Genomic DNA, 52,108 nt, shown 5'->3' with positions numbered 1-52,108 from the left:
GATCTGCTCCCCTACAACTGGGTAGATAGCCGCGCCGCCGCCAGCGCCGTCATCGATCAGGCCGCCTAACGCCTCCCAGTGGGAGTGTTTTAGCGCTTACATTGACAGGATACCGGCCAGCTCGCTGGGAAGCCGGGAACGTCGATCTTCAACTCGCAATCCTCGGGCCAGATCTCCTTTGCGCTCTTGCCCGACTCGATTGCCTCGGGTTCGGCCGTCGGTATTTCGCTGCTTGCGCGCTGGCACCAGCGAGGCATCGACAATCTGACCGGACGTCGGGATGTAGCCCTTCTTCTGGAGTTGCGAACCGAAGGCCTTCATTACCCGCTTGAGTGTCCCGGTCTCAGTCAACGGTTGCGGAAATGCCGGATTGTATTCTCGTCTGGCGTCCGGTCCCCGAGGGACAGCCCAAGAAACCGCAGCCAACTCAGGCAATCCCGGATCATGAACTCCATCTGCGCATCCGGCAGGTTGTGCTGCGCCTGCAGGCTCAGCGCCTTGAACATCAACACCGGATTGAACGGAGGTCGTCCGCCCTTGGCGCCGTCGCTGTAGCCCAGCCCTTCAACCAGCCACCCGCGGAAATACTCGAAGTGTACAGTTTGCTGCAGAACCTCAAGCGGATCGCCGTCCTTGCTCAAGACTTCAAGATGGCCGCTCAAACTGAACAGGGACTTGGGATCCACCACGGCGCTCCATGATCGTTCCCGATCATTGAATCACCATAGCCGCCGAAACGCCATCGGTTTTTGCGGGTCTCCAGCTGACGGAGCTGGGGCAACTTCATGGTTACGGAGAGTCCTCTCACATCGTCTGGTTGTCGAATATTTTCGTGGCCGACCTGCGGGCGCGCGGCGAAAGGTTCGAATTACCGAGAGACCCGATCAAGGACGCCGCCTCCGCCGATCTGCTGACCGGGGGGGTCAGAATATTGGCCCAACTTCAAGTGACCGCTCCCGGCACAAAAATGGCCCGGCTATCTAGAGGGCAGCCGGGCCAGGAGAGGTCTCATCAGCCTGAGGGCCCTGAGCCTCTGGGTCGCGGGAAGCCACCTATCAACGCTGCTCTTCAATGTCATACCCCGATCAGGGTAGCTGAGGGCCGAAAATGTGAAATGTTGAAACAGTCATCATTCACAGGCGAAGCATCTCACCAAGCATCGAGACGAGTTCCACCTCTCGGCTCACCCCCACTTTCGCGAATGTCGATTTTAGCTGGGCCTTGACGGTCTGGACACTGCTATTGCGAGCGGCGGCAATATCGTCGCGAGTTGCGCCTCGGGCGAGCGCCAGGGCTATGTCCGCTTCGGCGACGGACAAACCAAACACTGCGCGTAATATCGTCGGAGCCGCCTCGTGCCATCGGCGGCCGGAGCGTACGACAACCAGCAGATCAGAGGCAAAATTGAAGCGCCAGGGCTGTGCCGGGAGCCGACAGATATCGACAACCATCGGCATCTGCTTGCCGTCGCCGCGAACTATCAGTGTCTCGATCCCCAGGGGCTGAAGATGGCGCCGCGCGAGAGCCTGCAGCAAAGCAATCTCGTCTCGCCGATGGGGAAGGCCGATCCTCCCGTCCACGGCTCGGAAGCGGCCCGACGAGAGCAGCGCTTCAGCCTCGTGAGTTTTAGCCTTTACGTCCCCCGTCTCATCACAAATGAAGATGGGCAGGCCGACAAGTTCCAGAGCTCCCTTCAGCACGGCGGTACCGCGGTCTTCCAGCGCAATCTGGATTTTCACGGCACTGCGTACATGCGGCGCTATCGCGGCGAATATCGCCCGTGTATCAGCATCCGTCTTGCCGTCTTTACGGCTGCGATGCACAGAGAGGCCGATGAACCGATCGCGCCCTGCCATCAACTTGGTCTGACACCCGTCGCTGATGTTATAGGCATCGCTCATTTCGCGATAGAGATCGAAACCCGGTCCACGGCCAACAGCGTGATAATCGGCTTCGCTTCGAATGACGAAGGTAGGATCGGCCAGTGACGCGCGCACTCGCACATTGATGTTGGGATCGCCACGCTCTTGTTCAACAAAACGCGCAATCTGATCTTGCTCCAGATCATTGATCCAATTGAAGGGAACCTCGCCAGGGACAAAGCCAACCAGCTGGCCATGGGAACTGCCAGTCATCTCTGCCATGGCCCGCAAAGCGCTGAGCCACTCATTCCCATCAATGGCCGCCATGGCGAACTGCTCGCCGAGTGCCAATATTTTTTCGTCCACCCTGTTATCCTGCCCAGCGACCCGGACCAGAACATCAACTTGTTGTTAGCCACTGCGCCACTTTGAAGTCGCGACTGGCTTGTCGGGACTAGGGGAGGCTGCGGGGAAACACAACATATTCGACTGGCATATACCCCCATCGGGGGATGCGGGGAAAGGCTTGGATTGATTAGGTCCCTCAACAACGATCAACAGGGGGATTTCATGATCGGCCGAATTTCCAAGCGTTCGCCTATGCGTGTTGGGCTGGGTATCGGCGTCAGCGTGCTGGCGCTCGGCGCAAGCAGCGTCTTCGCGCAGCAGTTTTCCAGCACTTGTCCTGATGGCAGCGCAGGACCGCTCTGCATTATCAGCAACACGGGCTCAACGGGGCCAATCAACGGAACGCTCGGTACCGCGATCGTTGTGACCAATAAGGGCACGATATCAGGCGACCCGCCCATCACAGCGGGCCAAGCAGTCGTGCTTTCGGTCAACAATGCAAGCGGTGGCTTGATCGGCGGAGGCGCGAATGCCATCATCTCGCCTGCGCGCACCGGCATCCCGCTGCTCAGCTTCAACGTGACCAATGCCGGGACGATCAACGGGAATGTTTCCTATGTTGAGCCCACCCCGTCCGCGCCGCAAAATCCTTTGGCTAGCGCACTCTATTACTACATCTCCGACGGGGGCATACTGAACGGCAACCTTCAGCTCGGCACCGGATTCAGCACCGCCAATTTCATCCAGCGCGGCGCGGATGACGGGGTGACAGGAACGCTCGCCGCTGGCGGCGGGATCGACATTTACACCCGCAGCTACAACCAGACGCAAACGCTCGAGCTTGGCGTACGACCACTGCCGGCTACCTTCGAGGTTGAGGGTTTTGAAGTCCGTGGCGGCGCGACGACGCTGACCCTCACCGGCCAGGGAACGACGATCAACCTGATGGGCGACGGCAATGTCGTGAACAATGGCACGATCGACCTTCTCAACACCGCAGGGTTATATCCCCAAGGTGTGACTGTGGTCCCCGCTGCGATCGGCTATTATCAGCAGCGCTTTGCGACCTTCCAGCGAGAGTTCGTTCCCGCGGGTACCGTCCCGCTCTATACACCCACCTATGGCGAGGCTCTGACCAGCTTCATCAATGAAGGAACGGTCAACGGCGACATCCGCATTGCAACTGCCTCCTTCGTTAACAATGACGAGATCAACCTCGCCACCGGCGGCATCGGCTCTCTCATCACCACGTCGGCCGGCGATGACTTTGTCTTCAGGAACGGCGGAACGATCGAAATGTCGTTCAACGGCCTGCGGTCACCAACAACTAACATTGAACGCCAGTTTGATGATGGCGTGAACGCTGCGGTTCGCATCCGGCAAGCGCTGGAGACGACTACAATATCCGGCGTAACGATCGAGAATAGCGGCAGCATCGTGGGCGGACTGGCTGCCAACGTCGCGGCAAATGCCTTCTCCTTCACCAACAGCGGCTTGATCGCGGGCTTTGATGCCAATGGATATTTCCAGCGCGGACTAACGCTGAATGTTGGCGAACTCGACCTCGTCCTGCCCAATGCCAATGACGAGTTCAATGCCGATACCGCCACATTCATCAACGCCGCCGATGGTGAAATTCGTGATGGCTTCTACGCTGGCGCTGCAACTCAGAACATGCAGTTTGAAAATCACGGGTTGATCGCTGCCTCCGCTCGCGAAGGGGGTACGGCGCTCGTCATCGAGACCGGCCTTCTGCAAGATGATGGTCCGGACGATGTCGATGTGATCGACATTCCTGCCCAAAGCTTCGCGTTCACGAACAGCGGGACGATCGCTGGTGCTGCCGAGGTGAATGTCGCAAATCGCCTCGCGACCTTCACCAATAGCGGGACTCTGACGCGGACCGAGCTGTCCATCAACCAGGGCAACCCGCCGATATATGGTGGCATTGCCGCGTTCGACGTGGAATCGGAAACGGACGAAAGCCAATCCATCACCTTCACCAACAGCGGCAGCATCATCGGGCAAGACCGTGGCGGTTCAGCTCTGGTGCTGGAAGTCGAAGCTGGCGACGGCGACGAGCCGGGCATCCCGACGGCGGACGCTACCATTAGCGTGGTCAACAGCGGCACGATCAAGGCGACTGGCGGCGCAACCGTGACGCCGGGTCAGTTTATCGGCTTGGGCCAGGGCACTGCTTATGTGTCGCAGATCGCAGCGCTGGGCGTGGACGTGGAGAGCTCTGGGACTGGCCTCGTCAATATTCAAAACCTTGAGGGCGGTATGATCCAGGCCGCCGGCGGGCTCACCGCTGTCGTAGCCGGTTCGCCTCCCGGGTCTACTCAGCCAGTGTGGGTATACAGCCCGATCGCCAACACGGAAGCTGCCCACACGGTTGCGCTGGCGGTGGCGGCCAAGACGGTGAATATCGTCAACAGCGGCACCATTCAGGGTGGCGCTGGAACCAATTACTTCCCCAACACGCCCATCATCGATAACGCGATCGGCCAGCCTAACGGCTATCTGGCGGGAGCAATTCACACCAGCGGCGATCAGCTCGACGACGATAGCGGCTTCCTGCCCTCCACCGATCATGTGACGAACACTGCGACCGGCGTGATCATCGGATCGATCGATCTCAATGCGGGCGACGATCGCATCGACAATGCCGGCCAGATCAGCGGCGACATCTACATGCGCGAGGGCAATGACGCTGTCGTCAATGCAGGCATCATCACCGGAACGGTCCGGATGGGAGACGGCGCCGATAGCTTCACCCACCTGCTCGCTTCGGCGGTGCTGAACGGCACGGTTAACGGCGGCGCGGGTGAGGACACACTCGCCTTCGACATCACCGGGACGACCTACACCGGCTCAATCGATCCGGCGGTGCAACAGCTGTTCGCAAACTTTGAGATCGAGAAGATCGTCGGCACCGGCCAGGTCGTCGTCCAGCAAACGGTCGATGTCTCGAGCGGCGGTGAGCTAAATCTCACCCAAGGCTCCAGCATCGTGGTTGCCCCAGGTGAAACAGCGATCAACGGCGGCGCGGAGAGCGTCAGCGTGTCCAATAGCGGCGAAGTGGTCGGCAACGTCGATCTGGGCGGCGGGGACAATGTGCTGACCAACACAGCGGGCGGCTCGATCACCGGAAACATCGTTACCGGCGATGGTGCGAATATGATCAGCAACCAGGGCGGAACCATCACCGGAAACGTCCTAGCTGGAAGTGGCACCGACAGCCTGGTCAATAGCGGCACCATCTCCGGCAATGTGGATCTTGGCGCGGGCGCCGACATGCTGACGATCGGTACTGGCGCCAGCTTTGGCGGCGCGGTGACCGCTGGTGGCGGCACTGACGTTCTGGCATTCAATACCGGCAGCACCTATGCTGAGCAGACGACGATCGACGGTTCCAGCTTCACCGGCTTTGAGCAGGTCAACAATAGCGCAGGCGTCAACAGCTTCACCGGTCATCTTAGCGTCGAGGAAGTCAATGTCGCGGGTGGTCGCCTGATCGGCCAAGCCGGATCAACCCTGACCGGATCGGTAGATGTCTCCAGCGGTGGCACCTTCGGTACGGCAGGTACGGTCAGCGGCAATGTCACCATCGGCACGGGCGGCACCCTCTCGCCTGGCGCATCGCCCGGCATCATGACGATCAATGGCAATCTGACGATCGCTAATGGAACGACCACGACATTCGAGTTCGTGCCACTCGGCCAGAGCGACCAGATCGTGGTCAACGGCGGTTCGGTGACGATCGGCGACAACACGACCGTCAACCTAACCGGTTCGCTCACCCCCGGTGCATCGCGGGATCTGATCGTCGTCAATGGTGGTGGCGCCATCACCGGCGAGTTCGACATCGTCAATCGTGATCCCGGCATCGTTGGTGTGCTGCGCAACAATGGTGCGACGTTGCAATTGCTCGGCACCTTCGTCACGCCCACCGGGACCACCACGCAGACGGATGCCGCGATCGGCTATGTCAACGACCTCCTGATCGCTGGCACTGCCAGCACAGCGGTGGTCAATGCCGTTCCCACGCTGCTGAGTGGCAGCACCGCGAACGCCTCGGCATTCGGGCAACTGACGCCGGAAGCCTATGCCAGTGCATCGCAGCTTGGCGTCGAACAGGGGCTGGCGATAGCGATGGCCGGGCGGACGGGTCTTGCGGTCACAACGCGGGAAACGGCCGGACTCTTCAGCTTCGCGCAGGGTCTGGGTGACTGGCGCACGCTGAAAGGGCGTGGAGCGGTGGGCACAGCCACAGCAAAGAGCCACAGCTACGGTGGCTTGGGCGGCCTAGGTTTTGGCACGTCAAGCGGATCTGTCGCAGCATTCGTCGGCTATATCGACAGTCGTCAAACCCTCATCGGCAGGGGAGCGCGAACAAACTCCGACGGGCTGATCGCGGGCCTTTCCGGGCACTTCATGAGCGGCGGTTTCGATGGAACGGTGACGGTCGCCTATGACTGGAGCGAGGCTGACACGCGGCGCAGCGTGCCCGGCGCAACCGCATTGTCTGGCGATTACCGGCTGAGCAACCTGGTGCTGGATGGCACCATCGGCTACAGCTTCCCTATGGGCGCATGGGCGATCCGACCTGAAGTTGGCGTGACGCATGTCTCCACCCGCCGCGGGAACACGAGCGAGACAGGCAGCGCTGCCTTTGCCCTGACCGTCGATGGAGCCAAGACCAACGCGACCTTCATCGACGGCGGCGTCAAGCTGAAAGGGGCCTTTGGCGAGGGCACCGTCTTCCATCCCTGGGCATCGCTTGGTGTACGTCACCAGCTCGAAGGCGAACGGTCCGCCGCGCGCGCAGGCTTTGTCAGCAACACAGAGCGGTTCACAGTGCTTGGGGCTGGCCGCAAGGAAACGATGGCCACGGTCGGAGCGGGCGCCAGCTATGATCTGGCGGCCCGCCTCAGCCTCTATGGCGCGTATCAGGCTGAATTTGGCGGCGGCCGTAGCCACAATGTCAATGTGGGGATCCGGTTCGCATTCTGATGGAGCGGCGCCGATAAGCCCTCTTAACCTATGAAACGGGCTGCCGGTCAGATGATCGGCAGCCCGTTTCATTTTGTTTGCTCGACCTCAGAGGACACGGCTGATGAACCGACGGGAAGGCTCGTGGCCCCGCGTTGATCTAGCTTTCGGCAACCTGCCTGTGTGCGCCATAATGGCTGGAGATACCATCATGACAGCCACCACCAAACCATTGCCGCCTTTTAGGGGAGAGTTTACAGCAGGTGTTGACTGGCGGCTTTGAGGAAAGGCGCTCTTCAAAAGGACCAAAGTGCACTATCTGCGTTTACTGGCGAGAATGAAGCGTGAAGGTGGAGGATGGATCAAACGATAATTCTGACCGTGGTCGGCAGTGACCGGCCGGGCCTTACTCAGGCGATCGCCGATGCGGTATTCGCCGCGGGCGGCAATTGGCTGGAAAGCCATCTTTCGCGGCTTGGCGGAAAATATGTCGGATCTGTGTTGGTCGAACTGCCCGAAGAACGGCTTGAAGAGCTTGAGCAAGCGGCTCGCAAAATCGATGCATTTGGTATCAAGGTTGATATCATCGCATCCGCCAAAATAGACGAGCGCAGTGGCGAGCCCTTGACGATAGAAATCGTCGGCCAGGATCGCCCCGGGATTGTCCGTGAAGTGACCACGGTCCTCGCCGGGCTCGACATCAACATCGAAGACTTTGTCACTGCTGTCGAAGGCGGCGCTTGGTCGGGTGTGCCGTTGTTCCGGGCAAGAGCGAAATTGCTGATCCCCGCTCCTCTCTCTACCGATAAGGTGCGCCAGGCACTGGAAGAGATATCGGGAGAGGTGATGGTCGATTTCGACATCGAACCCGCGTCGAACTGACGTCTGGGGCTGTTATCGCCCCCCTCGACCCAGTTGCCCACCTGCTGTTTCTGTGTGCAAACGCGCCTAGATATCCAGCGCGAGCAATTCGGCGCGTTCGGCGCCATGTCGGGCGCTCAGTTTCATAGGCCGCCCCCGGATCCACAACCGTTCGACCGTGATGTCGGTCCAGCCTTGTGGAAGCGATACCCGTCGGCAGGGCCAGCTACTGGGGTCTCCCTCAGTCATGCGAAGCCCCGTCATGCCGAAGAGCAGACCGGTCAGCATGGCGCCGATATTGGCCATGAATGGGCCTGCGGGCGTTTCTGAATCCGGATGATCGGCTCGATATTCGAGGCACTGGAAAAATCGCCCGAAATGGTAATCGCCATAGCCTTCATCGAACAGCGTCAGGGCGAGGTCCCGATCTCCCGACATCGCCGCCCAGGTCGGATAGAAAGCCGGAAGCATGGGCGAGCCGATATAATCGCGCCAACGTGCCAGGAAGAAAGTAAGCGTAGCCGCGCGTTGCCTTTCCGTCATGGGATAGTCCAGCGGGAACAGGCCGGCGAGTGGCGAGGGCGTAGCGCCCTTGGGCTCGTTGACATGGAAGCCCTCGTGGGTGGGTATCACGTCATCGCTTCGCTCCGGAAGATAGAGAGACTGCTTTAAATCGCGCCAGGACGCGGGGGTGTCCCAGCCGTAATGCTCGCCGAGCCTTATTGCGCGGTCGAGCAGGTCGTGTGCGGCCATCAGTGTGAAAGCATCATTGTCCGGCGGTTCTTCCACCTCAGCCGGGCCCGTCGCCGCTTTGAGTTCGGCGCCGCGGTCTGTGAGGATCAACCGACCCTCGAGCCATCGGATCACGCCGCATATGGCAGGCCATCCGAACTCCTGCAGGAACCTCTTGTCACCCGTTGCGGCGGCGTGCAGCGCAAAAGCGCGCGCGACGTGTAGCGAGATATGCGCTTCATAGGCCGCGCCCGGGCCATCGCCCGGCGTCGCTTCTTCCCCGGATAACGGCGCGGCCTGCCAGGGAAAGCGCATCCCCACATACCCGTCCTGCTGGGCATAGCGTCGGGCTACGTCGAGATGCCTGGCGCGAAAATCAACCAGGCTGTGAGCAGCCGAGGGCTGCAGAAGCAATAGTGGTGGAACACAGAAGGCATCGATGTCCCACATTACATGGCCATAATAATAATGATAATTGTGCCAGTGAGCGAGGCCGAACATGGAAGTTGCGGCCGGTGAGCCGATATGCGCCGAACAGTTCATGTAGAAAAATCCCGCGTCGATAACCCGCTGATGGCGATCGTCGGCGCCGTTCACCACGATCCGGGCCTGCCACAGGTCTTCCCATATGGCGCGGTTCCGCTGGCGCAGCGCGTCAAAGCCGAGCTTCGTGCCACGCGCCAGGCGGCGGACCGCCTCTTCATCCGGCCGCCCATGGACGATAGATGGAACAAGCGCGGCCATCTGGAGCAAACGTACCGGACGCTCCGCCTTGAGCGGGACGTGATGTTCAGTCGTCAGCGGGCCGTGACGGTCGGCGGGTCGCAGGTGGCGGACGGGGTCCGCGCCATTGCATTCACTGTGAATGGCTATGCCACAGCTGCCGAGACGGCCCTCCGTGACCCATAGCAGAGAGCCGTCGGCGGTGCTGTCCTCCTGCGCGCCCAGCACCCTTCGTCGTTCGATGGCGCCTCGAACATCTCGCGCATCGACCGATGCGCGCAGCTTGAGCGCGCAATCGGCGCTAGACCGCACGACTAGCTCCTGGAGAACAAGAGAGGGCTCGCTTCGACTGGCAAAGGTCGCGATCTCCACATGCAGCGTGATCTCCTGCGCCGTGAAATCGAAGCTGCTCGTCAGTTCTGCTGTTCCAAAATCATAACGCTGCTGCAGCTTCGTCACCGCCCAAGGCTGTTCAGACAGCCACGCCTCGTCGATCCCAATGTCTCCGGCAAGCGGATAAGGAATGGCGACCGCAGCTTCGATCCGCTTTTTAGGATGGAGGCCGACGGTTCCGTTGACGATGGCTGACCCGGAAAGAAGCGGCACTTCACGCACCCTCAGGCCGACCAGACCATTGCCGACATAGGCTGGCAGTGAACCATGCCGTGCGCCGTGTTCGATGTTCGGACTTAATGGCCCAGTACCCATTCCGTATCCGCTCCGCTGGTTTACGCGGACCAAGCGGTGGGCTGTTCATTAGTTCCCGCGAGCGTCCAGATTACCCTTTGCTCGGTTCCGTGCCGACCCGTCGTCGCTCAGCTGCCGATATTTCCATCCCAAGTGCGGAATGAGCATGGCGTCACTCCAATCGGCGGCGGCACCAGATCGCCGATGAGACAGAGTAGGCCGTTCGCACCTGATTACATAGATGATTGCATAAACGTTATCATATCTGTTGCCAGCGTCTTCCAACGCCCTCGCCGCACAACTTTGCGATTAGCTCCAGCTATCTGATCTGGCCCATTCTTGATCCGTATCAATGTTAACGGGCGATGCCGGAGTCCGTTTAGGTGACGGGCCAATGAAAATCTGAAACAAGGAACAATTAAACATCAAATCCACAAGAAATATCTTATTGAAGACAGGTGGGAACTTTCAATTATCATCGTCGTTTCCGACACAGCCTCCCTGCCAGGGAGGGAAAAAGGGATTAACAGATGAATTCGAAAAATTTTGGGCATTCCGCTCGTCGGAATGCTATGTCTTCGCGCGCACTTTTGGGTGCCACCGGCCTTGCAGGTTCGCTGGGAATTTTGATGCTGGCCCTGCCTAGCGCTGCGGTGGCGCAGAATGAATGCGGCGCGCTGCCTGCGGCAGGCGGTCTGGTTTCCTGTCCTGCGTCCGGCAACCCCTATCCCGCCGGCATCACCTATCTTCCCACGGCCGGCTTGACGGTTGTCCTGCCCGCGGGCGCTTCCATCCAGACAGCCACAGCCGCAACACCTGGCATTCAGATTGTGGGCGCGGGTGATCTGGCAATCGACGGGAGCGGCGCATCCGTCGCGACCAGTGGCGCGCTTTCCAATGGCGTGACGGTTTCCAGCCTGGGCGGTTCGGCAGAAGTTGGGTTGGCGTCCGTCTCCACAACCGGTGCGGGTTCGACAGCGGTCTCCGCACTTTCGGACACCGGTACTGCCAGCGTGATAACGACCGGCAACGTCACCTCCACCGGTCGCGGCGGAGCAGGCATTTCGGCAGTGTCGGGCACGGGCGACGCATTCGTCACCGCAAACAATGTCAGCACCGTCGCTGCGCTGCCCGCGGACACGGCGACGAGCCGCAGCGCCATTCTAGCGCAGGGCGCCAACGCGACGGTGATTTCCACCGGCACGGTGACGACGGCAGGTCGTGCATCCTTGGGCGGAGTCGCCGATGCCATCTCCGTCACGGGGACGGCGGGCGATGCCAGTGCAGTCGTAAATAATGTCGCGGCCAGCGGCGATACTTCGCGCGCGGTTGCGGTGACGGCCAGCAACAACGCCAGCGCCACGGTGAATGGCCTGGTTTCGGCTTCCGGCCTCGGCGCTGACGCCGTGGCGGTCACGGGCGGAAATCGGGCGACGGTCACTGTGGGCCCGAATGGTCGCCTGTCGGCGGCTGACGGCAACCTCATCACGCTAACGTCGGTCAATGGTAGCACCCTGTCCAATTCCGGCACGATCGGTTCCAATCCCAACGGTTTGGCGGTCCAGGCGCTCGGCGGGCCGGCAACGATCAACAACAGCGGCTCCTTGTCCAGCGACATTGTTTTGACTGCGGGCAACGACACGGTGAATAATAGCGGCGCGTTCGTCGTTGGCCCCAACCCCGATTTTGGGGCGGGCACTGACGCCTTCGTGAACACTGGCTTGGTCAGCCTTGGCACGGGCGCAACGGTGGCGGGTGCACCGACATTCGCGGGTCTGGAGAGCTTTTCCAACGCAGGCCTGGTCGATTTGCGCAACGGCGTAGTGGGCGACAGCCTCACGCTTCCGGGCACCTTCTCGGGGACGGGTGCAAGCCAGTTGGGTGTCGATGTAAGTGCTGGCGGCAGCGATCGTCTGATCCTGGGTGGCGCTGCTACGGGGACAACCACGGTTCTGCTTAACGCGCCCTCCCTGACCGCACCCATCTTTACGTCGGGCGCCGTCATCGTTCAGGCTGGTGCTCCATCCGCCGCATCGGCTTTTCAGTTCAACGGGGGCTTCCAGAATGCTGGCCTCGTTCGATATGAAGTCGCCTATGACCCGGCGACCCTGTCTTACAGTGTCACGGGTGGACCAAGCGACGCAGCCTTCCGCACGCTCAATTATGTGGATGGCGCCCGCAGCCTGTGGATGAAGTCCGCGGACGTGGTCACAGCGCAACTGCGGTCGCGCCGGGATTCACTATGGGCCCATGGCGATGCCGCGACCTCCGGCAAGTTCTGGCTCCAGATGCACGGTTCGGTCGAAGATCGTAGCGGCCGCCGGACAGTGTCCAGCTTTGGTCAGAGCCGGGTTGTCAACACCGGCTATAAGCAGGATTATTACGGCGGACAGGCCGGCTTCGACTTCGGCGGTGGCGTTGGTGAAAAGGGCGGCTTTGCCCTGGGTGTGACGGGCGGTTACATCAATTCCTCGCAGAACTTTGCCGGTTCGCCAGACAGGATCAACTTCAACGCGGTTAATGCCGGTGTTTATGGCAGCTTCACCTCGGGCAATATCTTTGCGAACGTCCTGGGCAAATATGATCACTATTGGGCCAATGTCAGCAGCCCGACCGGCGGCTTCAGGCAGAAGTTCAATGGCTCCGTCTATGGCGTCCGCGGGGAAGTCGGCCTGCGGTTCGGCAGCGACTCCTTCTTTATCGAGCCTGCCGCAAGCCTGTCCTACACGCGGTCGAATCTCGACAGCTTCTCGGTCCTTGGCACTACTGCGGACTTCAATGAGGATGATGGCCTTCGAGGCCGCGTGGGTGGGCGTGTCGGCGGACAGGTCCACATTGGGGACACGGCCGTTCTGGCACCCTATATAGGGGCTAACTATGTCCACGAATTCAAGGGACGGGACGAAGTGAGCTTCAGCAACGGCGTGCAGACGGTGGCGTTCACCAATGACCGCATGAGGGATTATGGTGAAGCTGTCCTGGGCGTCACCATTGGCCAGACGAGCGGCATTTCTGGCTTCCTAGAGGCCAATTATGCGCGCACTTTCAGCAACGGCAGCGGCTCCAACAGCCTTGAAGGTGCTGGCGGGCGGGCCGGATTGCGCATCCGCTTCTGAATGCACGGGTGCCGCGGTCGATCAGGCCGCGGCACTTGTCATTGGAAGCTGCTTTTGATTGGCCCTGTGCAGCGCGCTGATGAGGGCCGCCAGTTGCTCCTCCGACGCATATTGCCGTTCATCGATCGCCAGAATGACGGCGCTCTTTCGTTCCTCGCCGCTTCGTCGACCGCAACGATGAGGCCTGCCAGGTCCGCGTAAAGATCGCGCCATCGGCAAGCCCCGGCGCCGGCTCGAAATCAGCGCCACCTCCAGATCATCATATTTGCCCATAGAATGCTCGGGCGCGCGGATCTGCCATGCGGATGCGATCGAGCGTAACCGCGTTTCTAGTATCGCTCGATCTCGATAGTTAGAGGCCAGCTCCCTTCTGAACCCCATGTCTCTAGGGCTCAGTCCCGCGCAATCCGAACAATGATCTCTGTGGACCTTTCTGTCAGACGGGTCGTTAGGTTGGCTCCACTGGCAGGAGCAGACCATGAGCACTGAAAGCACGATCAGTACCCTGAACAGCCTCATCAAGACCACGCTGGATAGCATGAAGGGGTTTAAGGACGCTGCCGAAGACGCAGAGAACACGCAGTTTTCCGCGCTGTTTTCGCAGTTCGCTCGTGAACGCAGCGAAGTTGCGAGCGTCCTCCAATCGGAAGTCCGACGGTTAGGTGGCAATCCCGAGGACGACAGCAGCTTCTTGGCCGCCGCTCATCGCACATTCATGGATTTGAAGAAGGCCTTTACCGGAAGCAACGACAAGGCAGTCATTCAGGAAGTCGAGCGCGGTGAGGACTATATCAAGGCCAAGTATGAAACTGCACTTCGAGACGCTGATCTTGACCCTTCCGCTCGCGACGCTGTCGAAAAGGCGTATCAGTCGGTGAAAGCTGGGCATGATCGCGCGAGTGCTTTGAAGCACAGTATTGATTAATGGGTTCGGGCCGCGCGATTATAGCGGCCCGCTCATTCCGCGGGAGGGGTTGCCAGCATAAGCCTATCATCGTGTAACTCCAGTGAGATGGGCTGTTGAGCTTGCGTCCGGCAGTTATCGTAAGCGCTCAGCTGAGTGGGCGGTCAGTGTAGCCGTGATCATTAGCGGCTGCAGTACGTTCTAAAATGTATCCACGCTCCGCGTTAGAAGTGGAAATGTGCAATGCCTCACCACGCGCTTTATCGGTACCTAGAAGCCTGACATTACAATCGGTTAATGAAACTCTTTGAAGACATTAGTCGTTGGTTCTGTATGTCAGATCTTGAGGTGAGCCAATGCGCACAGCAGCCTTCAACGGAGCCGGCACGGAGTTCCGATTAGCATATATCCCGCTATATCGTGATGACGAGGAAAACCATTGTGCAGGCTGCGGACGGCAGCATTGGATCATTGGCCGCATGACTGCGGAATGCGGTTTCTGCGGGACGGCGCTTCCACTCGAAAAATTCAGCACCTGGAGCGCATCGCCGCGCATTGAACGCTGCAACCACTATGCGGATGAGCTGCCGGACGATCTACGGCCAGTAGTTTGACCACAGAAGAAGGGTGATCATTTAACATCTGTGCCGGGAAGGTAGCCGCACAGTCGCGCCCCGCTCATGGAATTTGCGGTCGCACTGCTGATCCCTTCCGGACACAATAGGGAGCACCTGTTTCGCGCATAAAGTCGGCGAAACCCGATCACGCCCCTTCTACTTCAGTCCTCGAAAGCCGCCGTGGTTCGATGCTCACCGCAGAGGAAGGCGTCGGCCACCAGCCGCAGCGGGGCGATATCGACATCGATGGCCTTGTTCTCGATCAGCCTGACGAAGCGCCGATACATGGCCGGATATTCCTCGTCCGGCGCTTTTACCTGCACTTCGCCGTCCAGCCGCAGCATGTTGCCGCCTTCGGATAGAAGCAGGCTGCCGCCATCCGTCTCGATCGCGATGTCCCAGGTCTGCGGCCCCGTTTGCCGCCAATCAAACACTGCCTCAATCGGGGCTCCCGAAGCGGCGACCATCTTCAATTCGGCACCGATCGGAGCCTGCTTATTTGCGGGCACTTCCAGGTTGGCCGAAAGAAGGGCGATGGGCTCGCTCACGATCTCGGTCAGGATGGACAGGGCGTTGATGCCGGGGTCGAACACGCCGAACCCGCCCGCTTCCCAAATCCAGGGCTGGCCAGGGTGCCAGTGCCGCACATCCTCACGCCACTGGATCGAAACATGTTTGGGGGAGCGGGACGCCAGCCAGCTCTTGGCCAACCCCACGGCGGCGGCATAGCGGCTGTGCCAGCTGGCGTAGAGCGTCACGCCTTGCCGCTCGGCAATGTCAATCAGCGCTTCCACCTCGGACACGGTCGCGCCCGGCGGCTTTTCCAAAAAGACATGCTTGCCCGCCAGCAACGCCTGCCTCGCCGCCTCGTAGCGAACTTGCGGCGGCTGGCATAGGATGACGGCGTCCAGATCAGGCTCCCCGGCCAGCATATCGGTCAGCGCGCCGTAATTGTTCAGCCCTTCGCCCTGCGCGTTGCGGCTGGCGACCGCGACAAGCTCTATGCCGTTGGTCTTGCGGATCGCGGGCAGGTGCTGATCGCGCGCGATTTTGCCCAGGCCCACGAGGCCCGCCTTGATCGTCCCTGTCATAGCGCGCGCACCTTCATCATCCAGCGATCTCCCATTTGCCTTCGACCCGTCGGCTAAGCTCCCAGGGACAGGCCCCCTGGCCTTTATACTCATACAAATAGCAATTCAACCCGAACCAAGGGCATGGCCAACCGCCTCGCGCCATCCGGCAAGAAGGCGACCCCGTTCTGCGCGGGGCAGGGCAGGGCTGAACCGCCGATCGGTTGCCAGGTGCGATACGGCGTCGGGCAAGGCCGTCCATACGCCTGTGCGCGCACCCGCAAGAAACGCCGCGCCCAGGGCCGTCGTCTCGATATTGGCGGGCCTGACGATGTCCAGGTCGAGTATGTCGGCAAGGAATTGGCAAAGCCAGTCATTGGCCACCATGCCGCCGTCCACTTTCAGTTCGCCAGGCCGAACGCCGCTGTCGAGCGCCATGGCGCTCAGCAGGTCGGCGCTCTGATAGGCGACGCATTCGAGCGCCGCCCGGACGATATGCTCAGGGCCGGTCGCGAAAGTCATGCCCGTCAACATGGCCCGCGCAGACGGATTCCAGTGGGGCGCGCCCAGGCCGACAAAGGCGGGCACCAGATAGACGCCGCCGTTGTCGGTGAGCGATCGGGCCATCGCTTCCGTCTCGGCTGCGGAGGCGACGAGGTGGAGCTTGTCCCTCGTCCATTTGATCCCTGCGCCCGCGACGAAGAAAGCGCCTTCAATGGCGTAGCTTGCAACGCCCCCGGAATAGCAAGCCACTGTGGAAAGCATGCGGTGCCTTGACCGGCAGATATCACCGCCCGAATTCAACATCGCGAAACCGCCGGTTCCCAAGGTGATCTTCGCGTCGCTGCGTTCGAGGCAGCCCTGGCCGATGAGCGCGCCTTGCTGATCCCCGACCATCCCCGCGATCGGCAGGGACAGGCCCAGTATATCCTTGTCGGATAGGCCGAACAGGGCGTCAGTTTCGCGGACTTCCGGCAATATCTGCATCGGAATGCCGAACATGCGGCACAGGTCCGGGCACCATGCCATCTTGGCGATGTCGAACAGCAAGGTTCGGCTGGCGTTGGTCGCATCGGTGGCATGCACCTTGCCGCCGGTCAGGCGCCACAAGAGGAAGCAGTCGATGGTGCCAAAGGCCAGCCGACCTTCCTCCGCCTGTTTGCGTGCGGAAGGGATCGTATCGAGCAACCAGGCGAGCTTGCTGGCGGTGAAATAGGAATCGAGCAACAGGCCGGTGCGGTCGGTGACCTCCTGCTCCAGCCCCTCATCAATGAAGCGGCGGCAAAGGTCCGCGCCGCGCCGATCCTGCCAGACGATCGCCGGATGGATCGGCTTGCAGCTCTCCCGGTCCCACAGGACACAGGTTTCACGCTGGTTGGCGATGCCGATTGCGGTGATGTCGAGGGCCAGGCCCTTCGCTTTTTCCAAGGCTTCGCATGCAGTCGCCACGACGTCGCGCCAGATCGCTTCGGGATCATGTTCGACCCATCCGTCCGCCGGATAATATTGTTTCAGCTCGATCTGCGCGGCGCAGCGCACCTTGGCCATTTCGTCGATCAGCAGCGAGCGGGTGGATGTCGTCCCCTGATCGATCGCGAGCACCGCCTTCATGCTTCTTCTCCCAGCTTATCTTTCATCCAGGCGGCGAGCCCTTCCGCCTCTTCGGCCGTAAAGCGCAAGCCGAGTTTCGTGCGGCGCCAGAGAATGTCCTCGGCCGTTGCCGCCCATTCGCGCGCCATCAGATGATCGACCTCGCGCTCCGTCAGGCCATGGCCGAAATGCCGCCCGCAATCCTCGACTGCCTGCGCATCGCTCAGGATATCGAAGCTCTTGGTGCCATAGCAACGGATCAGGCGTTCGCTCCATGCCTCACCCAGAAAGGGGTAGCGTTCCCGCAGCCGTGCGATCAGGCCAGCAGCGCCGTCCATGGGGAAGTCGCCGCCAGGAAGCGGTTCGCTGTCGGTCCAGCCGGTGAGCGGAACGTCCGGCAGCCGCTGCGACAGCAAGGCCAGCGCATTTTCCGCAAGGTGGCGATAGGTGGTCAGCTTGCCGCCGAAAATGCTGAGGAGCGTCGGGCCAGCGGCAGGATCGGAAAGCTCCAGCCGATACCCCCGTGTCGATGCTTCCGGCCGGCCTGATCCGTCGTCGATGAGCGGGCGGACCCCGGCAAAGCTCCATCGCACGTCTGAAGGAGCGATTTGGCGGCCGAAATAACGGTTTGCGCCGTCGCACAGATAGGCAATCTCCGCCGGGTCAGGCTCGACCTGCAGGGGCGGCCCGTCATGATCGGCATCGGTGGTGCCGATCAGGGTGAAGTCCCTCTCATAAGGGATCGCGAAGAAGATGCGGCCGTCGGGCAGCTGGAAAAAATAGGAAAAGTCATGATCGAACAGGCGCGGGACCACGATGTGAGAGCCGCGCACCAATCGCGTCCGCACATAGCTTTCCGAATGGGCGAGGCGCAATATGTCCAGCACTGAGGGGCCGGCTGCGTTGACGATGGCCCTGGCGCGAAAGATGCGGCCCCCATGGGTCGTCACGCGCCAGATCTCACCATCGCGCTCCAGCGCCGTGGCGGGCGTGTGCGGCAGGACCAGCGCGCCGCGATCCGCCGCGTCGCGCAGGTTCAGCAGCACCAGGCGCGCGTCATCGACCCAGCAATCGGAATAGGCAAAGCCGGTGCGGAAACCGGGTTTGAGCGGCCCACCCGCCTCATGACGGCGCAGATCGAGCGTTCGGGTGGCGGGCAGGCGTTTGCGGCCGCCGATATGGTCATAGAGGAACAGGCCCAGTCTCAGCAGCCATCGTGGCCGCAGCCCGTCCTGATGGGGAAGGACGAAGCGCATCGGACGGACGATATGAGGTGCAATGGCCCAAAGCCTTTCCCGCTCGGCAAGGGATTCACGCACCAGCCCGAATTCGAAATGTTCCAGATAGCGCAGCCCGCCATGGATCAATTTGGTCGAGGCTGATGACGTTCCGCGCGCGATGTCGCCTGCCTCCAGCACGATAACGCGCAACCCCCGGCCAGCCCCGTCGCGGGCTATGCCCGCGCCGTTGATCCCTCCTCCGATGACCAGCAGATCGCAGTCCGCTTCGTCCAGCATGCCAGGTCCTGCACATTCAAAGGCGCTTCGATCGGACTATCGAACGCGAAACCTATTTTCGCAATCGAACAGTTTCTTTCGGATTATTCGTTTTGTGTGTGAGACCACGGCTTTATGGTCCCGTCCGGCAGGCCGATCAGATGAACAAGGGAAGATCATGACGACGCTTAAGGATATTCTCGCGCCCACTTACATGCAGATGCTGGGCGCGCTGTCGGCTTGGCTCGGCAAGATCGACGAGGAGAAAATGCAGGATGGCGGCGCGGCGCTGCTCACCGCGCGGCTCGCGTCGGACATGTTCCCGCTCTCAACCCAGATCCGCTTCGCCTGCGTCCAAGCGCAAGAGGGCATGTTCCGGTTGCGGCAAGAAGCTTTCCCGCCGTCGATCGAGGAGTTGCTGGAGGAGGGACGCAACGCGGCGGAGCGCCCAGGCTCGATCGCCGACGCGCTGGCCAGGATCGACTCCACCATCGGCATCGTCAAGGCGGCCGCTGCAGACGCTCCAGACCTGGACCCGGCGACGCCGATCGCCCACAGGCTGCCGCAGGGCATGGTGTTCGACCTCACCGGGGAGCAATATGTCCGCGACTGGGCGCTGCCGCAATTCTACTTCCATGTGATGACTGCCTACGCGATCCTTCGCGCCCAGGGCGTCGATCTGGGAAAAGCGGACTATGTCGCGCACATGTTCGCTTATTTGCGGCCTGGCGGTTAGCCGAACAGATAGCTGCCCGTGCGATAGTCGGCACGGCATGACCGCCGCGCGCATCCGTCAATCAATTGTGTCGGATGTTCTTCGGCAATCGTCAATGCAGGGCGGTGGATGGTCGCATGACCGCCATCGCTCTTGCATAATAGCGGACTGCATTTTCCCGATGGAGGTAGATGGTATCGGCGCTATCCCCATTGCATAGGGCTTCGCGCGCCTTGTGAGCTTCCTGCTTGGATTGCTGCAACAGATAGTCAGCGTCTTTGGACGTTCTCACTACTGCCCTCTCCTATGAGTCGTTGGACAGCCAAACTAAGGGCGCTCGGCAGCGTGAGGAATAACCTTTGTTAGAATCCCTTCAGAGCCGGCCAATCAATTTAGAGCTATGTCGAACGATGTAGGGTCCGGGCGCGGGCGCGGCTTATTCCCCCGATGTTAACCCGTGTGTTAGAAGGGTGGCGACCATCATGCTAATCTGAACCTGGTTCAGGGAGGCAGGCGGGGCAGGGGCTCACCACCTACCCGTGGGCTCCTGCCCTAACCCCATGGTTGCAGGGGAGGGGCGGACGATGTTCAGATGGTTCTATATAAGTGCGAGCCGTCTGGTCGATGACGAGGCCGACGAGGTGGTGTGCGATATCGTCAACGTGTCGGTCGCCCGCAACCGCGCGCTTGGCGTTACCGGAGCGCTCCTGTTCACAGGCCGGAATTTCGCGCAATATCTGGAGGGTCCGCCCAGAGGGGTGGACCAGTTGCGGCAGAGCATCTGCCTGGACATGCGGCACGAGAATATCCGGACGATCGCCGAAGGAGAATATTCGCATCGACGATTTGTCACATGGTCCCTTGCTTATCTGCCTCCTCCACAACTTTTGTCATCAAGAGCCGAAGAGCTGTTGATCGCCGCCGAGCATGACGGCGAAGCAAATGTGGAAGCCCTGGCGCAATTCCTGTGCGAAATGACGGTGAAGGGGCGGGGATGACGAGTAACTGAGCCGCCAGTGGAGCCGGATCGGCGCAAGAGGGCGTGGCGCAGAAACGCGTCGGCGGCAGGTGCGTTAGCAATCCATGGAATTGCCGTTCAACGCGCCCCAGCCCTATATCCTCATACTGACCGGCGCAGGGTTGCTGATCGCCCTTGTCGCCTGGCTGCCGCTTGCTTTGAAGAAACTGCCGCTTTCGCTTCCGATCGTCTGCATCCTGATCGGGGCGGCCATCTTCTGCATACCCGAAATAGGTTGGCGGCCGTCCCCGCTCAGTCATCCGGACGTCACCGAACGCTTCAGCGAATTTGTGGTGATCATCGCTCTCATGGGCGCGGGCCTGAAGCTGGATCGTCCGTTTCATTGGAAGCGCTGGGCGGTGACATGGCGGCTTCTGGCTTTCACCATGCCGTTGGGCATCGCGATCATCATGCTGCTGGCCGCCACGCTGCTGGGTCTGCCCTGGGCCATGGCTCTGTTGCTTGCCGCGAGCCTTGCGCCCACTGATCCCGTCCTTGCCGCAGACGTCCAGGTCGGACCGCCGCGCACCGGGGAAGAGGATGAAGTGCGCTTCGGGCTGACGTCTGAAGCGGGCCTCAACGATGGCCTTGCTTTTCCGTTTGTCCAACTGGCCATTGCGCTGGCCCTGGCGTCCGGCGGTGACGAGCCTTGGCTGGAGCGGTGGCTGGGCGTGAGCGTCCTGTGGGAAATCACGATCGGGATCATTGGCGGCTGGCTGGTCGGCAAGCTTTTCGGCTGGCTAACCTTTCGGGTGCCGGCCGAAACCAAGCTCGCCAAGACAGGGGACGGCCTTATCGCGATCGCCGCGACCTTCGTCTCCTACGGCGTCATGGAGATCCTCAATTGCTACGGCTTTCTCGCTGTCTTCGTCACGGCGCTGACCTTGCGCGCGTCGCATCGCGATCATGAGTTCAATGTGCAGATGCACGACCTGACCGAGCAGGTCGAACGGCTGGCGATGATGGTCCTCTTGCTGCTGTTCGGCGGAGCCTTGGTAGGCGGTCTGCTTGCGCCGTTACGCGCGATGGACGTGCTGCTGGTCTTGCTTATCATTCTGGTCGTCCGTCCATTGACGGGAATGATCGCGCTGCTCGGTTTCAAGGCCGACTATTTTGAAAAGCTCACCATCGCCTTCTTCGGCATCCGCGGCGTGGGGTCCTTCTATTATCTGGCCTATGGCCTCAACCATATGGATGTCGGCGATCCAAAAAAGATGTGGGCGATCGTCGGCCTGGCCGCCCTCGTTTCAATCCTGCTCCACGGGCTGACTGTCACACCGGCGATGCGCTGGCTGGATCGGCGGCAAGGCCGGGACCCGGACGGGCAGTAGCAGGCCGCCGGAGGAAAATGACAAGCTAGGTATTCTTCAAAACACCATCCAAGTTACACAAGACGATCGCCGAGCGCTCACCACCATGTTTTATCCGATTATGCTGGTCTGCATCGGCTTCAGCTTCAGCTACGGAATGTCGATCTGGACCCGCCCAAAAGAAATGCCCATCCGCACAGCCCGCATACCAAGTCGAAGAGCTGACAAAGGCTCGATAGGTGGCAGCCTTTTCGGGAGTTGCATAGGACCTGTTCGAGGACATATCGACCATATCGGCATCCTTTCCTCCGCCGTGCACTTTATCCCCGTCACTGCAATAGTCTAAGGCAATGACATGATCCAAGATGCGAATCAAATTGTCGGCATCAAAACTATACTAATCCTCCCTTTTAATTGGCAAGTCATGGCAGGTATATTGCTCCCCATCGTTGACTAAATCCATAAAGAGGCAATCGAGCGGGCTTGGGCTAATACAAAAATGCCCCATCCTTTCGAGGACGGGGCAGTTTGGGTCGCAAACAGGTGTAACCTGCTTCTCCAGAGAAGCGGCAGGGGCATGATTCGACCATATATCTAAAGTTATAATTCTGCCTCATTCCAGACTATTATAAACATGCGTTAGCGCATGATCCAGTCACAATTACGAAAAAACATAGTTAATAACAAGTCGCTAGAGTCCGGGAGTTCAGCTTGTACTTATGGAACGGGACGGTTCAAAATGGGACTGTGAGATTTTGCGCCCGGTGAACTATGATCCGTTCGCCACACGCTCGGCTTAGCTAATTTCTGTCGGTCTTCCTTGCGAAGGAGGTCTGGTTTATACTAAGCGCAGCATGGATGCGTTGTAATCCGCCTCCCCTTCCACGCGCAATTCCACCCATGCGCGGCTCGGTGGTATGAGCGCCGCCGGAAACCAGCGCCAGATGCTCGGTTCAAGGAGAGATGTGGGTCAGCGCTGGGATACAGGCCCCGTGCCCGTCAGTCGCAGCTAATCATGGCGTTGCGCAGCTCATAACCGGTCACCAGGCGATTCCACGCCAGGGAAGGTGGTCGGTCGAGATTCAGCCCCGGAACCTGCATCAACCTCTCCAGAAAAAGGCAGGTTTCCAGGAGGGCGACCTGCGCGCCTGGGCAACGATGCTCGCCATCGCCGAAGGACAGGCCGGCATTGCCATATTTGGCGCTGACATGCCGCCCCGGCACCACTTCGCAAGGACGTTCCCCAAAGGCGTCCGCGTCCGAATTCGCCGCGCGCACATCGACAGCGACTGCAGCGCCTGCCTCCGCGCCTTCCAGACCCGCGTCGCCTGGCAGGCTGCTCCGCATCCGCCGGTAGATGTAGCCCACGACCGGTTCGAGCCGCAGCAATTCCTCCAGCAGCGCGATCTTGCCGCTTTCATCGGCCGCCAGGAATGAAGCCCGCAATTCCTCGCGCTCTAGCATGTGCCACGCCGCCATCACGATGAACTCGCGCGTCGTTGCCATTCCGGCGGCGCCATAGACCAGGCACTCCGTCAAAATCTCCCGGCCATTATAACCCTGGTCGATAAGGTGGGAGATCACATCATCCTGCCGCTGCTTCTTGCGGGCGCGGATCGCGGGGGCGACGTCGCGAAAGTAAAAGGACAGTACCCGATATTGCGACCGCAAAAACCAGGCGAGCGCGCTCAGCTTGTTGCGGGGCCGGTCGAAGTCGCCGGTGAAGAAGACGTCCAGGCGTTTCGTGAGGCCCGCTGGATCGCTATTGGTAAGGCCGACGATATGGCTTGCGACCTCTACCGCCAGTTCGAGGCTCAGCTGATCAAGCTGCGCGCGCTTGTCCCGCTGAAAGCGCTTCACCAAATTGTCGCTCAGCCGGATCATCAACTCGCGATAGTGGGTCGTCACGACGCGCGGGGTGAAGAAACGGGCGGTCGCGCCGCGCTGGACGCGGTGCGCCTCTCCTTCCAGGAAGAGGATCGGCTGGCGGGTGGCGCTGCCGATCCTGTTCACCTGCTCGGCCATGAACCCTGCCTGGTGCACCTTTTCGCTGCGCAATATGGTGCGCGCCTGCGCGAAGTTTTGCGTCCGGATGTTCGGAGCGACGGTGCCGCCCGCCTCCGATGCGGAAGCGGATTTGCGGTCATCGCCACCGTGGTGAAAAGGGCAGGCGTCAGAACGGACTTCGGCTTCCATGAGCATGAACCTCACAGGATATGCGTCGCACGCAACCTACGCTCCTGGAGGGGAGCGTCAACAGCCGCTGGCAACGAGCTCGACTCCGGAGTCCCGGCGGCACAGGTTCGTCTGATTGCAAGATTGGCGCGGTCGGCGGCAAATTCCCGTCCGCGACTCGAGCCATCCACCTATTGTTCCGATCCCTAAAAATGAAAGTCACGGCAGCGCAGCTACTTAGTGCGGGACCGAAACGAATCGCTGGTAATTCGTCTTATTGAGGTGGTAAATAGTCACGCTCGCTTTAGGAGCCACGACAATGGCCGAAAGCATTTCACAATATCATCGCAGACGCGCGGCTGAGGAAGAAAGCGAGGCTGATCTTCATGCCGATGACATTACTGCCGAGCAGCACAGACGTCTGGCGGCAGAGCATAAGGCGTTGGCAAAGGCGGCTGAAAACGCCGAGCGAGCAAGTGCGAGGAGATCTCGCGCATAGAAGGCAGGCCGGGAATCCTTTGGCCTATTCCCTGGGATGAATGGGCGATCCCGATCGCTCCAATTATAGTGGTCGCACTCACGGCGGGTGGGGTTTTTCCTGAAACGGTTGGGGGGACGGAGAGATGCGATGGCTACCTTCTCGATCGACAACGACCGGGTCACGTCCGGCGTTCAGAACGTCGCTTACGACCAATCGGGTGGCGTTCAAACCCTCGCGACCGCAGATACCGGCAATGAGATAGATGTCACCCTGTTGGCTGGCGAACTCGATGGTCTTGATTCAGGATTTGAAACATTCCTGATCGGCCTTGGTCTTTCCGCCGCGCAGAAAAATTATGCGGTACTTACCGATGCGGCGTCGAGCAGTTCCACATTCATCCAGGTGACGGCTGATCCTGGCGAGACTTTGAACGACCTCAAATTCCTTGCCGATTCAACAGTCGCTCTTACCGGGATTACGACACTCGCTGGCGGAAGCCTTTACGTCCATGTCGATGTCACTGGAAATTATGCGACATTGTGGACGACCTCGGACAATAGCGGCCGCATCGTCGGCGCATTGGCGCTGACGGGCGAGACGATTGACAACGTCACCACCCATATCGCGAGCGCCGGGGTGCAGATGCTGTTCTTTGAGGCCATCAAGCACATGAACACGGCGAGCGCCGATGAAACATTGTCGCTAAGCGATGTGCTCCAGGTCGGCGTCGATACGGCAGTGTCGTTTGATTTCGATCAGTTGGATGCAGGCAATTTCCTGTGGGCCGCGGTCGGCACTGCTGGCGCGGCCATGCTGATTACGGGTCAGGACCTGAACGTGAAGGACAGTGGAAAGCCTTCTGCGATCGGCACGATCGAAAAGGGTGGAACTGATCCCAGCGATGCGGTGAATACAAGCAAGGCGACGGACACCACCATCGGTATCAATGCCCAGCATTTCGCGCCTACGAACAGCGCAGACGGCGCTACGGGCGTGTTCACTTTCGTGACCGGATATAAGCCCATCTCCGCCGCAACGCCGACCTTTACCGGGCAAAATGTCAAGCAAATCGACTATGACGATTATATCAACGTCAGCAGCGCGTCCGTCTTCATATCGCAGCTGACCGGCGGATCATCGGCCAAGATCCACTTCTCCTTCTTCGAAGCAGGCGGCGGGGGCGTCGATAAGGCTCCGGCCGACCTGTTGCCGGAGGAAGGCTATGCCGACGTTCCGGGCGCATCCTACAGCTACATCGGCAATCAGGACAATGATACGCACCTGACCGACGATACCGACGTTGCGATTGCAAGCGTCGTGATCGGCGGGTTCACCTGGAATTTCAATGACGCCAGCAACGGAACGGCCCAAGGTGGGATAACGGTCACGATCACCGGCAACGATGTGATCGTCGATGGTGCGAAGGCCAATGACCTCATCACCTTTACGGCGTTCAATGGCGCAAGCGCTGTAGATGGCACCTTCAATCGCATCGACATCCAGGCCCTGCAGGGCAGCGCGTCATTCGATATCGGCCATATCGATCTGACTTCGGGTGGCCTGACGGGCTTTGGCCTGGGTTCTCATCTTTTCGTCGATGACGACGGCCCTTCGCTGACGCCGCAAGCAGTGATTGGCGCAAACGATCTGAAGGTGGATAACGACCTCAGCGGTGGCGATCCATCGGTCGCCTCGAGTTCCTACGGGCTGTTGCCGGGCACGGACGGGCTGGCCAGCTATACGATCCTGGGACCCGAAGATAATGTCGGCGCCTTCCAATGGAGCTATGACGACACATCGCACATGTCGATTACCGGCACCTATCTGGGCACAGACCTTTATACTTTGGTGCTCAACAGCTCGACAGGCGGTTATACTTTCACCATGATCGATGAACTGCCGGGTTCGACATTGGATCTCAGCCCGGCCGAAGTTATCAAGGCAGGTTCGCCGGACAATCCCATTCTCGAGATCGGAGCCGCACAGAATGATGATTTCGTGCGGATGACTGCTGACAGTAGTGTTTCAGGCGCGAACGGCAATATCAACGAAAGCCACGGGTTCGTCGGCGTGGACAACGGCAATCTGGATGCCGGAGAGTCCTTGACCTTCACGCTGCACGAGGCAGACGGCACGCTAATCACCTTTGAGGGGATACAGATCGGCACCAAGTCGGCGCAGGGCGGCACCTATAGCTGGGTGGCGACGATAGCGGGAGGCGGCACCATTTCCAGTAGCGACCCCGGCCACACCGCGGAAGTCGTTGGGAAGAACGGAACGATCGATATTTCCGCCACCGATCTGGAGGGCGCGACGATAGAGTCGATCACGATCACCAAAATAAGCGGACCCGCCACAAAGATAGGAGTAGGCGACATTCACATCATCGTGCCCCCTGATGACGTGCAGCTGGGCTTTACCGTCGAATTGAAGGACGGCGATGGTGACGCGGCGACGCAGAGCTTCGTCGTGGATATCGACGCCAATAATGACGGCGTCTATGACGCGACAGTCAATGCCGCTCTGGCGCCCTTGGAACTGCTTGGGGTGCAGTCATTCAACCTGCAGTCACCATGGCTGACTTTTGTTTGAACATATGAGGAAGCTAGGCGGCGTTCATCCCTCAGCTGGACGCCGCCTTGTTTCTCGCCCGCTTAATGCGCCGCCTTCACGCCCGGTACTATTCGCAGCACGGCGTAGCCGGCGATTGCCGATGTCAGTGAACCGAGCAATATGCCGAGCTTGGCCGCATCACTCTCATGGGCATGCCCAGCGAAGGCGAGGCCGCTGATGAAGAGGCTCATCGTAAAACCGATGCCGCACAGCAGCGCCACGCCATAGACCTGCGGCCAGGTAGAATGGCTCGGCCGCTCCGCCCATCCCAGGCGGGACAGCAGCCAGATCGTGCTGAATATGCCCAGCTGCTTCCCCGCAAATAGCCCAAGCGCGATCCCCAGCGGCACGGGTGCGGCAAGGTCAGGCAACGCAAATCCGCTCAGCGACACGCCTGCATTCGCAAAGCCGAAGAGGGGAACGATCGCATAAGCAATCCAGGGGTGAAGGCCATGTTCCAGCCGGTATAGCGGGGAATGCCTGTCGTCCGGCGTGCCCGGCGTTTTCCTCAGCGGCACGGTCATCGCAACCGCAACGCCAGCCAAAGTCGCGTGTATCCCGGACTGCAACACGCAGAACCAGATGAAAAGGCCAATCAGCAAATAGGGCCAGAGGCTGTTAACGCCCGCACGGTTGCAAAGCGCCAGTCCCACAAGCCCGCCCCCTGCAAGGGCGAGCGGCAGCATGTTGAGTTGCGCGCTGTAAAATAAAGCGATGATGAGCACCGCGATCAGGTCATCAATGATCGCCACTGCCGTCAGCAATATCTTGAGCGACCCCGGTATCCGCCGCCCCAGCAAAGCCAGAACGCCCAATGCGAAGGCGATGTCAGTGGCCGCCGGGATCGCCCAGCCGCGCAGCCCGGTCGCGTCTCCTCGATTGACCGCAATATAGATGAGCGCGGGCAGCACCACGCCCGCACCGGCCGCTACGCCCGGCAGCAGGCGGTCCGGCCATCGGGAGAGTTGCCCGTCCAACAGCTCGCGCTTCACCTCCAGCCCCACGATCAGAAAGAACAGGGCCATCAAACCATCATTGATCCAGTGCAGGATGCTGAGCCCCCCCGCCTCCACATGCAACATATGGAAATAACCGCCCGCCAGTGCCGAGTTGGCGACAAGCATTCCCGCCGCCGCCGCCGCCATCAGGATGATGCCGCCCGCAGCTTCGGCCGCAAGAAAGGCGCGCATCATCGAAAATGGGCGGCTGATCAGTGGCGTAACGCTCATGCAGCGGTCCTAACCGCCCAACAAGCTGCCCGCCACCCAGGGAAGCGCTAAAATATCATCTCGCCGCGCTCTCCGCCAATTCCGCCCGCCTATCGCGTGATTTATGCGGCCATCGCGCGCTATCTGGGCTTCGGTTCGGCCACCGGCGCCGCGTGGGAAGGCGATTGGGAGGAGCTGAAACAGGATCTGGGCGCCATGTGCGCCGCCTTTCTGCTGTCGGCCGACTGAAGGGCGGCCCGCTAAGCGAGCGTGATCAGGCGCTCTCTTCGCCCTTGCTAGGCCCGTTGGGCACAGGCTGTATCGGCATGGGTTCCTTGAATATGTTCGTGACATAGGGATAGGGAATTTCGATGCCCGCGTCGTCGAGCGCGCGCTTGATGGCCCGGATTACGGCGTCGCGGCTCGCATGCATGTCGGAAGGCTTGGAACCCGCCCACCAGCGCACGGTGAAATCGACCGAGCTGGCGCTGAATTCCCGCGCGAAGATGTCGACAGGCCGTTCCTTGCTGACCTGATCGACCCCCTCGACCGCCTCTCGCAAGACAGCGGCGGCCAGGTCCAGATCCGCATCATAGGCGATGCCGACCACGATCTCATGCCGCCGCTCTGCGCCGTCGGTCAGTATCTCCACCGGATTTTTGAACAGGGTGGAATTGGGCACGATGGTCAGTTCATTGGACAGCTTGCGCAAATGCGTTTCGCGCAGCGAGATATGCTCGACCCGGCCGATGATCCCTTCGCATTCGATCACATCGCCGATGCGCATCTTCTTGCGCACCATGATGATGATCCCGGACAGAAAATTCTGGAAGAAATCCTGAAAGGCAAAGCCGATTGCAATGGTCCCGATGCCAAGGCCTGCGACAAGGCTGGCGGGGGTCAGCCCTGGCAGCACGACCGTCGCCGCGATCAACAACCCCACGATCCAGATCGCGATGGAAACGATCGTGTCGATCAATTCCTTCAGGCTGGGGCGCAAATTGACCTGAGCGGTCAGACGGTCGGCAATCCGCTTGGCATAGCGCGCGGCCAGCCAGGTGAGCATGATGATCGCTAAAGCGATGATGATGCTCGGTATCGCCGCGACAAAGCCTTGCCACATTCGGACAAGCTGCCGCAGCAATATATTGACCGTGTCCATCCGGAAGAAACGCGCTGCGGACCGCTTGGTTCGCAGTAGGGGCGCGGGTCAGGGGGGCGTACTGATCTGTAGCGCCGAGCCTTAAATTCCTGCTGTCAGCGTCAGGGTGATCGTGTCCGAATAACTGCCCGCGATCTTACCCGTGGGCAGGCTTGGTAGGCTTAGTACCAGCGGCCAGTTCATCCCCGCAACCCCCGCACGGGTCTGATTGGTGAGATTGGTGCCGTTCGAAACCGACGCGCCGTTAAGCGTCATTGAGTAAGGGATTGTCGAATTGGTCGGATAGGGCGAAACAGCGCCAGCGAGGACCATCTGATTGATGTTCGCGGTTTGCACATTCACGTTGATGGAACTGGTGCTCTTCAACCCGATCTGTATTTGTTGAGAGAGCGTCGTAAAGTTGCCAAAATTAATGGTCTGTGGCGACGCCGTGCTGAAACTGGCTACTTTCTTGATCGTGATGGGAAGGGCCAACCCGGTTTGATTTTCGTCCTTCTTTAGGACGACGCCATTGCCTGATCCTGTCGCATTCTTGTAGCACTGAATTGAATATTTGAATGGCTCAGAAAACCCCATTCCTCCAACAAAATCGCTTCTACTGTTGTTAGTTACGGTTAAAGTAAGTGGCACACTACCGAAATTATTCGAAAGATTTACCTGTGCTCCTTCGTGATTGTCAGCAATGGTGCGGCCATTGGGAAAAATTATCGTCGATCCAGAACTCGTAATATTATACTCGGGTCCGCTTAATCCAATCTGCAAAGGACCCGTTTCATTATCGACCAATATGAAATTGGCAACACCTGCTTGATTGTCAACGCTCGTGACGTTGGCAGTGATTGTCTGAACATAGGTGCCGCTGATGGGGTCAAATTCTGGGAGGGAGAGCGTCGAAAAACTCACCGTCGCGCAGTTCGCCGCCATCGCCGGCTGCGCAATTCCAAAGGCGAGCGCCACCCCCGCTAGCTTCGTCCACTTGCTCATCGCTCACCCTTTCTTGCTGTCACCGGATGCAGGTCGCCGACGCGAACGGTTCCGGTTGGATCATCCTGAATCTGAATCTCGTAAATCGTCGGCGGCTCGGTCGGCATTTCGATCCGCCACCGGCCGGGCCGCAGGCCCTGTGCGCCGAACTTGCCCGCGCGCGATGTGAAGATGGTCGTGGCGGGCCGCTTGGGCGCGCCAAGGTCAATCGCCTTGCCCGCCAGCAGCGATATCGGATCGCCATCGCTTCCCAGCAGGCGGCCGATGACCAGCAGATGATAATCCGACCCCACCGTCAGCTTGTAGCCAGCGCGATAGGGCGGCAGCAGGCCGACATTGCCCGCGCCCAAATCATATCCCGCGGGCGCTTCGGGCACGTCATAGATCAGCAGCCGCGGCGAATGGGCGCTCAAGCCCCCTTCCAACGCCGCGCCGAGCAGCCCTGACCGCGCATTTTCGCTCCTGTCCTGCGGGTCTAGCCGCACCGGCTTGTCGCGAAGGCTGCTGTGCGTGCTGGCGATCAGGAAACTGTCCTGAATGGGGCGGCCAAGCGCAAGCGCGCCATCCGCGAAGGCGAGGGAGGTGCCAACCCGTAAGGATGTGCGCATGTCCCGGATCGACCCGCCGCCCGTATCATAAGTGGCGATCTGGCTGACGCCCAGTTCCGCCCGGTTCGCCGTGTAGGTGCCGTTGCCATTGAACGAGGCCCCCCTCGAATCGCGAGTGAGATCGAGGCTACCGCTCCACGCGCCGATCCCCCGCCCGCCGGAGCTTTGGAAAGTGGACTTGACGACGCCCCGGCTGTCCGCGTCCACCTGCCCATAGGAACGCCCGCCAAACCGCTTGCGCAATCCGAAGCGGATGAGCGCGCTATGTCCGCTTTGTCCGCGCTCGAACTGGATGTCGCTGACCAGCGACAGCCCCTCCGCGATGCCGATCCCGCCGCTCGCCCGCAGGCTGTAGCGATGTTCCTTCTGCACCCGGTCCTTGGAATATTGGCCGTCCAGCGTCAGAAACGCGTCTCGCCCGAAGGTCATCGAATATCCCGCCGACACCCGCATCGCCATGGGCTCGCGGACCAGCAGGACGCCGGGGATGGCGAAATCCGCGCTGCGCAATTCGACCAGCCCCCGCAGCGACTGCGATCCTTCCCCGCTTCCCTCATGGATCAGCTTTTCGAAACTGGCCGACGCCGCATAGCCGGTCCGCCCGTCCCGCTGGCTGACCGCGACTTCCGCGCCGATCAGGCCAAGGCCGCTGCCACCCAGCAGTTCCAGCCCCGCCTGCTGCGCATTGCGATCGGCCTGGAAGTTTAGCCCGGTGGTCAGCCGCTGGCTCAACCCTCGCCGCACGAAGCCCGACGCCGACCAGTCATTGGAATAGGCGATGCCCGCGCGCGTGGGCCGCGCATAGACGCCCGCAAAGGCGGAAAATTCCGTCAGCCCCGGATCGAGCAGCGATCGGTTCGAATAGAGATTGAACTCGACGAGGCGGCGCTTGCCCGTCTCATCCTCGATCTGCAGCCGGACATCGTTGGCGCCCTCGGCCAGCGGAAAGTCCTGCAGCGTGTAATTGCCCGGCTGCAGCAGCTTGCGCTCAACCGTGCGGCCGTTGACGATCGTTTCGACGGTGCTCGGCGCAAACAGCGAAAAGCTCTGCGATCCGGTCGACCGGACCTCTCGTTGCGGTTGCAGGATGCTGTAGATGCGCGACACGGACAGGCCGCCCACCGTCGGCGTACTCTGAAAACTCGTGCCGAAGGGCCGGACATCGCCCAACGCCCAGCGCATCGTCCTATCGATATCGTCATAGACCAGCCGCGTGCCGGTGCGGCGCAGCAGCGGTTCGCCCTCTCGCAACGACAGATAGCCTTCGCCTTCCGCGACGACGCCAAACAGCCTGGCCGCGCCGTCGATCAGCGAAACCGGCGGCGTCAGCCCCCGCTGCGGACCGCGTTCAATAACGTCGATGGCCGACCGCAAATTGATATAGCCGCTCGCGCTCGCGGGCTGCAGCGTCTCGCCGCCTGCGTCGTTCGCCGCCCTCAGGCTCATCGCGCTTGTCCGCCGCGCCGTGACGGGAATGGCGAGGGACAGGGCCAGCTTCTGGCTGTCATAGCTGAGCAAGATTTTCTCGGCCGCGAGCTGCTGCGCGGTCACGCTGTCCGATGCGCCAATGGCCGCCTTGAGCCGCGCCAGCACATCGGGCTTCAGGATCGGCTCCAGCATCTGCATCAGTCGTGGCGTCGCGACGGACAGGCTGTCATCGGGCGCTACCGCCAGGTCGATGTCGCCCAAATAGCTCGGGCCGTCCGTCACCGGCACGATGAAGCGCAATATGCGCTTGGTCGGGTTGATCTTGACCGGAACCGGCGCGGGCGCGACTTCAGCCGCCATCGCTTGAGGCACTGCGTCTGTTGCCAACGTCAATGCAACCCCCCGGCCCCTGATCAGGAGGGATATGGACGCGCCGGTCCGCAGCGCGGGATCGCGCGGCCCGGAAGCAAGGGCGAGTTCATTGCGCGCGCTCATCCAGCAGCGCGGCGCTGAACGTGCCGCCCTTCGGTGCGCCCTCGACAGGGACGGTGACGGTGCGGGTCTGGCCGGTGGCGACCAGGCCATAGCCGACCATCTGCTGGAATTCGGCCCCGCTGATCGTCTTGGAGAAGATTTCCGCCCCCGCGGCGTTCGTCTCGCTGATCTTCAGCCGGTGCTGGCTGATATAGCCATGCGCTTCGCCGCCATTGGCGACCTGCACGGCGATGGCGGGCTTGTCGCCTTCGCCCTTGGCCGCATCGACCGACTTGATGGTCAGTTCAGGCTTCTTGTTGGGCGACGATACGCTGACTAGCACCTGGAAATTATAGACGATCTGGACCGCCGACTGGCCTTCGGGCAATTTCACCGGCAGCTGGTTGACGCTGACATAATAATGTTTGCTCGTCGCCAGATCGGGATCGCCGATCCACTGAACGCGGAATGTCTGCGTCTGTCCGGCGGGGATCAGCGCCGTGGGCGGAGCGACCAGCAGGTCGTCCGCGCTGCCATTGCCTGGCTGGAACCCGCTCGGCGTGGGATCGAGCGCGGTGACCGTGATCTCGACCGGAAGCGGGCCTGCGCCGGTGTTGGTGACCGAAATATTCGCGACCACGCCGCGCCCGGCGGTCTGCAGATCGACCATGACCGGCGAAACCGTGGTGGCCAACGCCGACGATGCGCCAAGCGCACCCACCAGCCCGGCGGCCGCAGCGCCCAGGGTCAAGAAATTTCTGTAAAGGCGCATGTTCGAAAACCCCCGCAAGTCTCGATTAATTCGGTGACAGTGAAACGGTGATGGTGGCCGAATAGGGGCCATCCACAAGCTTGCTGCCGTTGCCGTTCGACCCGACGACGGACGTGAAGTTGTTCACCGTGACGTTGATGTTGCCTGCCTTGGCCGAATTTTGCGTCTGCGCGGGGCTGGTAAAGGTCGCCCCCGTTCCCACCGGCAGCGTTTCTGATGTCGTGACGCTCGCGGGTGTGTTCGACCAGCCGCTTGCGGTAGCGGTGAAGTTCGCCGTCTGGCTCTGCCCGTTGGGCACGCTGGCATTGGGCGGATTGCGCCGCAGCGCCTTGGCCGAGACCTTGATGCTCGACGGACCGCTGCACATCACGTTGGAGATGGTCCAGCTTTTGTTGTTGAGGCTGGTGTCGAGCTTGCCGTTGCTGCCCACTGCGGTGGAAATGGTCATGGGAGCATTATTGGAACCGAGCGAGCAGCTTGGACTGACTCGCCCGGTCACAAGGTAAATGCTGCGCTGAGGGGCGGCATGTGCGGGCACGACTACCACGCATCCTGACATGAGAACAATTGCAACAATATTGCGCATGCATGAGCCCCTCAGCACGTTCGACCGCTACTTACGCGATGGGCGAAAGTGTTACGGTGATCGAGCCTTCATAATCACCAGCCAAAGGCTTCCCGGAGGCAACGCTCGGGCTCTTAGCCTTCACCGTCAAACCCGAGAAAGCTCCTAGACCGGTCGCGGTAGCCTGGTCGCCATTCACCGTCTTTGCAGTACCACCGCTGCCGACCGTGATTTCAGGGACGAACGAGACAACTTTGACGAACCCAGCGGGAACCGTGCCCGAAAAAGTCTTGTGGGTCAGATCCACATGAGAAATCTTCACGGTAGTTCCAGCGCCATTGCAATAAGCGCTGGCGTCACTTGAGGTCTTATCGCTGGCATTGAGCGTGCCGTCTGTATCAACCAGATTGCCGAACTCGATTGTGCCAGTCCCACTAGCCGCACAAATAGCGCCCACATTCCCCGTCACGGTATAGACGGCAACCGAGTCAGCAGCCATCGCAGGCGTCGCGCCGAGGGCGGTGAGGGCCACCGCCGCCATCAGAATCTTCTTCATGCTCTCTTCCTTCTCACAGACTGATTGACATTTGGTGACCCGGAAAGGCCGGGACAGCAGCCCCCTGTTTGGAGAGCATGGCTGTGGGTGAGGATCGGGCGCGTCATGGCACGCTAGCGATCGAAACGGTGATGGTGTCGCTGTAGGTGCCTGCGATCAGGCGCGGCGCGGGCAGCGACCAGCTGGCGGTGAGCGTCGCGGTCTTGTTGTTGGCTGTTTTTCCGTTTGAGGAAAGACCAGCGCTGTTGCCGGGCGACAATGCGCAGCCTGACTGACCGGCCACCAACTCCGAAGAATTGCAGGTCGCGCTCACGTTGCCGCCAACGTCCAGCGGAACGGTCATCGCCAGTGAATAGGGCACTGCATTGGTGAAGTTTGCCGGTGCAACGGTGTTGGTCTTGATCGCGCCATTGGCGGACGTCGCGTTGATCTTGAACCCGGCATTGCAATTGACGGTGGCGGTCCCGGTGACATTGCCACCCGCGCTGAGATTGGCGGGTCCAAAATTGCTGCCCACCGTGATCCCGCAACCGCCCACGATCGTGCCGGTCGCGGTGATCGTCAGGCTTTGCGCCTTCGCCGGTGCAGACGCGCTGAAAGCAAGCGCGCACGCCACCATCGCCCCCTGAAACCGAGCCCCCACGCGCTTCCCCCCGAAATCGCCTCTGCGAATCTGATAAGTAAAATATAACTTACGATTTTCAGATGGCAATAAATCTATGACAAATGTCTTATCATCATCGTTCCAATTTGAGACTCTATTGGTTAACCTCGATCTAGTTTACTTGATACTTATGAACTATATCGTTAGGTATATTCAATGGAGTTGCTTTTTCACTCGTGCGTCGGCCGTGGGTAATATTCCCTTAGATACAAGGGCATATCGCCAAGGAGGTGCGCGGCCGCTGGAGGGGTTGAACCATCCTATGCGACCCAGGCCATGGCCGGGTCGCAACCCGTTCAAATGCAGCGAGGCGCATTTTCTCGCATAGATCGATCGATTTTTTGCCACAGGCGGTGTAGCGGCCGGGAAGAATCGCATGGCAAGTATCGCAAGTGTGTGGAAGCTGCGCGTGAATGCTGCGGCGCGGCAGGCCAGAGATTTCCAGTTGATTTTCCAGCGCTTTGGCTCCGGGCCAATCTCTGCCGTTCGACTCGAAGAAGCGTCAAATACTGATGTAAAAGAGGAGGCAAGCGACTGTTTTAGAATAGTAAAGATGGTCTCCTGCGATTGTTCAAAGCATAGGCATGCTCCATTCGGGACAAATCTGACCTCCGCTCCGGCTCTGTTGAAGTCTATGGGGCGCTCCGCCAGCACATGAAGCTGCTTGGCCCGGCCCATTTGGATCGGTTCGTCGCAAGACGCGCTCTAATTGTCTGCACAAATCCAGGGGCGGTCCAGCCCGTTCATGTGGGAGAAAGGTTAACATGAACAGGCAGGACATTCATGGCGCTCATCAGCAGCGCCGTGGGGCATATTTTTGCGGATTTAAATGGAGGGGGTTCTGACAGCCGAATACGCCATTACGCCGGCGGCGGTCGGACGAAAAGCTGCGGTATGCAGGCCCGACTGATCGAATTTCGAAGGAGTAGCGTGATGAGTGCAATTTCCAAAAGCCCAAAATATCTCTTGATGCTTGCCCTGCTTGGCGGGGCATCGTCGGGCAGCCTTTCTGCGCAGACACAGGAGCAGCCGGCAGCCGACGTTTCGGCGACCGCCTATTTGGCCCCTGAAAAGAGTGAAGGGCCTGAGATCAAGGGCATTATTTCCGCGCGCAGCGGCGACAAGATGCAGGTCACGGCTGCCGATGGCAGTAAATCCGTGATCACGATCAATGACGCCACCCGTATTAGCGCGAGCAAGGGCTTTTTCGGCCTGAACCGCAGCAAACTCCCTGCAACCTCGCTGCTCAATGGCGTGCCCGTGACCGTCAAGACATTGCAGTCGGGCGGCGAGCTGGTGGCGAGCCGGATCAATCTTCAGAACAAGGATCTCCGGACCGCGTCGATGATCCATAACGGCACCGCGCAGGGCTTTGAGGAGCAGACCGCTGCCACTGCGGCGCTCCGCGGACGCATGGGCGAGATCGATCAATATAATGTCAAAAGCACGACAAACGTGAATTTCGACACGGGCAAGGCAGTGCTGTCCGAGCAGGCGAAGAACGACCTGTGCGCCGCGGCGACCGCTGCCGAGGGGATGAGCAACGCGCTGCTGCTCGTTGTGGGCTACACGGATTCCACGGGCGGTGATGAATTCAACCAGGAGTTGAGCGAAAAGCGCGCCGGCCGTGTCGTCAACTACCTTCAGCAAGCCTGCGGCTGGAAGCCCTACCGCATGTTGACGCCCACCGGCATGTCGGAAGCCGATCCTGTGGCGAGCAATGACACCGTTGAAGGCAAGGCCCAGAATCGTCGCGTTGCGGTGAATATCCTGGTCAGCAAGGCCGTTGACGGTTTGTAAGAGGCGCGCGGCGCCTCAAGGTCCTGGCCCAAGCCAATTTGGGTGAGACGGCCAGTTCTTTGAACGGGCATTGAGGCGAAACCGCGATGGTCTGAGGTGAGGGGAGGCGTAAACCTCCTCTCACCCCAGAGCCAGCTTTACTCCGCCGCCATAGACGTCATCCCCTGATGACTCGGCCGTGGGTCCTCGCTCACCGCGGTGGTCCATGCCCACTCACCCGCCTTGGGCGGATTGGTGATCCCGAACTCCTCGCGAATATCCTGTACCTGCCAGTCGAGATAATCGCGATAGGGGATTAGGAACAGGGGATGCTTCCAGTTCCGGCCCTGCGCAGCGCCGATATCCTCCGCATCCAGTTCGACCTTCACGGCTTCGGGATAGAAAAGGCCGCTCTTCATGACGGTCTTAGCTTTCAAATAGGAGCTGACCCGATTGAAGAAGGACGCGAGTTCCGGCACGAAATATTTATAGAGAGCTCGCATGTTCGCGGCGAGCAGCGCGACTTCGCCGGCGTGATTGGTCTCAAAGCCCGTGATCATATGTTCGATGTCATGGGTATGGGTCCGTTCCTTCATGTAGAAGTCGAAGTCTGTCTTGATCTCCATGCCCTGGAAGAAGTGATCCATATTATAGCCGCTGTTGACGACGAAATCATAGATCACCGCGCGAAGAGTGCCCGGTTCCGCGCCAGCCAGTTCCTCATTCTTGAACAGCGACACCTTCTTACCGTCGAGCCAGCTCTTGAATTCGGGCAGACGCGCCTTTTCCTCCTCGAACAGCTGGAAGATGCGGGGCCAATCCTCCAGTTCCATCAGGATCTTCACCACGTCGGGAATATAGGCGGTATTGGGCAGCTCCGCGCCATTCCGGCGCAGCATTTCCTGCGCAATCAGCGCGCGCAGTTGCGGATGGTTGAGATAGGGCGAAGAACTGATCAGGACGGAGCTGTCGGTCGTGATCGGCGGTCCTGATCCATTATAATAGGCAAAATCCGCGCTGCTTACGCGCGCTGAAATCTCGTTTTCCATCATCTCTCTCCTTCATTTCCGTCTTTTAGAATTTGAAGCCCAGCTCCACCCCGTACGTCCGCCCGCGCTCATAGCTTGTCACCAGTTGCAGCACTGGCGCTCCGAACGGATTATAATGTTCGTTGAAAAGGTTCTGCCCGAACACGGATAGTGAGACCTTCCCGCCGCCAAGCGGCATGTCCATCCAACCGATCCGGCCATCGACCAGCCAATAGGCTTTGGTGAAAGCATAGTTTTCCAGGCTCGCTATATTGCCGGACAAGTCCCGGAAAGGCGTTGAAACAAGCGGGGCCTTGCTGCGATAGCGGGCGTCCATACGTGTGGAGATATGGCCGACCATGCCCAAGTCTTCGCTGTCATATTGGGCAGATGCACGTCCCTGCCATTTGGAGGCGTAGGTGGTGCGGGCGACATCCGCGACATCGACGCCGTTCAGGATGAAGCTCTTATAGTTGAAGTCGGTGTAGCTAAGATTGCCGCTTAGCGTCAGCCCACGCACCGGCACGAGATCGACTTCGGCCTCGAAGCCCTTGATGCTCGCCTTGCCCGCATTGTCGAAGAACTGGCGGCCGTTGATGAAGTTCTGCGTTTGCAGGTCCTTATAGTCGCTATAATAGACCGCGACATTGGCGCGCAGGCGGTTGCCCCAGCTTTGCGTTTTCAGCCCTAGCTCGTATGCGGTCAGCGTTTCCGGCTTGTAGGGAATGCCGCTCAATATGCCGCCCGCGACATAGCCGGTCGACACCTTGCCATAGGCGGTCACGCGGTCGCTCGGCCGCCAGGTGACGATCGCGGCCCAGGTCGCCTTCTTGTAATCGACCTTATAGTCGCCAATGCCCAACTGCCCGCCTTGCCCACCGGCGATTGCGGTGATGCGGTTTTCGCGCTTGTCGATCGTGTAGCGAATGCCGCCGGTCAGATCGATCGTGTCCGTCAGATGATAGGTCAGCTGGCCATAGGCGGCATAGCTGTCGTTGATCGCCCGCGTGCGTGTGATGCCGCTGCCGAAGATGCTATCGAGCGAGGGATTGCTGTCCGCCGCATCGACAACGCCGTCGCCGTTAATGTCGAAGGGTAGCTGGCCCACCGGCAGGCCGGGAATGACGCCGACCGCGGAAGTATCGACGACCACGCCATTTGCCACCGGCTGGAAAATGCCCAATATGTCGGTTGCGGGTGAATTTTCATGGAAGTAGAAAAGCCCGGTCGTCAGGTCGATGGCGTCGGACGTCAACTGCAGCTGAAACTCCTGACTGAATTGCTTCTGGCTCGTCGATCGCGAGGTGAGAAGCGAGAAGAAGGAGTCGTTCGGTCCCGGCGCATTGGCAGGGTCAAGTACGCCCGCCACATTCCCGGCGAGCAGTGCCTGGAGCTGCGCGGTCGTGAAGCGCAGGCCGCCGGACGCCGCGAGGTCATAGATGTTCGGGTTCTGCCGGAACTTGCGATAGGCGCTGATGCTCTTGAGCGTGATCGCATCGCTAAGGGGATAGGTCAGCGTCAGGCTATGGCCCTGTGTCACCACATGTTCGGTACTGCTGGCGTTGGCGACGGTGGTCAACCGATCGGTCGAGATATTGGTGACGCCACCGAACAGCGGCTGCAAGGCGATGATCGGGCCCAACAGCTGACCTGAAGCATCAGGAATAACGCCGAAGCTCTGCACAGCACGGCCAGTTGCGCGCGCATCGGTATAGTCGAAGCGATAGTCGGCGGTAAGGTCGCCCAAGTCGAGGCGCGCAGCCACGCCTACGCCATCGACATTGCGCTCACCCAGCCGGTCGGCGATGCGCTGCACGCCGAAGGCCGGATCACGCTGACGCAGGTCGATCGTGCGGCCGCCCAGTAGGTTGCGGTAATCGCCTTCGATCTCGTCATGCAAATAAGAGACTTTAAGCGACAGCGGTCCGAATGCGGGCAGATCAACGGAGACCTTCGCCCGTTTCGCATCATAATTGCCGTAGGAAACCGATCCGCGCACGCCAAACTCCCCGGATGGCGCTGCGGTGACGAGGCTGATCGCGCCACTGGTCGCATTGCGCCCGAACAGCGTGCCTTGAGGACCGCGCAGCACCTCCACCCGCTGAATGTCCGACAGGTCGAATATCGATCCCACCGTCCGGCCAATATAGACGCCATCAAGGTAGATGCCGACCTTGGGATCGACTGCATTGTTCGACGTGCCCGACGCCACGCCGCGAATGATGATCGTGGGATTGGATTGCAGGCCCTGCGTGTTGATCTGAAGGCTGGGCGCGAGGCCCGCCAGGTTGCGGACATTGGTGACGCGAAGCTGGTCGAGCTGTTCCGCACCGATGGCGGTCACGGCCACGGGCACCTTTTGCAGGCTCTCCTCGCGGCGTTGCGCCGTCACGATGATGTCGGCCAGCTGCCCCTGTACCGCGGCCTGCGGGGCCGGGTCGGCAGTCTGAGCCAGAGCCGCTGTCGTGGCGAACGATGATATGCCCGCTAACGCAACGGCAATAGATGAACGCATGGCAATCCCCTTCCTTTCGTCGGGCGATGGCCATCCCTCGATACGGGCCGGGTTCTTTGAGGAACTCGGTCCCCGCCCGTTTTCGCACGCGTCAAACGCGTCCGATTACGGACGTTCGGCGGTTTGCCGCCATTATCTTCTTCATGATGCAGCTTGACCCGCGGCGCATGTCCGCGATCCCTTTCTGCATCCTCTCCTAATAGCTCCGGTCACAGCTCATGGCGTCGGTCCGGGCTACCTTCTTTGGACGTAGCGTGTCTTGAAATGATCCTTTCGTCAAGCGCGATCGGCAATCAGCGCGATTTGAGCGGCGCGACCGGGCAGGCAACCGCAAGGATGGCGTGCCATTCGCCGGGGAGGGCGGATGTGCGCCGGTCCGCCTGGGCGATCTCGCGCAACTCTGCGCGGAACCGCTCGATCCTCTCGGCCACGCGGGCAACCCCGACCGGCGATAATTTCACCGTTTCCACGCCAAAGATCGTGTCCGGGTCGCCATAGTTGAGCGTGAAGAACAGATGCTTCATATGCTGTTCGAAATGCCGCCGCATCGGCTCGCGCTGCCACACATGCGCGGGGTCCAGACGCGCGCGCAGCCTTCCGCCGGGGAGCCGGTCGATCAGCGCCAGCCTTTCCAGTCTATCAACATGCTGGGCGATGTGGTCGGCTGGAATGCCAAAGCCCTCTTCGGCCTCCGATACCGGCCAGCCGGTGACGATGATGAAGAAGATGGTGGACAGTTCCGGGCTGCTCGTCAGAGCTTTTTCCTGCGCCAATGTCAGCTTGTCGGACGAGCGATCGCGCACCGCGGCTTCCTCAGCGATTTCGGTGAGCGTCGTATCGGCTAGCGCGCAAAGCTGCGACAGCGTACGCAATCCAAGCCCTCGTCCGTGCAGCCACCGCTTGACGGTCGCTGTCCCGACCTCCAGCTTTTTTGCGACGTCGGCCTGCGTCAGCCCCGCGGCGCGCAGACGCCGCCGCAGCGCCGCCAGCAGCAGTTCATGTTCCATGCCGAAAGGGTCGTTGGACGGAGGCGCGGGGCTCATCAGATGATCCCCTTTGCCGCTGTACGGATGGCGTGGTTCCAGGTGCACGCTAAACTGGGGCCTGCGATGTTTGATCGCGGACGTTTCCGGGATCGATATCCATCCCTCGACTCTTCGGCTGCACGGCTTTCGTGCAGCCGAAGCTTGTTGCCTCTCACCGCCATGACCTCTCCCTTATTGGTTGGCGGCCATGGTAGATGTTGTCGTGCAGCTTACAAGCTCATGCGGTCATCAGAACTTGATACTGAGGCAGTCGTGCCATCAGGTTACCGCCGCACGGGCGAGCTTGTGGATGAGCGCTCGGTAGCTTTCGAGTTCGGCGGTGTCGGCCGGGTCATAAGCCCGTTCTTCGCCGATCTGTCCGCCGTTGCAGACATAAAAGAGCGCGCCGCCTGCCACGCTGTTCAATATGTGCATGGCGGATACAGGACGGAAAGCGCCTGAACTGACGCCCGCCGCGATCACTGTTTCAATGTCGCGCAGCGCGGTTTCGGAAAAGCGGACGGGATTGTCGCCGCGGGGGCGGAAATCGGCGATCAAGCGCTGGATGATCCGGGCCGCCGTGGGGCGGGACACGAGGAAATCCAGCCAGGCGTCGAGCAGCGCCAGGAGGCGCGCCATCGGATCATCGACGCTCGCCACCCGCTTCAGCACGAAATCGTGCATCGATGCGAAGATGTCGGATTCCACCTCATCATAAAGCTGCTGCTTGCCGGGAAAATAATAGACGATCGAAGGCCGCCGGATGCCGACAGCCTGTGCCACATCCTCCAGCCGTGCCGCCGCATAGCCAAGATCAGCGAACACCTGTTCCGCCGCGTCCAGGATGGATTGCCGGGTGGCGTCCCCACGCGGCTGCCGCGCCACCTGCCTGCTTTCCTCCGCCACCGTTGCTCCTCTGTCCGGCCGTCGCGGCCATTCTGTTGAACCCTATCGGGCAAGCCGATCGGTAAATGCAATCTTCAATCTTGATAATCTACCGTCAGGTAGGTAGGAAATCTACCAGGACGTAGAAAAAGCCGCGCAAGAATGCGGTGAAAAGCCTGGTTTTGAGGGAGAGAACATGCCGAATCACGTTATGGCCTATGCCATTCTCACGCCGCTGCTCGCATCGATGGCGCTACCCGCGCTGGCGCAGAGCAGTGCGCCCGAGGGCATCGAAGAAATCGTCGTCACCGCGCAGAAGCGCGAGGAGTCGCTTCAGGATACGCCGGTTTCCATTGCTGCGTTCAGCGCGAAAGACTTAGAGGCGAAGGGGATCAGCGGCTTGACCGATCTGCGCGCCAACGTACCTGCGCTGCAGCTGACGCCTTTCCCCAACAATGCCGCGACGACACAGATCTTCATGCGCGGCGTCGGGTTGTCCGATGACCAGATCACGCAGGATGGCGGCGTCGCGGTGTATATGGACGGCGTTTATATCGCGCGCAGCCAGGGATTGGCGGTAGAAGTCGCCGACCTGGAACGGATCGAAGTGCTGCGTGGGCCGCAGGGTACGCTATATGGACGTAACGCCACGGGCGGCGCGATCAACTTCATCACCCGCAAGCCCGATCTTGGCGATTTTGGCTTCAAGGGGCAGGTGACGCTGGGCAATTATGACAATCGGCGCTTCAAGGCGGCGGTCAATGTCCCAATCGGCCAAACCATCGCCGCGCGGCTTTCCTATGTGAACCAGCAGCAGGATGGCTTCATCCGCAATCCGGGGACTGGTATAAAGCGCTGGGGCGACAAGGACCGGCAGGCGATGCGCGCCGACGTGCTGTGGCAGCCGTCCGACGCGTTCAACCTGCGCTACAGCTATGACCGGACCGAAATTGGCGACACGCCCGCTTATGTAGCCGTGTCTCCCTTGTTCCCGCTGGTGGCGCCCAGGCCCAAGGCGAGCAGTCCGCTGGTCCGCGACGTATTGCCCAACGACATCGTGTCACAGGGGCACAGCCTGATCGGCGAATGGGAGCCTTCCGATGCGCTGACGGTCCGGTCGATCACCGGCTATCGCAAGCTCTTCAATTTCCAGAACCAGGATTATCTGACTGGTGTCACCGGGCCCAATCCGCTGCAGAAGAATAGCAGCCGGACCAAGCAGGACCAGTGGAGCGAAGAATTGCAACTGGTCGGCGATGCGTTCGACGGCCTGGTGCAATATGTCGCCGGCTTTTACTATTTCACCGAAGAAGGCAGCAACTTCAGCAACAGCTACAGCCCACCAACGCTGACGCGCAGCTTCACCACCGCGACGATCAAGAACAAGTCCTATGCGGTGTTCGGTCAGGCGACGGTAACGCCTGATTGGCTGGACAGCCGGCTGCACTTCACCGTCGGCGTCCGCCAAAGCTGGGATAAGCGCGAAGCCACCCTGGCGCGGCAGACGCAGATAAATGGCGGGCCTATCACCAGCGTGCCGGGCGTTGGCGACGGCAGCCGCAAGTTCAAGGATTTCAGCCCGACCTTCGTGATCGGCTTTGATGCTTCGCGCGATGTGCATCTCTACGCCAAGGCGGTGAAGGGTTATAAGAGCGGCGGCTTCAACATACGCGCCAGTTCGATCGCGCGGTTCAATGAAGGCTTCGCTCCCGAAACGCTGTGGTCCTATGAAGCGGGCATGAAGAGCCAGTGGCTCGACAATCGTCTGCGGTTCAATGTCGCAGGCTTCATTTCCAAATATCGCGACATTCAGGTCAATGTGCAGTCGGACCCGACCAATGCGCGCATCACCGACGTGCTGAACGCCGGTAGCGCCACGGTGAAGGGGATCGAGATGGACCTGACGCTCGCCCCGACACGCGCGTTGCGTGTCACGGCGAACTACAGCTATCTAAAGGCGCGCTATGACAGCATCATCAGCGCGACGGGCGCGGACATTTCCAGCAACTATCGCTTCACCAACGCGCCCGAACATACGATCGCGCTGGATGTGACCTATGACTTGCCGCGGCTGCCGATCGGTCAGTTGACGGCCAACGCCAATTACACGGCGCAAAGCGACAAGTTTACCAATGCGACCATCAGCGGCGGCAAATATATTGTCGGCGACTATGGACTGATCAATGCGCGGCTGGCGCTGAGCGACATTCCGGGGCTGCCGGGGGTGCGGGCCGCTCTGTGGGGCCGCAACTTAGCCGACAAGGAATATTATCTGATGCAGTTCAACATCGGCCGCCCCGGCGCGATCTTCGGCGAGCCGCGCACCTATGGTATTGACCTGAGCGTCGAATTCTAAAGGGAGGCGGGAATGAAGCACCGCGCCTTGCTGACCGGAACGCTCGCGCTGCTGCTATGCGGCGCGAGTGACCCGGCCCGGGATTACCGGCCGGGAGCGCCTGATGTGGCGCGCACGGCGAAGGACTTTGCCGGGGGCAAGGATGAGTTCCGCTTCGCCGTCATCGGGGATCGTACGGGCCAGCACCGGCCCGGCGTGTTCGAGGATGCGCTGCGCAAGGTGAACGGGCTGCGGCCTGACTTCATCATCAACATCGGCGACCTGATCGAGGGCAATAGCGAAGATCTGCGTCAAATCGATGCGGAATGGAAAGAGGTGGAGAGTGCGACGGCGGGGCTCGACATGCCCTTCTTCTATGTGCCGGGCAATCATGACCTGACCAATGACGTGCAGCTAAAGGAATGGCGCAGGCGGATCGGGGCGGACTATTACAGCTTCACCTATAAAAATGTGCTGTTCCTGGTGCTGAACACGGAAGACCCGCCGCAGCCCAAGATTGCGCGGCGCAAGCTGCTCGACGAATATGGCCCGCAGGCCATGGGCAAAGCGCTGCAGGCGTTGCAGGGCGATCCGGAAGAAGCAAAAGCGTTGTTCGCGCGGGAAGCGCGGATCGGTGAGTTGGCGGGCAAGCTCAAGGCGTCGGAAAATGTCGCCTTCAGCCCGGCACAGGTGGCGATGGTGCGGGCGGCGCTCGCGCGCAACCGCGATGTGCGCTGGACTTTCCTGTTGATGCACCGGCCTGCGTGGAAGGTGGACTCGGCCGCCTTCCGCGAGATTGAGGGGATGCTGAAGGGCCGCGACTACACCGTGCTAGCGGGGCATTTCCATAAATACGACCATCAGTTGCGGGCCGGCCATGACTATGTGCAACTAGGCGTGACCGGCGGCATGCCGGGCGGGCCGGCGAGCGACCCAGCCGTGCTCGACCATGTCATGTGGGTGTCCGTCGCCAAGGGCGCACCCAGCATCACCAACGTCCGGCTGGACGGCTTCTTCCCTAAGGAAGGGCCTGCGAGTTTAGCTTCCCGGCCCTGAATTTTTGAAGAGGATATTTGCGATGACTATTTCACCTGCTTTGGGAAGTCCCGGAACCGCTGTTGTTGTTACCGGCGGCGCGTCGGGCATTGGGCTTGCTTGCGCCGAGGCGCTGGCGGTGGTCGGCCGTGCGGTCGCGCTGTGGGACATTAACGGCGAGGCGGCGGAGGCTGCGGCGAAGCGGATTGCTGCGGAATATGGGGTCAAGGCAGTCGGAGTGCGGGTGGACCTGCGCGATCCTGCCGCGATCGGGCCGGCTTTGGACTCGAGCCGGGGTGGCGTGGGTGCTTTGGGCGGGCTGGTGCATGCGGCCGGGACGGTCGATACAGCCTCGATCGACGGACTAACGGTCGAAAGCTGGGACGCGGGGATGGCGGTGCATCTGCGGTCCTTCGCCTTTGTGACCCAGGCGATCCATGCTGACCTTGCGGCGCAGCCGGGTTCGGCGATCGTCGCGATTGCTTCTATCAACGCGACGCTGGGCAATGCGATGAACCCGATCTACTCGGCGGCGAAGGGCGGCATGCTGTCGCTGGTGCGCTCCTTCGCGGATCGGCTGGCGCGCGATGGCATTCGCATCAACTCGGTGTCGCCGGGGCAGATATTGACGCCAATGATGCGTCCGGCCATCGAGGCGCTGCCCGATGGTTTCTTCGAAAAGCGTATCCTGCTTGAAAGGATCGGGGATCCCATGGAAATAGGGCGGGTGGTGCGCTTCCTGCTTTCCGAGGAAGCAAGCTATATCACCGCCAGCGAAATTGTGGTGGATGGCGGCAATATCTCATCCCAGCGAGGTTGATCATGAAGCGCGACTTTGTCCTGACAATCCTTGCGGCAATGCTTGCCGGATGCGCGGTTACGAGCGAGCGGCCGCTGGCGAGCGCGCCTCATGCTGCTGTTGGGAAAGTCGCGCAAAGTCCGTTCACAGCTGCCTCTGTCGAAAAGGGTTTCGACGGAAGCTATCGTGTCGCCTGGCAGGCCCCGGCTGCGAGCCGCGTTCGTGTTTATGCGGGAACGGACCCGGCCGGAAACGTGACCGGCGCTGTTGCGGCAGAGGGCGTCGCCGGTGGCAGCGCGGTCATCAAGGGGCTGGACGCAGCGCAGCGCTGGTATTTCACCCTGGTGCCGGATCGCGGCGCGCCGCTGACTGTTGCGGATAAGGGGCTGCATCTGGCGACCGCTCCCAATTTCAGGGACGTTGGCGGCTATCGGACCGCTGATGGGCATTGGGTGAAGCCAGGGCTTATCTTCCGGTCCGATCAGCTCAATCGGCTGAGCGACAAGGATCTTGCCGCCATCGATGGGCTGGGGCCGTCGCTGGTGGTTGATCTGCGCACGCAGTCAGAACGGGATCGCGAGCCGGATCGCATTCCGCCGCGCGGACGGGGGCTGGTGCTGGATGTGGCGGCCGATGCGAACGGAACGCTCGGCGGGGATATGCGCCAGGCGCAAGCGGCGATCGCCTCTGGCAAGGGCGCGGAGATGCTGGTCAGCGCCAATCGCGATTTCGTCACGCTGCGCAGCGCACGCGCGGCCTACAGCGCGCTGCTGCGCCGCCTGATCGATGGGGGGCAGGAGCCAATCATCTATCACTGCACCGCGGGCAAGGATCGCACGGGCTGGGCGACGGCGGTGATCCTGACGCTGCTCGGCGTGCCGCGCGAGACGGTGATGGCGGATTATCTGCAGAGCAATGCTTATCTGCGGACGAAGAATGACGCGACGATGAAGGCGCTGGCGGCGTCGGGCGCGGCGATCAACCCAGCCTTTCTGGAGCCGGTGCTGACGGTCCGGCCTGAATATCTGCAGAGCGCCTTTGATGAAGTCGATCGCACTTATGGCTCGATGGAAGCCTATGCGCGGGACGGGTTGGGCTTGACGGCATTGGACATCGCCGTGCTGCGCCGCAAATATTTGAGCGGCTCGCCAGGGTAAGCCTTCCCTATTTTCCTGTCGCAATCCCCCTCGGTTGGTCATAGTCTTTCCGCTAACTCGAACCGGAGGGGGCCACGATCATGAGCCAGTTTTTCGATTATCTCCAATCCAAAGCTGACAAGGAAGATGTGTCGGACTGGCTCTTGGTCAGTCAGGAGATGATCGATCAGTTCGCCGATGCGACCAAGGATCACCAATATATCCATGTTGATCCTGAAGCTGCTAAGCAATCACCCTTTGGCGGGACGATTGCCCACGGCTTTTTGACGCTGTCGCTCTTGTCCTGTCTTTGCGCCGATGCGCGAGGGGACATCATTCCCGAGGGCGCGACCGAGATCAATTATGGCAGCAACAAGCTGCGGTTCCTGTCCCCTGTGCGGTCGGGCAAGCGCGTGCGGGGGCGGTTCAAGCCTTTGGAAATCGTCGAGAAGCGACCGGGGCAGATCCAGCTGACTACGGAGGCGACGGTGGAGATCGAGGGCGAGGATAAGCCCGCGCTCATCTGCGAATGGATTACTCAATTTAAACTTTGAACCAAAGCATCGCCCCGTCCGTTGCGTGCCGTAGAGACACAAAACGGAAACAATCATGGCGGCCACCAAAGGAAGCAAACCCCGTATCAAGCCGTTTCGGGGTCCTGCCGGAGGCTGGGGTTCCGTGCGCTCGCTCGCCGAAATACTGCCGCGCGAGCATTTCCCCCTTGAAGGCATGCGGGAGTTGGCCCGTCAGAATAAGCCCGATGGGTTCATGTGCGTCAGCTGCGCCTGGGCAAAGCCCGGCGAGCCCCACCCGGCGGAGTTTTGTGAGGAAGGCGCGAAGGCAACCGCGTGGGAATTGACGAAATTACGGACAACGCCGGAGTTTTTCCGGGATCATAGCGTCACCGCCCTGCGGGAATGGCGGGACTATGATCTGGAACAGCATGGGCGCTTGACCCACCCGCTGCGCTATGACGCGGCGGCGGACAAATATGTCGCCTGTTCATGGGACGAAGCCTTTGACGCCATCGCGGCCAGCCTGCGGCCGATGGACCCCAAGAGGGTGGTTTTCTACTCATCCGGGCGCACCAGTCTGGAGGCATCCTATATGTACGGCCTGATGGCGCGCATGTACGGCAACCAGAATCTGCCCGACAGTTCCAACATGTGTCATGAATCCACTTCGGTGGGATTGAAGGCCGCCATCGGCGTGCCCGTCGGAACGACACAGTTGAAGGACTTCGACGAGTGCGACGCGATTTTCTTCTTCGGCCAGAATGTCGGGTCCAATTCCCCGCGCATGCTGCACGACTTGCGCCGTGTGCGGAAGCGGGGGGTGGAGATCATCACCTTCAACCCGCTGCGCGAACGCGGACTTGAACGCTTTACCGATCCGCAAAACCCGATCGAGATGGCGACGCTCCAGGAAACGGGCATTTCCACCCAATATCATCAGGTGAAAACCGGCGGTGACATCGCCGCCATGATGGGCCTCGCGAAGTTCCTCATCGAATGGGACGATGCGGCCAAAGCGGTCGGCGATCCCCCGGTGCTGGATCATCATTTTATCGAGCAGCATACCAAGGATTTCCATGCCTTTGCGGAGAAAGTGCGGGCGTCATCCTGGGAGGAAATAGAAGCGGAGTCGGGCCTTACCCGCTGGGCGCTGGAGCAAGCGGCGCGCGTCTATGCCCGGTCCAAGGCCGTGCTGGCCATTTACGGCATGGGGCTGACCCAGCATGTGAAGGGGGTCGAGAATGTCCGGATGGTCGTCAACCTGCTGCTATTGCGTGGAAACATCGGCAAGCCTGGCGCAGGACCTATGCCGGTGCGCGGCCACAGCAATGTGCAGGGGCAGCGCACGGTCGGCATCACGGAAAAAACCGAACTTGCGCCCGTCGAGAAGCTGAAAGAGCTATATGGGTTCAATCCGCCGACGGAAAAAGGGCTCGACACGGTCGAGACATGCCAGGGCATCGTCGATGGATCGGTGAGGGCGTTCATCGGTCTGGGCGGCAATTTCCTGCGCGCGATTCCCGATACCGAAAAGATGGAGACGGCATGGCCGCGACTGGACATGACAGTGCATGTCGCGACCAAGCTGAACCGCAGCCACCTATTTCCCGGACGGCAAGCCTATCTGCTCCCCTGCCTTGGTCGCATAGAAAGGGACATGCAGCAAAGCGGTCCGCAGGCGGTATCGATGGAGGATTCCACCAGCTGCATTCATGGATCGCTGGGCAAGGCGGAGCCAGCCAGCGAGTATCTGCTGTCCGAACCGGCGATCGTGGCTGCGCTGGCCAAACGGCTCCTGCCGCCCAATCCACGCGTCGATTGGGACAGTTGGGTTGAGGATTACGGCCGTATCAGGGACGCAATCGAGGCGACCTATCCGGACAAGTTCAAGGACTTCAACCAGCGCCTGTTCCAGCCTGGCGGCTTCTGGAAGGGGAATAAGGCGGCGGAGCGGATTTGGGAGACGCCGAGCGGAAAGGCGGAATTCCTGCCTCCCTCGGGCATGTCGGCGACCGGCTTTACGGACAAGGGCGGGCAGTATCGGCTAATGACACTGCGGTCCAACGATCAGTTCAACACGACCATCTATGGCTATCATGATCGTTTCCGCGGCGTGAAGGGAACGCGCGATGTGCTTTTCATGAATGCAGAAGACATGATGCAGGAAGGTTTGCGCGAAGGTGATGTGGTGACGCTGGAAGGCGCATCGCAGGACGGGCGGGTGCGGCGCCGGCCGGGCTTGATCGCCACCGTTTATAATATCCCGCGCGGCTGCCTGGGCGCCTATTATCCCGAATGCAATGTGCTCATCCCGATCGAGCATCATGCCGAGGAGAGCCATGTTCCGGCGGCAAAGTCCGTACCGGTGACGATCAGCCGGGCCTCCTGAGGGGGCAGGCGCGGCATGCGACTGCGGACCGGCGCGATCATCACGAGCCTGCTTCTGGCGGGGGGCTGCAGTTCCGAACAGCGCACATTGACAGCGCCGCAGCCGACCTCAGCCCCGAACGGGCCAGGCGACCCGCGCATTGCGGCCATCAAGGACAATTTTTATCAGATCTCGCAGGGGGGGCGCTATTTCACCTGGTATGGCTGTACCAATTGCCATGGCGAGCCGAAAGCGGGATGGCCTCCGCGCCTGCCCTTCGTGACCTATTATGCGCGGATCGGGCACAAGGGCTATGACCGCAGGATCGCTGCCGAACAAAGATGGCAGATCAGCGCCTACCTCAATTCGCTACCCGCCACCGACACGGCGAAGCGGCACCGGCAGGCGGTGGACCAGCAGGGAGAGCCAACGGTGAAGCAATGGCAGGGGCCGCTATGAGCCGCTGGCTGTTGCTGCTGGCGCTGGCCACACTGCCGGGATGCGGGCAGCGGCAATCCGCCTTGCACCCTGCGGCCGACCATGCGGCGACGCTGATGTCGCTGTTTCAACTCATGCTGTGGGTGTGCGGCATCGCCTATCTGCTCGTCATCCTTTTCCTTGGCTGGAGCCTGGTCCGGCGGCGCGCCGTGGCGGAGACTGGTGAAACGGGCGTGCGGGCAATGTTGGGAATTTGGATCGGCCTTATCCTGTTTGGGCTGGTCATCCTGGCTGTGGGCAGTTTCCTTGCCGACAGGACGCTGGGCGCGGCGTCGCAAAAGGCGCTGCGCGTGCGGGTTACCGGGCATCAATGGTGGTGGCGCATCGAATATGAGGCGGGGCGGGGGCGGTGGATCGAGACCGCGAACGAACTGCATCTTCCCATGGGCCTGCCCGTGACGCTGGAACTGCGGGCGGCGGATGTGATCCACAGCTTTTGGGTCCCCAATCTGGCGG

39 protein-coding genes (1 of these 39 running past the window's edge) are annotated in these 52,108 nt (G+C 60.6%); 18 read left to right on the top strand and 21 right to left on the bottom strand.

Annotated elements, in window-relative coordinates; genetic code table 11:
• Window positions 1-347: 347 nt before the first annotated feature.
• Window positions 348-686 carry a transposase gene (locus ACFO3E_RS09480; RefSeq protein ID WP_380804139.1) on the bottom strand — a complete coding sequence of 113 codons (339 nt, stop codon included), beginning with the start codon at window positions 684-686 and terminating at the stop codon, window positions 348-350.
• Between the two features lie 447 nt (window positions 687-1,133).
• Entirely contained in the window at window positions 1,134-2,228 is a 1,095-nt protein-coding gene (locus ACFO3E_RS09475) for a helix-turn-helix transcriptional regulator (protein WP_380804136.1), read from the bottom strand.
• A gap of 204 nt (window positions 2,229-2,432) precedes the next feature.
• Here ACFO3E_RS09475 and ACFO3E_RS09470 point away from each other — a divergent pair, with 204 nt between their 5' ends.
• The gene (locus ACFO3E_RS09470; RefSeq protein WP_380804133.1) at window positions 2,433-7,226 is read left to right on the top strand and encodes an autotransporter domain-containing protein; all 4,794 of its coding nucleotides are present in this window, start codon (window positions 2,433-2,435) and stop codon (window positions 7,224-7,226) included.
• A 336-nt stretch (window positions 7,227-7,562) separates the two neighbouring features.
• Complete coding sequence (locus ACFO3E_RS09465; RefSeq protein WP_066530571.1) at window positions 7,563-8,087, top strand: glycine cleavage system transcriptional repressor; 525 nt, start codon at window positions 7,563-7,565, stop codon at window positions 8,085-8,087.
• Window positions 8,088-8,153: 66 nt separating this feature from the next.
• Here the strand turns inward: ACFO3E_RS09465 and ACFO3E_RS09460 are convergent, their stop codons facing one another.
• Complete coding sequence (locus ACFO3E_RS09460) at window positions 8,154-10,229, bottom strand: glycoside hydrolase family 65 protein (RefSeq protein ID WP_380804131.1); 2,076 nt, start codon at window positions 10,227-10,229, stop codon at window positions 8,154-8,156.
• 551 nt (window positions 10,230-10,780) lie between these two features.
• On the opposite strand from ACFO3E_RS09460, the gene ACFO3E_RS09455 reads away from it, so the two are divergent.
• Window positions 10,781-13,324 (top strand): autotransporter domain-containing protein, encoded by a 2,544-nt coding sequence (locus tag ACFO3E_RS09455; protein ID WP_380804128.1) that lies wholly within the window; start codon window positions 10,781-10,783, stop codon window positions 13,322-13,324.
• Window positions 13,325-13,802: 478 nt separating this feature from the next.
• Window positions 13,803-14,249, top strand: coding sequence for a ferritin-like domain-containing protein (locus ACFO3E_RS09450; protein ID WP_380804125.1), 447 nt, complete (start codon window positions 13,803-13,805; stop codon window positions 14,247-14,249).
• A 757-nt stretch (window positions 14,250-15,006) separates the two neighbouring features.
• Here the strand turns inward: ACFO3E_RS09450 and ACFO3E_RS09445 are convergent.
• The 3 genes from ACFO3E_RS09445 to ACFO3E_RS09435 all read right to left on the bottom strand — a co-directional run bounded on the left by ACFO3E_RS09445 (window position 15,007) and on the right by ACFO3E_RS09435 (window position 19,022).
• A complete protein-coding gene (locus ACFO3E_RS09445) occupies window positions 15,007-15,936 on the bottom strand; it encodes a Gfo/Idh/MocA family protein (RefSeq protein WP_066530551.1) in 930 nt (309 codons plus the stop codon).
• 105 nt (window positions 15,937-16,041) lie between these two features.
• Window positions 16,042-17,526, bottom strand: a complete 1,485-nt coding sequence (gene glpK / locus ACFO3E_RS09440; protein WP_380804122.1) for a glycerol kinase GlpK — start codon at window positions 17,524-17,526, stop codon at window positions 16,042-16,044.
• On the bottom strand, window positions 17,523-19,022 hold the full coding sequence (locus ACFO3E_RS09435) for a glycerol-3-phosphate dehydrogenase (RefSeq protein WP_066530546.1): 1,500 nt from the start codon (window positions 19,020-19,022) through the stop codon (window positions 17,523-17,525). Before ACFO3E_RS09435 ends, glpK begins: the two co-directional genes overlap by 4 nt.
• A 157-nt stretch (window positions 19,023-19,179) precedes the next feature.
• Here ACFO3E_RS09435 and ACFO3E_RS09430 point away from each other — a divergent pair, with 157 nt between their 5' ends.
• Window positions 19,180-19,737, top strand: coding sequence for a DUF1993 domain-containing protein (locus ACFO3E_RS09430; protein WP_380804119.1), 558 nt, complete (start codon window positions 19,180-19,182; stop codon window positions 19,735-19,737).
• Window positions 19,738-19,828: 91 nt separating this feature from the next.
• Here ACFO3E_RS09430 and ACFO3E_RS09425 read toward each other — a convergent pair whose 3' ends face one another.
• On the bottom strand, window positions 19,829-20,008 hold the full coding sequence (locus ACFO3E_RS09425) for a hypothetical protein (protein WP_066530534.1): 180 nt from the start codon (window positions 20,006-20,008) through the stop codon (window positions 19,829-19,831).
• Between the two features lie 292 nt (window positions 20,009-20,300).
• Between ACFO3E_RS09425 and ACFO3E_RS09420 the strand changes: the two genes are divergently transcribed.
• The gene (locus ACFO3E_RS09420) at window positions 20,301-20,714 is read left to right on the top strand and encodes a BLUF domain-containing protein (protein ID WP_066530531.1); all 414 of its coding nucleotides are present in this window, start codon (window positions 20,301-20,303) and stop codon (window positions 20,712-20,714) included.
• A gap of 85 nt (window positions 20,715-20,799) precedes the next feature.
• On the top strand, window positions 20,800-22,065 hold the full coding sequence (locus tag ACFO3E_RS09415; RefSeq protein WP_380804116.1) for a cation:proton antiporter: 1,266 nt from the start codon (window positions 20,800-20,802) through the stop codon (window positions 22,063-22,065).
• A gap of 25 nt (window positions 22,066-22,090) precedes the next feature.
• Here the strand turns inward: ACFO3E_RS09415 and ACFO3E_RS09410 are convergent, their stop codons facing one another.
• Both ACFO3E_RS09410 and ACFO3E_RS09405 read right to left on the bottom strand, forming a co-directional pair.
• Entirely contained in the window at window positions 22,091-22,408 is a 318-nt protein-coding gene (locus tag ACFO3E_RS09410) for a hypothetical protein (RefSeq protein ID WP_380804113.1), read from the bottom strand.
• A 635-nt stretch (window positions 22,409-23,043) separates the two neighbouring features.
• Entirely contained in the window at window positions 23,044-24,240 is a 1,197-nt protein-coding gene (locus tag ACFO3E_RS09405) for a cytochrome P450 (protein WP_380804110.1), read from the bottom strand.
• Window positions 24,241-24,847: 607 nt separating this feature from the next.
• Here ACFO3E_RS09405 and ACFO3E_RS09400 point away from each other — a divergent pair.
• Window positions 24,848-27,292, top strand: coding sequence for a hypothetical protein (locus ACFO3E_RS09400; protein ID WP_380804108.1), 2,445 nt, complete (start codon window positions 24,848-24,850; stop codon window positions 27,290-27,292).
• Window positions 27,293-27,354: 62 nt separating this feature from the next.
• Here ACFO3E_RS09400 and nhaA read toward each other — a convergent pair whose 3' ends face one another.
• Window positions 27,355-28,542 (bottom strand): Na+/H+ antiporter NhaA, encoded by a 1,188-nt coding sequence (nhaA, locus tag ACFO3E_RS09395; protein WP_066530513.1) that lies wholly within the window; start codon window positions 28,540-28,542, stop codon window positions 27,355-27,357.
• A gap of 96 nt (window positions 28,543-28,638) precedes the next feature.
• Here nhaA and ACFO3E_RS09390 point away from each other — a divergent pair, with 96 nt between their 5' ends.
• Window positions 28,639-28,770, top strand: a complete 132-nt coding sequence (locus ACFO3E_RS09390) for a hypothetical protein (RefSeq protein WP_257784379.1) — start codon at window positions 28,639-28,641, stop codon at window positions 28,768-28,770.
• A gap of 25 nt (window positions 28,771-28,795) precedes the next feature.
• Here the strand turns inward: ACFO3E_RS09390 and ACFO3E_RS09385 are convergent, their stop codons facing one another.
• The 7 genes from ACFO3E_RS09385 to ACFO3E_RS09355 all read right to left on the bottom strand — a co-directional run bounded on the left by ACFO3E_RS09385 (window position 28,796) and on the right by ACFO3E_RS09355 (window position 35,713).
• On the bottom strand, window positions 28,796-29,683 hold the full coding sequence (locus tag ACFO3E_RS09385) for a mechanosensitive ion channel family protein (protein ID WP_380804105.1): 888 nt from the start codon (window positions 29,681-29,683) through the stop codon (window positions 28,796-28,798).
• Between the two features lie 81 nt (window positions 29,684-29,764).
• Window positions 29,765-30,667 carry a hypothetical protein gene (locus tag ACFO3E_RS09380; RefSeq protein ID WP_380804103.1) on the bottom strand — a complete coding sequence of 301 codons (903 nt, stop codon included), beginning with the start codon at window positions 30,665-30,667 and terminating at the stop codon, window positions 29,765-29,767.
• Entirely contained in the window at window positions 30,664-33,198 is a 2,535-nt protein-coding gene (locus ACFO3E_RS09375) for a fimbria/pilus outer membrane usher protein (protein WP_380804100.1), read from the bottom strand. Before ACFO3E_RS09375 ends, ACFO3E_RS09380 begins: the two co-directional genes overlap by 4 nt.
• Entirely contained in the window at window positions 33,182-33,928 is a 747-nt protein-coding gene (locus ACFO3E_RS09370; RefSeq protein ID WP_380804098.1) for a fimbria/pilus periplasmic chaperone, read from the bottom strand. Before ACFO3E_RS09370 ends, ACFO3E_RS09375 begins: the two co-directional genes overlap by 17 nt.
• A 46-nt stretch (window positions 33,929-33,974) precedes the next feature.
• Entirely contained in the window at window positions 33,975-34,397 is a 423-nt protein-coding gene (locus ACFO3E_RS09365; RefSeq protein ID WP_380804095.1) for a hypothetical protein, read from the bottom strand.
• A 169-nt stretch (window positions 34,398-34,566) separates the two neighbouring features.
• Complete coding sequence (locus ACFO3E_RS09360; RefSeq protein WP_380804092.1) at window positions 34,567-35,070, bottom strand: hypothetical protein; 504 nt, start codon at window positions 35,068-35,070, stop codon at window positions 34,567-34,569.
• A gap of 103 nt (window positions 35,071-35,173) precedes the next feature.
• On the bottom strand, window positions 35,174-35,713 hold the full coding sequence (locus tag ACFO3E_RS09355) for a hypothetical protein (RefSeq protein WP_380804089.1): 540 nt from the start codon (window positions 35,711-35,713) through the stop codon (window positions 35,174-35,176).
• Window positions 35,714-36,667: 954 nt separating this feature from the next.
• Between ACFO3E_RS09355 and ACFO3E_RS09350 the strand changes: the two genes are divergently transcribed.
• Window positions 36,668-37,534 (top strand): OmpA family protein, encoded by an 867-nt coding sequence (locus ACFO3E_RS09350; RefSeq protein WP_066530484.1) that lies wholly within the window; start codon window positions 36,668-36,670, stop codon window positions 37,532-37,534.
• 137 nt (window positions 37,535-37,671) lie between these two features.
• Here the strand turns inward: ACFO3E_RS09350 and ACFO3E_RS09345 are convergent, their stop codons facing one another.
• From ACFO3E_RS09345 to ACFO3E_RS09330, 4 genes are all read right to left on the bottom strand, one after another.
• The gene (locus tag ACFO3E_RS09345) at window positions 37,672-38,565 is read right to left on the bottom strand and encodes a Coq4 family protein (protein WP_380804087.1); all 894 of its coding nucleotides are present in this window, start codon (window positions 38,563-38,565) and stop codon (window positions 37,672-37,674) included.
• A gap of 22 nt (window positions 38,566-38,587) precedes the next feature.
• Window positions 38,588-41,056, bottom strand: coding sequence for a TonB-dependent receptor (locus ACFO3E_RS09340; RefSeq protein WP_380804084.1), 2,469 nt, complete (start codon window positions 41,054-41,056; stop codon window positions 38,588-38,590).
• Window positions 41,057-41,349: 293 nt separating this feature from the next.
• A complete protein-coding gene (locus ACFO3E_RS09335) occupies window positions 41,350-42,099 on the bottom strand; it encodes a helix-turn-helix domain-containing protein (RefSeq protein WP_066530479.1) in 750 nt (249 codons plus the stop codon).
• Between the two features lie 261 nt (window positions 42,100-42,360).
• A complete protein-coding gene (locus ACFO3E_RS09330; protein ID WP_380804081.1) occupies window positions 42,361-42,987 on the bottom strand; it encodes a TetR/AcrR family transcriptional regulator in 627 nt (208 codons plus the stop codon).
• A gap of 175 nt (window positions 42,988-43,162) precedes the next feature.
• On the opposite strand from ACFO3E_RS09330, the gene ACFO3E_RS09325 reads away from it, so the two are divergent.
• The 8 genes from ACFO3E_RS09325 to ACFO3E_RS09290 all read left to right on the top strand — a co-directional run.
• A complete protein-coding gene (locus ACFO3E_RS09325) occupies window positions 43,163-45,322 on the top strand; it encodes a TonB-dependent receptor (protein WP_380804079.1) in 2,160 nt (719 codons plus the stop codon).
• Between the two features lie 12 nt (window positions 45,323-45,334).
• Complete coding sequence (locus tag ACFO3E_RS09320) at window positions 45,335-46,357, top strand: metallophosphoesterase family protein (RefSeq protein WP_380804076.1); 1,023 nt, start codon at window positions 45,335-45,337, stop codon at window positions 46,355-46,357.
• A 22-nt stretch (window positions 46,358-46,379) separates the two neighbouring features.
• Complete coding sequence (locus ACFO3E_RS09315) at window positions 46,380-47,156, top strand: SDR family NAD(P)-dependent oxidoreductase (RefSeq protein ID WP_380804073.1); 777 nt, start codon at window positions 46,380-46,382, stop codon at window positions 47,154-47,156.
• A gap of 2 nt (window positions 47,157-47,158) precedes the next feature.
• A complete protein-coding gene (locus tag ACFO3E_RS09310) occupies window positions 47,159-48,292 on the top strand; it encodes a tyrosine-protein phosphatase (RefSeq protein ID WP_380804070.1) in 1,134 nt (377 codons plus the stop codon).
• Window positions 48,293-48,372: 80 nt separating this feature from the next.
• Complete coding sequence (locus tag ACFO3E_RS09305) at window positions 48,373-48,825, top strand: MaoC family dehydratase (protein WP_066530466.1); 453 nt, start codon at window positions 48,373-48,375, stop codon at window positions 48,823-48,825.
• Window positions 48,826-48,880: 55 nt separating this feature from the next.
• On the top strand, window positions 48,881-51,175 hold the full coding sequence (locus ACFO3E_RS09300; RefSeq protein ID WP_380804067.1) for an FdhF/YdeP family oxidoreductase: 2,295 nt from the start codon (window positions 48,881-48,883) through the stop codon (window positions 51,173-51,175).
• Window positions 51,176-51,190: 15 nt separating this feature from the next.
• Window positions 51,191-51,613: a hypothetical protein gene (locus tag ACFO3E_RS09295; RefSeq protein WP_380804065.1), complete on the top strand. Its 423-nt coding sequence runs from the start codon at window positions 51,191-51,193 to the stop codon at window positions 51,611-51,613.
• A protein-coding gene (locus tag ACFO3E_RS09290; RefSeq protein WP_380804063.1) for a cytochrome c oxidase subunit II crosses the window boundary here: on the top strand, window positions 51,610-52,108 show its 5' portion. 461 nt of this gene lie beyond the right edge of the window; only the first 499 of its 960 coding nucleotides appear in the window; its start codon is at window positions 51,610-51,612; the stop codon falls past the right edge of the window. Before ACFO3E_RS09295 ends, ACFO3E_RS09290 begins: the two co-directional genes overlap by 4 nt.

The organism is Sphingobium tyrosinilyticum (assembly GCF_042654265.1).
GTDB classification, from domain to species: domain Bacteria; phylum Pseudomonadota; class Alphaproteobacteria; order Sphingomonadales; family Sphingomonadaceae; genus Sphingobium; species Sphingobium tyrosinilyticum.
Note: the sequence above shows the minus strand (reverse complement) of the source record. Positions and strands in the feature narration are given on the sequence as shown.

Excerpts from the sequence above, each read along its gene's own strand:
- ACFO3E_RS09470 (WP_380804133.1), top strand. The coding sequence starts at position 2,433 with ATGATCGGCCGAATTTCCAAGCGTTCGCCTATGCGTGTTGGGCTGGGT.
- ACFO3E_RS09465 (WP_066530571.1), top strand. The coding sequence starts at position 7,563 with ATGGATCAAACGATAATTCTGACCGTGGTCGGCAGTGACCGGCCGGGC.
- ACFO3E_RS09460 (WP_380804131.1), bottom strand. The coding sequence starts at position 10,229 with ATGGGTACTGGGCCATTAAGTCCGAACATCGAACACGGCGCACGGCAT.
- ACFO3E_RS09455 (WP_380804128.1), top strand. The coding sequence starts at position 10,781 with ATGTCTTCGCGCGCACTTTTGGGTGCCACCGGCCTTGCAGGTTCGCTG.
- ACFO3E_RS09450 (WP_380804125.1), top strand. The coding sequence starts at position 13,803 with ATGAGCACTGAAAGCACGATCAGTACCCTGAACAGCCTCATCAAGACC.
- ACFO3E_RS09445 (WP_066530551.1), bottom strand. The coding sequence starts at position 15,936 with ATGACAGGGACGATCAAGGCGGGCCTCGTGGGCCTGGGCAAAATCGCG.
- glpK (WP_380804122.1), bottom strand. The coding sequence starts at position 17,526 with ATGAAGGCGGTGCTCGCGATCGATCAGGGGACGACATCCACCCGCTCG.
- ACFO3E_RS09435 (WP_066530546.1), bottom strand. The coding sequence starts at position 19,022 with ATGCTGGACGAAGCGGACTGCGATCTGCTGGTCATCGGAGGAGGGATC.
- ACFO3E_RS09430 (WP_380804119.1), top strand. The coding sequence starts at position 19,180 with ATGACGACGCTTAAGGATATTCTCGCGCCCACTTACATGCAGATGCTG.
- ACFO3E_RS09420 (WP_066530531.1), top strand. The coding sequence starts at position 20,301 with ATGTTCAGATGGTTCTATATAAGTGCGAGCCGTCTGGTCGATGACGAG.
- ACFO3E_RS09415 (WP_380804116.1), top strand. The coding sequence starts at position 20,800 with ATGGAATTGCCGTTCAACGCGCCCCAGCCCTATATCCTCATACTGACC.
- ACFO3E_RS09405 (WP_380804110.1), bottom strand. The coding sequence starts at position 24,240 with ATGGAAGCCGAAGTCCGTTCTGACGCCTGCCCTTTTCACCACGGTGGC.
- ACFO3E_RS09400 (WP_380804108.1), top strand. The coding sequence starts at position 24,848 with ATGGCTACCTTCTCGATCGACAACGACCGGGTCACGTCCGGCGTTCAG.
- nhaA (WP_066530513.1), bottom strand. The coding sequence starts at position 28,542 with ATGAGCGTTACGCCACTGATCAGCCGCCCATTTTCGATGATGCGCGCC.
- ACFO3E_RS09385 (WP_380804105.1), bottom strand. The coding sequence starts at position 29,683 with ATGGACACGGTCAATATATTGCTGCGGCAGCTTGTCCGAATGTGGCAA.
- ACFO3E_RS09380 (WP_380804103.1), bottom strand. The coding sequence starts at position 30,667 with ATGAGCAAGTGGACGAAGCTAGCGGGGGTGGCGCTCGCCTTTGGAATT.
- ACFO3E_RS09375 (WP_380804100.1), bottom strand. The coding sequence starts at position 33,198 with ATGAGCGCGCGCAATGAACTCGCCCTTGCTTCCGGGCCGCGCGATCCC.
- ACFO3E_RS09365 (WP_380804095.1), bottom strand. The coding sequence starts at position 34,397 with ATGACCATTTCCACCGCAGTGGGCAGCAACGGCAAGCTCGACACCAGC.
- ACFO3E_RS09360 (WP_380804092.1), bottom strand. The coding sequence starts at position 35,070 with ATGAAGAAGATTCTGATGGCGGCGGTGGCCCTCACCGCCCTCGGCGCG.
- ACFO3E_RS09350 (WP_066530484.1), top strand. The coding sequence starts at position 36,668 with ATGAGTGCAATTTCCAAAAGCCCAAAATATCTCTTGATGCTTGCCCTG.
- ACFO3E_RS09345 (WP_380804087.1), bottom strand. The coding sequence starts at position 38,565 with ATGATGGAAAACGAGATTTCAGCGCGCGTAAGCAGCGCGGATTTTGCC.
- ACFO3E_RS09340 (WP_380804084.1), bottom strand. The coding sequence starts at position 41,056 with ATGCGTTCATCTATTGCCGTTGCGTTAGCGGGCATATCATCGTTCGCC.
- ACFO3E_RS09335 (WP_066530479.1), bottom strand. The coding sequence starts at position 42,099 with ATGAGCCCCGCGCCTCCGTCCAACGACCCTTTCGGCATGGAACATGAA.
- ACFO3E_RS09325 (WP_380804079.1), top strand. The coding sequence starts at position 43,163 with ATGCCGAATCACGTTATGGCCTATGCCATTCTCACGCCGCTGCTCGCA.
- ACFO3E_RS09320 (WP_380804076.1), top strand. The coding sequence starts at position 45,335 with ATGAAGCACCGCGCCTTGCTGACCGGAACGCTCGCGCTGCTGCTATGC.
- ACFO3E_RS09315 (WP_380804073.1), top strand. The coding sequence starts at position 46,380 with ATGACTATTTCACCTGCTTTGGGAAGTCCCGGAACCGCTGTTGTTGTT.
- ACFO3E_RS09310 (WP_380804070.1), top strand. The coding sequence starts at position 47,159 with ATGAAGCGCGACTTTGTCCTGACAATCCTTGCGGCAATGCTTGCCGGA.
- ACFO3E_RS09305 (WP_066530466.1), top strand. The coding sequence starts at position 48,373 with ATGAGCCAGTTTTTCGATTATCTCCAATCCAAAGCTGACAAGGAAGAT.
- ACFO3E_RS09300 (WP_380804067.1), top strand. The coding sequence starts at position 48,881 with ATGGCGGCCACCAAAGGAAGCAAACCCCGTATCAAGCCGTTTCGGGGT.
- ACFO3E_RS09295 (WP_380804065.1), top strand. The coding sequence starts at position 51,191 with ATGCGACTGCGGACCGGCGCGATCATCACGAGCCTGCTTCTGGCGGGG.